Origin of the sequence: Sporosarcina cyprini (assembly GCF_022048975.1) — a bacterium.
Classification (GTDB): domain Bacteria; phylum Bacillota; class Bacilli; order Bacillales_A; family Planococcaceae; genus Sporosarcina; species Sporosarcina cyprini.
Genome location: NZ_JAKMHX010000012.1, coordinates 1 through 57,671 on the forward strand (window position 1 = coordinate 1; position 57,671 = coordinate 57,671).

Here is a 57,671-nt window from a genome sequence, read left to right on the forward strand (position 1 = left end):
TGAACCTTCAAAACTGAACGCAAAACGTCAACGTATGAACCGGAGGTTCATATTCCGTAATTATCCTTAGAAAGGAGGTGATCCAGCCGCACCTTCCGATACGGCTACCTTGTTACGACTTCACCCCAATCATCTGTCCCACCTTCGGCGGCTGGCTCCCGTAAGGGTTACCCCACCGACTTCGGGTGTTACAAACTCTCGTGGTGTGACGGGCGGTGTGTACAAGACCCGGGAACGTATTCACCGTGGCATGCTGATCCACGATTACTAGCGATTCCGGCTTCATGCAGGCGAGTTGCAGCCTGCAATCCGAACTGGGAACGGTTTTATGGGATTGGCTCCCCCTCGCGGGTTCGCAGCCCTTTGTACCGTCCATTGTAGCACGTGTGTAGCCCAGGTCATAAGGGGCATGATGATTTGACGTCATCCCCACCTTCCTCCGGTTTGTCACCGGCAGTCACCTTAGAGTGCCCAACTGAATGCTGGCAACTAAGATCAAGGGTTGCGCTCGTTGCGGGACTTAACCCAACATCTCACGACACGAGCTGACGACAACCATGCACCACCTGTCACCGCTGTCCCCGAAGGGAAAGACATGTCTCCATGCCGGTCAGCGGGATGTCAAGACCTGGTAAGGTTCTTCGCGTTGCTTCGAATTAAACCACATGCTCCACCGCTTGTGCGGGTCCCCGTCAATTCCTTTGAGTTTCAGCCTTGCGGCCGTACTCCCCAGGCGGAGTGCTTAATGCGTTAGCTGCAGCACTAAGGGGCGGAAACCCCCTAACACTTAGCACTCATCGTTTACGGCGTGGACTACCAGGGTATCTAATCCTGTTTGCTCCCCACGCTTTCGCGCCTCAGCGTCAGTTACAGACCAGAAAGCCGCCTTCGCCACTGGTGTTCCTCCACATCTCTACGCATTTCACCGCTACACGTGGAATTCCGCTTTCCTCTTCTGCACTCAAGTCCTCCAGTTTCCAATGACCCTCCACGGTTGAGCCGTGGGCTTTCACATCAGACTTAAAGGACCGCCTGCGCGCGCTTTACGCCCAATAATTCCGGACAACGCTTGCCACCTACGTATTACCGCGGCTGCTGGCACGTAGTTAGCCGTGGCTTTCTGACGAGGTACCGTCAAGGTACGAGCAGTTACTCTCGTACGTGTTCTTCCCTCGCAACAGAGCTTTACGATCCGAAAACCTTCTTCGCTCACGCGGCGTTGCTCCATCAGACTTTCGTCCATTGTGGAAGATTCCCTACTGCTGCCTCCCGTAGGAGTCTGGGCCGTGTCTCAGTCCCAGTGTGGCCGATCACCCTCTCAGGTCGGCTACGCATCGTCGCCTTGGTAGGCCGTTACCCCACCAACTAGCTAATGCGCCGCGGGCCCATCCTGCAGTGACAGCCGAAACCGTCTTTCAGAGTTCCTCCATGCGGAGGAACTGATTATTCGGTATTAGCCCCGGTTTCCCGGAGTTATCCCCATCTGCAGGGCAGGTTGCCCACGTGTTACTCACCCGTCCGCCGCTAACTTCAGGGAGCAAGCTCCCATCTGTCCGCTCGACTTGCATGTATTAGGCACGCCGCCAGCGTTCGTCCTGAGCCAGGATCAAACTCTCCATAAAAGAGAAATTCGAATAGCTCGAGTTTCTTGCTGGCATCATTTAAGATGTCAATTTCGAATCCGAAGATTCGTGTTTGTCCTCTTCCCGACGAGGTCGAGTTCAGACTTTATTGTTGACGTTTTGCTGTTCAGTTTTCAAGGTTCATTTCGTTGCTAGCTCGTAGCAGCAACTCTTATATCTTACCACTCTGTCGACTTCCTGTCAACAACTTTTTTCGATTTCTTTTTCAACCGTTTTTCGTTGTTTTTGTTTATCGGAAGTGCAACGTTATTTAATATAACAGCTCTCTAACTTGTTTGCAATACCTATTTCAAAAAAACATTTGTTTTTTCATAAGAAGTTATGAAAACCCGCATAACAACGCACTTCACGTGTTATGCGGGCAAGTAATTAATCCTTTGAACGCATTTGCGGGAATAGCAATACATCGCGGATCGACTGGGAGTTGGTCAATAACATGACCAGACGGTCGATACCGATGCCAAGTCCGCCTGTAGGAGGCAAACCATATTCAAGCGCTTCAATGAAGTCTTCGTCCATTTCATGCGCTTCATCGTTGCCTTGTTCCTTTTCCACAAGCTGCGCTTCAAAACGCGCACGCTGATCAATCGGATCGTTTAATTCCGTGAAGGCATTCGCATGCTCTCTCCGTACGATGAACAACTCAAAACGATCTGTGAAGCGCTCGTCTTTCGGATTCTTCTTCGCAAGTGGAGAGATTTCGACTGGATGTCCGTAAATGAAAGTAGGCTGAACCAACTGCTCTTCTACTTTTTGTTCAAAGAACTCATTTAAGACATGTCCCACTTCCATCATCGCTGTTACTTCGACGCCATGTTCTTTGGCAAGTGCATGTGCCTCTTCCTTCGACATCTCTTTCCAGAAATCCACACCTGTATATTCCTTAACCGCATCCGCCATATGGAGTCGCTTCCAACCCGGAGCCAGGTCGATCATGTCCTCGCCATATTGAACCTTTGTCGTGCCAAGCACATCTTGAGCCATATGAGCGATCATGTTCTCCGTCAATTCCATAATATCTTCATAGTCGGCATACGCTTCATACAGTTCCATCATTGTAAATTCAGGATTATGGCGCGTCGAGATTCCTTCATTACGGAATACACGTCCGATTTCATATACCTTCTCAAGGCCGCCGACAATTAGACGTTTTAAATGCAGTTCAATCGCAATACGCATATAAAGTTCCATATCAAGCGTGTTATGGTGCGTTATGAACGGACGCGCACTTGCGCCTCCCGCGATGGAATGCAGCATAGGTGTCTCCACTTCAAGGAAGCCTTGGTTATCCAAGTAACGGCGCATCGATTGAATGATACGGCTTCTTGTAATGAATGTCACTTTGCTTTCCTCGGAAGAAATCAAATCCAAATAGCGTTGGCGATACCGTTGTTCAATATCCTTTAAGCCGTGGAATTTATCAGGCAAAGGACGCAGCGCTTTCGTTAAGACCGTGAATTCATTCGCCTTAATAGAAAGTTCTCCAACCTTTGTTTTGAATACAAGGCCCTTAATACCGACGATGTCTCCAAGGTCTGCATCATCGAACAATTCATATGCCTCTTCGCCTACCGCATCTTGACGCACATAAATTTGAATTTGACCGCCAAGATCTTGAACGTGCGCAAAGCCGGCTTTCCCTTTTCCGCGCTTCGTCATGATCCGTCCAGCAATTTTCACTTCAATTACCTGCTCATCCAGCTCCTCTTTCGAAACGCCTTCATAAGCTTCTTGTATTTCATTGGAAAGATGCGTCCGTTCAAATCGCATGCCGAACGGATCAATGCCCTTCCCTCTCAACTCATCCATCTTTTGGCGTCTCACCAATAGTTGATCGTTCAATTCATCCAAATGGGACATTTCCTTCGTTCACTCCTTTTAACCATTGTTCGTACATTACACTTATGGCATAACCTTATTGTACACAAAGTGCCTATGTAAAAAAAGCCGCCACGTTAGATGACGGCTTTTCTTCATCCTTCATACAAATATACACCGTATATAGAAGAAACTCTTTATTCCGGCTTGCTCCAGAAATCAACAAGCCTCTTGGCTTCCATCCAACGTACCACTCCGCTGTCCAGTACAGCAGGCTCTGCCGCAAAAGGCAATTCGGTCACCGGATGTTCAATGAGCGGTTCCATTTCTAGCAGCGGAATGAGAACAAAGGCTCTTTCACGCATACGAGGATGCGGCACGAGCAGGTTCTCTGATTCAATATTGTCGTTATTATAGAGCAGAATGTCAAGGTCTACCGTCCGCGGACCCCATCTAACCGTTCGGACGCGACCTTGTTCATTCTCAATTTGTTGACATACTGAAAGTAAATCTTGCGCGCTTAGGCTCGTCTCCACCTTCACAACGAGATTCAAAAAGTCACTTTGGTCGGTATATCCAACCGGAATCGTTTCATACACCGATGAAAGGTTAGCCACAGTAATCCCTTTATGGCCATGCAACGAACGGACGGCATCCATCAGTTGATGCAGCCGGTCCCCGATATTGGAGCCAATTGAAATATAAGCGGTGTTCATTCGAAACTCCCCCTGGTGATATCGACAGAAACAGCCGCGTAGTGTCCAGGAATCGGCGGATCCGGTTTCACGAGAACAACCCGGACGCCTGTTACCTTATCCGGAAATGCACGTAATACTTGTGCTGCAATTTCCTCTGCTACTGCTTCTATCAGCTGATACGGACGCCCTTCCACGACTGACTTGGTTAGTTCATATACTTCTGCGTAATTCACCGTTTTATTCAGATCGTCCGTCCGGCCTGCTTCTTGCAAATCAACCGCCAGTGTCACGGTAGCCCGAAAGCGCTGTCCCAGCCGGTTTTCTTCAGGTAGCGCACCGTGGTATCCGTAAAACTCCATTTCGTGCAAATGAATATAATCCATGAGAAGTCCCCCTTACTTAACCTCCATTTTATTCGCCAGAACATCCATCATTTTCGCCATACGCGCCACTTCTTTCACGTCATGCACCCGCATGATATGACAACCATTGTCAATACCGAAGCAGACGGTGGCGCCTGTTCCTTCCATGCGCTCTTCGACAGGTAGGCCGAGTATTGCGCCAATCATTGATTTGCGCGACGTACCGAGCAGGACTGGGTAGCCTAGGTTGGAAATTCTGCGTAGCCCCTGCATCGTCCACACATTTTGCTGCGTGTTTTTCGCAAATCCGATTCCCGGGTCTAACCAGATGTTGCCCTGAGGTACGCCCGCCTTGATTGCAATCTCCACGCTCTCTTCCAAGTCGCGGATGACTTCATCCATGAAAGGGCCTTGATACACCGCCTCTTCTCGGTTGTGCATCAAGATGATCGGAGCGCCGAACTCCGCTGCTACACTTGCTATAGCCGGCTCACACTTGGCTCCCCAAATATCATTGATAATATGAGCTCCCGCTTTCAATGCCTCTTCAGCGACTTTTGCTTTGTAGGTGTCGATGGAGATGACACAATCCAGTTCCCTCGCCAATACCTCAATTACCGGAATCGTCCGATCCAATTCTTCCTCCAAGGAAACCGGCTTATGGCCCGGACGGGTTGATTCCCCGCCTATATCAATGATTTTCGCGCCATCCCGCAGCATCTCTTCCGCATGTCGCAGCGCCGCGTCAATCTGGCCATATTTACCGCCATCTGAAAATGAATCGGGCGTTACATTCAAGATGCCCATTACAACCGTCTCTTTTTTAAAATCAATTTCGGTACGGCCAAACCGGTACACATCATTCGCATATGTCAGTTCCACAGTTGTCACTCCTCAATCGCTTCAATTGCTTCCTGGTAGATCTGGTGCAATCGATTGTAATAAAGCCCCTCATTTCCCGCAAATATAACTGATCCTATATTCCGGATCGGGACAATCTCCTGGATGGCATTTGTAATAAACACTTCCTCGGCGGCTTCCAGCTCACTCTGCCTGAAATAGCCTTCCGTCACTTCCAGCCCCGCTTGGTGTGCATGCCGGATGATAAAAGCCCGGGTCGTCCCCGGCAAAATTCCCGTACCAACTGCCGGCGTAAAGAGCCTTTCATTTTTCACCCAGAAGACATTCGACGTCACACCCTCCGCCACAAAGCCGTCCGGCGTCAAAAAGAGGCCTTCCTGATCTCGCAAGCTTTGGATTTCTAAACGACCGTGGACATTGTTCAAGTAGGCGTGTGATTTATGCCGCACCCCTGATTCCGGTTTGTTTCGGGGCGTAGAAAGCCACTGCGCCTTCTTTTCAGTCCCTCTTTCCGTCTTCAACAGTTCCTTCCGAAATAACAGGACATTCGGCGTGTCGTATGCTGAGGGGGCCAATCCGATTTCATGCACGCCCGCAGAAACATTTAGACGGAAATAACCGTCCTCTCCATTCGCACTCTCCGTCAAAATTCGGATGGCATCCTTGATGTCAGCATCCGTATAGGGGAATGAGATGTTGTAATCATCCAAAGCTGATCGCAAACGCGCCATATGCTCTTTGAATAAAAACACCTTGCCGCCATATGTCCGAAACGTCTCGAAAAAACCGACGCCGTATAAGAAACCGTGATCGAGGGGAGAAATGCGAAGCTCCTCTGCTCGATAAACAGCCCCATTCATCCAGCAAATCATAGCGGCATGCCTTTTTTCACTCGGACAGCTTCCGCCATTTCTTTCGCCTGCCATAGCGCGTTCGCTTTATTCAATGACTCGATATACTCAGCTCTAGGCACGGAATCCGAAACGAGCCCTGCACCAGCTTGGATAAACGCTTCTCCATCTTTTATATACGCCGTACGGATGACAATGTTCAAGTCGAGGTCGCCATTGAATCCAATCCAACCGATGGAACCGGTATATAACCCTCTCCGCGTCGGTTCCAGTTCCTCGATCAGTTCCATCGTCCGGACTTTAGGCGCTCCGGTAATCGACCCGCCCGGAAAGACGCCACGGATGACGTCTGCATTCGTCTGATCCTCTCGCACCACTCCACGCAGATTGGACACTAAGTGCATGACATGCGAATACTTTTCGATGACCATGAACTCATCCGTCTCCACAGTCCCTTCAGCGCAGATCCGGCTGAAGTCATCAAGCTCGACGTCAACGAGCATTTTATGCTCTCTCGTCTCTTTCGTATTCGACAACAGTTCGGCTTCCAGCTCACGATCTTCTGTCTCATCTTTCCCTCTCGGCCGGGTTCCCCCGATCGGCCTCGTGCTTACCACATCTCCGCGCTTTTTCAAAAGCAGTTCAGGTGAACCGGACACAACAGCAAAATCAGGTGAACCGATTGAAGCCATATAAGGAGATGGGTTAATTGCACGCAGCGCCTCGTACATATCCAACGGATCCGCCTGCAGCATTGCAGATTGGCGGACCGAAAGATTCACCTGGTCAACGTCTCCCAATTCGATAAAACGCTGAACTTCTACCACCATCCGCTCAAATTGCGCGGCATCGACAGAAAAACGGATCTCTTCAGGCACCGCAGTCGGAACGGCTTTCACCTGCAAATCGAATTTTCTCGTCTCCAGCCCTTTTGCCGCAGCGTCCAGCCACTTCTCCTTCATCTGCTTCGGACACACATCGCGATCCGGCAATGTTATAAAATAAACCTGTTCGGTCTCCGTATCGAGTACCGCCCACTGATCAAACAAATAAAAATAGACATCCGGTGTCTCTAAATCGTTTATCGCAACAGACGGCAATGTCTCATACCTGCGAACATAATCATAGCTGACGAATCCAATCGCTCCACCTTGAAATTCAGGCAGTTCAGGTACAGAGCCAACTTCAAAAGAGCCGAGAAATGACTCGATCGCTTCCAGCGGGTCTTGTCCTGCCTTACTTTCCGTTGCACCATCCCGCCAAGTCACTTCCAATGAATCACCTTCGGATGCCTGCAAAGTAGCAAGCGGGTTTATCCCAGCAATACACAATTTGCCGGTCCGGCCGCTTTCCAGCAGAACATGCCGTTCCGTTTCACCCGCAAGTGTTTTGTATGCATAAAAAAATGCCTCTCTCGTCATTTTCGCAGTTTCATAATCCAGTTGCCGAATATCCATTCTTGCATTCTCCTTCTATTGCTTTGGTACCCTCATCTTAACGCGAAAAAGTGTAATCACGCCACTATAAAAAAGAGCCGGAAATAATATGTATAAAAAAAGGGAGGGCCACTTGCTCCCTCCGCTGTCCATCTTATTCGCTTTCCTCAAAGTTATATAGAGGAGTACTCAAGTAGCGTTCCCCGTTAGACGGCAGGATGGCTACTACTTTTTTACCTTTCCCAAGCTCTTTGGCTACTTGCAAAGCAGCGAAAATAGCTGCTCCAGAAGAAACGCCTCCCAGTACGCCTTCTTCACGTGCTGCACGGCGGGCCGTGTCATACGCATCATCATTGGAAACTTGGATAATTTGATCATAAATTTCCGTATCCAACACCTTCGGAACGAATCCAGCGCCAATTCCTTGGATTTTATGTGGACCCGGCTTGCCACCTGATAATACCGGGGAGTCTTCCGGTTCAACGGCTACGATTTTCACTTCCGGGAAGCGTTCTTTTAATACGCTGCCTACACCTGTGATTGTACCGCCTGTACCGATACCTGAAATGAATGCATCCACACGATCCATCGCATTCGCAATTTCCGGTCCTGTTGTCAGGCGGTGCACTTCGGGGTTCGCTTCGTTATTGAACTGCTGCGGCATGAACCAGCCGTTTTCCTCTGCGAGCTCTTCCGCTTTTGCGATGGCACCTTTCATTCCTTCGGCTCCCGGCGTCAACACCAAATCAGCGCCGTACGCCCGCAGTAGGTTTCTCCGCTCCAAGCTCATCGTGTCCGGCATGACAAGGACAGAACGATATCCTTTTGCCGCTGCAATCATCGCTAAACCGATCCCCGTATTGCCGCTGGTCGGTTCAATAATCGTGCTGTCTTCCTTCAATTCACCGGATTTTTCCGCTGCTTCAATCATCGCCAGGGCAATCCGATCCTTCACACTGGAGCCCGGATTGAAATATTCTAGTTTCAAATAAATCTCTGCATCTTCAGGACCCGTCATTTTGTTTACACGAACAAGCGGCGTTTGCCCGACCAAGTCCGCAACTGAATTCCCCACTCTTGTCATATTGTATCCTCTCCTAATCCCTACTACTTTCATATGTTTTATAGTATTAATAATACGCTCCATTCGTTCCAATTGTCAACTCGGAGGAAATGCCCCAAAATATGATTCCCTTCTGTCACTCCTTGTCCCTTTCCCCTGACCGTGATAAACCGAAACATAAAAAAGCGACGCACGAGCCCGCCGCTCCTCCGTCGCTTTCGTTCTTATTTCCACAAATTTTTATCACTTTCCGTAAAACCATTCCGCGTCAAATTCCTTCCAGAACGCTTCCGGTGTCACAGATTGAGATAATTGTTCAAGCGCAAGTTCCCTCCGGATATGATCTTCCACTTCACCATAAGAGAAAGAACGGCCTTCGATGACTTCCTTCACTTGAATGACTGCATATGTACCAGATTGCAAACGGATGACATCACTTGTGCCGCCTTCTTTTACTGTAGGAACGGCTTTGACAATTGCTCCATCCACTGTTTCTGAAGAGGCGTTCAAGTAGCCTAAATCCCCGCCCAGACTGGCAGACGCCAAATCTGTGGAACGTTCTTTGGCAAGGGCATTGAAATCAGAGCCCTTTCCCAATTCCTCGACCGTCTTCTTCGCTTCTTCCTCTGTCGGCAAGAAGATGGAGGCCGTCCGATAAGCCGTTTGGATATTATACAAGGATTCGTTTTCCTCATAGTAGGCCTTGACCGTTTTATCCGTGATCACGACATCGTTCGTCAATACTTTTTCCAGGATGAGATTGGAGCGGATTTTCTGCCTCGTCTCCTCAGCATCCAGGCCTGAATGGGTTTGCCCGTCCACTGCTGAAATAAGCGCCAACTCGAGATTGATTTCATCGTCGGTCACTTTAATTCCATATTTTTTTGCCGCTTCTTCCATGACCCGTTCATTCACCAGCTCCAGCAACACATCACGGCCCACTTTCTTCTCCATCGCCCGTAGCCAGTCCGCCCGCGTGATCGGCTTGCCAGCGACCGAAGCGACTTCTTCCGTCGCTTCGATCGGCTGTTTATCGGGAATCAGCCACCCGATGAACCAAAGCAAGTTCGTGAACAGCAAAACGCCGATCAAGATAAGCAAAGGCTTTGTCTTCAGCCGACGCTTAGCCGGATGGGCCGCATCCTGCGCTTCACGCCTGTGACCGTATTTCATCAATAAAACCTTCCAGATCTTCTTTCGTATACACATACTTTTCTAAACAAAAGTGGCATTCCGCCTCCGCTTGGCCATCTTCCTCGATCATGTCGCGGATCTCTTTTTCTCCGAGACCGATGATCGCATTGCCAAAACGCTCTCTGGAACAATTGCAGCTGAAGGTTACCGGCATCCGGTCAATCACTTGGACATTATCACGGCCGAGCACTTCCTCCAATATTTCTTCTGGCGTCAATCCACGATCGATCAATTTCGAGATCGGCTCTACAGTAGAAATACGCTTCTCGAGTTCTGTGATTGTTTCATCTGTTGCACCCGGCATGACTTGGATAACGAATCCACCTGCCGCTTTCACGGTATTATCCGGATTCACAAGGACACCTAACCCCACTGCGGATGGCACTTGTTCAGATACGACAAAATACTGTGTAAAATCTTCCGCAATTTCACCGGAAACGAGTGGCACCTGCCCTGTGAAATAATCGCGAAGCCCCAAATCCTTTACGACAGTGAGCATCCCTTCTGTTCCAACAGCCCGGCGGACATCGAGCTTGCCCTTTTCATTCAAATCGAAATGGGTCTGCGGATGTGTCGCATACCCGCGCACTTCGCCTTTTGCATTCGCATCAGCAACAATCGGGCCAAGAGGACCATTCCCCTCAATCTTCACCGTCAGCTTCTCTTCGCCTTTCAGCATAGCACCCATCATGACGGTAGCCGTCATCGAGCGGCCAAGTGCAGCTGTCGCAGTCGGCCAAGTATAATGGCGGCGCTGCGACTCGCTTACCGTCTCAGTCGAACGAACCGCATAGGCTCGGATTGTATTATCGAACGCCAGCGCTCTGATCAAATAATCACTCATTATTTCCACTCCTCTTACACATTTCGCTCATAAATTAAATGAAGTCCCTTTAACGTCAAAAAGCTGTCGACAACATCGATGACATCCGTCTCGCTTGCAATTAAATCTGCCAGCCCGCCTGTTGCAATGACTTTCGGTTCCACTTTACTTTGCGCCTTTATACGGCCGACGATACCTTCGACTTGTCCTACATAGCCGTAGACAATCCCCGCCTGCATCGCAGCAACTGTATTCTTTCCAATTACTTGTTCCGGACGTACCAGTTCGACGCGAGGCAGTTTGGATGCCCGGTCAAACAGAGCTTCCATCGAAATGCCCACACCAGGAGCAATAGCGCCTCCCATGTACTCGCCTTTCTCATTGACATAGCAATACGTCGTCGCCGTTCCAAAATCAACGATGATGAGCGGATCTCCATACTCATGGATCGCTGCAACCGCGTTGACAATCCGGTCCGCCCCAACTTCACGCGGATTTTCGTATTTAATATTCAATCCCGTTTTGACGCCAGGCCCGACGATCAATGGACGAATATCAAAGTATTTCCGGCACATTTGTTCAAGCGGGAACATGACCGGCGGAACGACAGAAGAGATGATAATACCTGTTATGTCGCTAAACTCCAATCCAACATGGGAGAATAATGCTTTTACAGACATCGCATATTCATCTTCCGTTTTATGGCGATAGGTCTCCATGCGCCAATGATATTTCAATTCACCTTGCTCATAAACGCCTAGCACGATATTTGTATTACCTGTATCCAACACTAAGATCATAATCGTTTCCTCACTAACATCGGGTTTTCCAGAACATCATACCATAATCGGTTGAATGAAAAACAGTCGACTGCTTTTTTAAAAGTCAGTCGACTGTTTCCTATCAGTCCCTGCGTTCTTCTTCGATTGGTGGAAGAGGACGTTCTGGGCCAGTTTCTTTCGGCAAATCCGCAACAGATGGATCGTTTGGTGCGCCTGTAACATCCGGATTCACTTCATCCTTTGATTCGGCATCATCTTTCGACGCATCGGCTTGTTCTTCTTTGCCATTTCGCTCATACGAACGCTCCGGCAATGTACCGTGATCTTTCAAATGATTGATCTGCTCGGCATCGAGTGTCTCCACATCGAGAAGAGTCGTAGCGATCAAATCGAGAAGTGAACGATTCTCTGTAAGGATCTGTTTTGTCCGATTGTATTGTTCTTTAATAATTCTTTGCATTTCCTGATCAATCTCATATGCGATCGAGTCGGAATAGTTCTGATCGGAATTGAAATCCCTGCCAAGGAACACGTTACCGCCTTGCGCCTGGCCGAATTGCATCGGGCCGAGCTTGTCACTCATACCGTATTCCGTCACCATGGAACGGGCAATTCCTGTGGCACGCTGGAAGTCATTGTGCGCACCTGTCGATACTTCGCCAAGCACGATTTCTTCCGCGACGCGGCCACCTAATAGACCCGCGATTTTGTCTAGAAGCTCTGGCTTCGTCATGAAATAACGATCTTCCTTCGGTAGCATAACTGCATATCCGCCTGCCTGGCCACGTGGTACGATGGTTACTTTATGGACGATTTCAGCGTCATCCAACATGAGGCCGACAACAACGTGTCCTGCTTCGTGGAAGGCGACGATATTCTTTTCCTTTTCGGAAATGACGCGGCTTGTTTTAGCTGGACCTGCAATAACGCGGTCTGTCGCTTCATCAATATCCGCCATATCGATTTTCAATTTTCCTCTGCGGGCAGCAACAAGTGCAGCCTCATTCAACAAGTTCTCAAGATCAGCACCGGAAAAACCTGGTGTCCGCTGCGCAAGAGCTTTCATGTTAACCGATTCATCAAGCGGTTTGTTGCGAGCATGTACTTTAAGCACTGCTTCACGGCCTTTTACATCAGGACGGCCAACCGTGATCTGACGGTCAAAGCGTCCCGGACGAAGAAGAGCCGGGTCCAAAATATCTGGACGGTTCGTCGCAGCGACAATGATAATTCCTTCGTTACCGTCGAAACCATCCATTTCAACGAGCAACTGGTTCAAAGTCTGCTCACGCTCATCATGGCCACCGCCAAGACCGGCGCCACGCTGACGGCCAACCGCGTCAATTTCATCGATAAAGATAATACAAGGCGCATTTTTCTTTGCATTCTCGAATAGGTCACGAACACGGGATGCACCGACACCGACAAACATCTCAACAAAGTCAGAACCGGAAATCGAGAAGAACGGCACGCCAGCTTCTCCTGCTACCGCACGGGCCAGCAATGTCTTACCTGTTCCCGGAGGTCCTACTAACAAGATCCCTTTCGGAATGCGAGCACCAAGCTCGGCAAACTTCCGGGAGTCTTTCAGGAAGTCAACAACCTCTTCCAATTCCTGCTTTTCCTCATCTGCACCCGCCACATCCGAAAAACGCACTTTCTTGCGTTCATCCGTATGAAGCTTTGCTTTGCTTTTACCAAAGTTCATGACACGGCCACCACCGCCGCCTTGCGCTTGGTTCAACAAGAAGAAGAACAGGATGATAATGATGATGAATGGAACAAGTCCTGTAAAGAAGGATACCCACGCGCTTGTTTCAGGAGCTTGCTTGATAATCAGCTCTGGATTTTTCGCCTTACCCTTATCCATATACTGGTTCATCACTGTTGTATCACTGGTCAGGATGTTGGTCGTAAATTTCTTGCCTTCTTCATACCCTTTCATCGTTCCGACGACGTTCACGACGAGATTGACCGGTTGAAGTGTGATAGACTCTACATTGCCTTTTTCCAACTCACTATAGAATTTGTCAGTGGTGATCTCTTCCATCTTTGGATTCGGATTATTTAGTGAACTGAAAATCCCCATGATGGCAAGGAAAATCAGTCCGTATAATAGAAAGTATCGAAGTATTCGATTCATCCCAAGCCTCCTCATTTCTTCAACAGAAAACTATTGTAAATCTTAACACAGATAGGAACCAATCTACAATGAAAACGACTTATGGAAAAAGCTTTCCGTCGCCCTTGAGGAGGACTTGTCGGAAAGCTTTCAAAAAGAGTAGATTTCCTTTTTCAGAACACCGATATAGGGCAAGTTGCGATATTTTTCCGCGTAGTCCAGTCCGTATCCAACAACGAACGCATCCGGAACGAGGAATCCAACATGGTCAGCACTCAAATCCACTTTCCGGCCGGTCGGCTTATCAAGCAGCGTGACAATTTTAATGGATTTCGCTTTGCGATATTTGAACAGATCGACAAGGTAATTTAATGTTTTCCCGCTGTCGATGATGTCTTCGATAATTAAGACGTCTCTTCCCTCGACACTCGTATTCAAGTCCTTGACGATTTTTACTTCTCCCGAAGAAACTGTCGCGTTTCCATAGCTGGACACATCCATGAAATCCAATTCTATGTATGCATCGATCCTTTTAATCAAATCGCTCATAAACGGAAGAGCGCCTTTGAGGACTCCGATGGCTAGCGGGAATTTATCCTTATACTCCTCAGACAGGACAGCTCCAAGCTCCGCTATCTTTTCTTGAAGTTGTTCTTCAGTAATCAATACTTCTTCGATATCTTTCTCTAACATCGAAAGTCCTCCTCTTTCCAAATGATGTGATGGACAAACAAATACGTCTCCACTTATTGAAGTGAAGGGACTTATGTACCCGCCAACTCCTGATCGGAACCATAACATTTGCCAACAGATTTCACCATGAATACATACTCTTCCCCAATTGCCTTCCTGGAAAACAACTTTCCATAACGAATGTTAGGCACTGCGCAAACTTCGTCATTTGCAGTTACAATGATCGGAAGCCTCTCCCTTTTCTGTGAAGCGACCTTTTCATCAATGAACAGGCGGGATAACCGCTTCGGCTCTGCCATTCCCTTCAGCCAAATCCGGTCACCGTCTTTCCTGGCTCTTGCAAAAAGCGGCAACTCCCCTGCAGGCAGCGTAAAATACATACGCTCCTCGCATTCATTGGAAGGTGGCAGGCTTTCTGCAGAAACAGCATTCCAGTAAAAGTACTGTTCCCCCCACTTTGTCCAGGTGCCTTTCAGCAGTTCCTTTGGTGGATCGGGCTCCGCCTGTTGAACGCTTTTTTCGAACCGCAAAACTCCATATTCCCTTATGCAAAGATACCCGCCAGGAAGATGGAGTGCCGCATTTCCAGCATCCGTCTGCATTTGGCGCAGGAGCTGCTCGATAAGTGCCGCACTGTACTCGACAGGTATTTTTTCCCCACGATAAAGATAATTTAATAGTAGAGGAATCATCCTTTTTTGTAAAGCAGGGTGCATACGGACAAACCGCTTTATTTCAATGGACGGAAGACACTCAGCTGCCAATGTAAGCATCCCGGAAAGCGCCTCGCTTGCCATGCCGTTCAGTAATGCATCATCCTCCTGGAGACTCTCCGCCATTCGGACGGAGTTGACCGCTGCCATATGATTTGTTTTAAGAATCGGCGGCACCGCATGATGCCTGAGATAGTTGCGTGTATACTTATCACTGGCGTTGCTCGGGTCTTCACGGTGCGCAACCCCCAGCTTTTCAATAAATGATCGGATCTCCAATTTATTCACCGCCATAAATGGTCGGATAAGCATGCCTCCTTCAACAGTTCTTGCATCACGCATCCCGACAGGAACACTTCCCTTGGATAGCTGCATGAGGACCGTTTCCAGCTGATCCTCCGCATGATGCGCTACTGCGAGCTTCGTATAGCCACCTTCCTCCATCACTTTCGCAAAGTAGCCATATCTCTCCTTTCTGCAAACATCCTGTACATTGCCGCCTTCCTTTCTTATCAGTTCGGGTATTGGCACCTGGCCACCGTAAAACGGAATATCAGTCTGCTCGCAAAGATTTTTTACATACACCCCATCCTCTTTTGATTCTTCGCCGCGCAGCATATGATCTACATGGACTGCCGCGAGTTCGATGCCTATGAGTTCACGCTGCCTGGCGAGAAAAAGAAGCAGGCCGACCGAATCAACGCCGCCTGAACAAGCGACGAGGATCCGGTCCCCCCGTCCAATCAAAGCTCTCCTTTCTATATAGTCCATCACTTTTCGTTCAAACTTGTCCATTTAGGACCCTCCATTACATCAAGATCTTGCTTCTATACTACCACCCTTTCCCGGGAAATAATTCGATCATGCGGACGGATTGTTTGCCACTTCGGCAAAATGTGATCGATTTTCATAACTAGCACCGTCCTGTCATCCGCCACCATCCCAAACTTCCTCTCCATTTCTGCCATTATTTTATCCGACACTACTTCCGCACTTAAATCCCCATGCGTATCCAGGATCCGGTAAAGTGTCTGCTCCTGCTTTTCGATAGACACATTCGGATGGAACATCCCATCCGTCAACATGACAATCAAATCACCCGACTTCAATTCTTCATTTTTCGCTTCGACCGAGAAGGATGGCAAGAAGCCGACGGGCACCGATTTGCTATCCAGGCGAATGAATTCCTGGCCTCTCTTAATGTATGTGCTCATGGAACCGGCCTTCCACGACCACAGCTTGCCATCCTGCAAGTCGAGCAATGCCAAATCGAGTGTCGCATACATATCATCAAGCCCATTCAACGACATCATATAATGCAACGTATGCATCGCTGTTTCGGGATCCATTTTCCGGTCAAGGCATTCCCGCATCAGGCGGATCACTTTTCGGCTCTCCCGGTAAGCGTTTACATCCTGGCCCATTCCGTCCGAGAGCAGGACTGCTGTCAAGCCGTCATGAATCGGGAAAATTTCATAAGCATCTCCCGCAAAGAAAGTCCCTGTGCCCGCCGTCGCCACAACGCCATATTCCATCGAAAAACGGACAGCTGAGCTGAACGTCAATTGGAGATGCGGAAAAGGAAGCTGTTCCGCAACAGATTTGGCCACTTTGAACGGTTCTCCGTACATCTCTTCTAATATTGGCACAATCAACCTTTCAGCAACTGTCGTATCCGTTTCAAATGCCGATCGTTTCTCCGGAACTGAACAGACAATTTGATAGGCCCCTCTCACCTCCGATAAAATATCGATTTGATAAAATTCGATTCCTTGCCGCTCCATCCGTTTGGCCAATTCCTCCTCTGCCACTTTATGAACAGATAAATCCTCCTTTATTTCACTCATGATTTTTTCCAGATGACTGCTCATGTCTCGAAGCTGCAGGGCGAGCATCTTCCTGCCGTGCTGCAATTGCCCCATCAGCAGCCGGTTCGTCGACTGCTCTTCCATTTCAGTAATTAACCCGTTGGACCGGATGCATTTCTGTTTAATCCGCTCCTCCACCCGGTGCCGGGCCGCTTTTTTTGTTGCAGAATACGTTGATTCCCATTCGTAAAGAAGCCTCGCCATCCCTTCATCCTTATTTTCCCAGCATTTAGAATACCGGAAGCACGACTGACAGATCGTCGGAATCGCACGATCCGGCTCCTCTTGATCATCTGAAAAGCGGTCATTCACCAAAGTGGACATGAAGTTAGCAAATTGCTGAAAGTCCTTTAATTGCTCGTTCATCCGATCGGTCAACCATTTTTGCCGTTTTACCGACATATCTGGATTCTCCGTAACAAAAATATTGCGGATCGGTTCCATTTTCTTTGCAGGCACGAGGAAAAATAGGAACGAAGCGGCCGCGATCGTATAAAAATGGGAAGCGTCCAATGGCAATGTTAAGTCATAGAGAAGAAAGAAGACGGAAACAGCCAATCCTCCCGTCGCAATTCCGAGCTTACCGAGCCTCCGAAAGGCACCCGCAAAAAAGCCCGTCATTCCATAAACCGCCATCATGCCGGTAAATGAAAGCTCTGCAATGCCGGCGATGGCCGCAATCATCATCGCGATTGTCGTAGAAAACGGCAATCCTCCCGCTAATGCCGCAAGAAGGATAGTTAAATGCAGGAGAACTCCTGGAATGGACACCGGTCCAATCATCAGCCCGCCCATCCCGGTTGTCGCCATCGTTCCAACTATACAAATGGCGCCCAGCCTTTCAGGAGTCCATTGGCCAAACAAAATTCGTTCCGTATGAGGAAACGCGACAAGGAGGAAAAATGTCATGAAAAGGGCGATCACCGCCTCAAACCCGATCGTCAGCTGGACGATAACCGGAGGATTCCCGCCAAACATAATAAATTGCCATACGACTTGGACGACAATGATACAACCGGCCACTGTGAGCGGGATGGACTTGCGCAGTAGCGGCTGCTTTACAACGACGCTGAAAAGCAACAGCTCCAGCAAATGAATGACGGCTTGTCCTACTCCTAATAATGCACTCCCTGCCATTCCTCCAATGAATGCCCAAAGGAGATGCTTACGGAAACGGAGCTGCGCCAATGCCCAAATCGGCAAAAAGAAAGGAACTGCGGAGTCGAATAAAATTGCTTGGGATAAGAAAAAGGATCCTACTAAAAACAAAGCCGCCAGCGCAATATACAGTTTTCGCTTCATTACCGACTCGACCGCGTGGCGGATTTGTTGACTGACCGGTCTCTCCAGATTACCTATCATCTTCATTTCCATATTCCCCCTATGTCTGCTTTTCTCAAAGTATACATAGGACTTGGAACAGATTTTGTCTGTTCATGACAAGGGTGCCAAAAAATCTTTCGACGTGTTACGGACAATTTCTCTACTTTTTCTTGAAGAGTAGTTGACATGTATCACAAACGCATGTAATATGTTGATTGTTGTTCAAAAAGGTAGCGCAAGCAAACTTCATGAACATTCATGGCGGTGTAGCTCAGCTGGCTAGAGCGTACGGTTCATACCCGTGAGGTCGTGGGTTCGACTCCCTCCGCCGCTATACTGAAAGAGACGAAAGCGGCTCCCCTTCCCGGGAGCCGCTTTTTTTCATCCTGTCACTTGTAATGAGTCAATCTGCTTCTTATGGTGCTGGTCATGTTCGATGAAATCGGTAAAATACTGACGGATTGTAATAGTAAACTCGCCAATATGAATAGGCTCGTCCCATTGCTCTTCCCTTACCTGCACAAGCTCGCTAAGCAAACGGCCTCTCATGTCCACCGCATATGCCCTGATCTCTTCAAATGTTTTGTCCCTCGCCTGTCGCGCAGCTTCCGCATTGAACTCGTCGAACGGAATTTCCGAAAGGACTTCCTGAACGGTGGTGCTGTCTTTCATATAAGGCAGTCTTTCCTCCAAAGTACAGCGGTCCCACTCCGCCATATGCATGAGAATCTCCTTAGGCGACCATTTCCCGTCCGCATACGGCATAGCCGCCTCCTGTTCAGGCAGGGTGTGAAGTGCTTCCACCCACTCAATATACTGCTGCAACCCCTTCATCACGTGTTCAGCCATTGTCATTCCCCCTTTTCCCCATTTCATTCGCTTCCCGGTAGACGGAATCCTTTTTTCCCACATAAAAAAAGCAATCTCAGTGGACGATGCCACCAAAATTGCTTAATTCATATTACATATATGGACCTAAATTGAAACAGCCAGCAAGTTACCCTCTTCTTGCGCCACGGCCACCGCGTTTAGACTCTGTTGCTCTTTTCAAAGTGGAAAGACGTTCTTCGCTATCTTTCATGAACTTTGCCATTTTTTGTTCGAAATTTTCAGGTCGTTCTGTTTGAGGACGGCCTCCACCATGACGAGGACGTTGAGGGCGTTGAGGACGTTCTGCTTCAGGCTTTGCTTTCCTGATGGAGAGCCCGATTTTACCGTCTGTTCCGACGTTCATCACTTTAACTTCAACCATGTCTCCCACTTTTAAATGGTCGTTAATGTCCTTTACATAATTATCCGCGACTTCACTAATATGGACCAGACCAGTTGAACCGTTCGGCAGCTCAACAAATGCTCCGAAGTTTGTGATCCCTGTAACTTTCCCCTGTAACTTGCTGCCTACTTCAATTGACATAAAAAAATTGCTCCTCCTTAAAAAATTAAGCGGCTCTCGCCGGAAGCCTATTTACCACATCGGCGACACTTGCTTGCGCAAGATCCTTACTCTCATTATAGCCAACAAAAAAAGAGTGTCAATAAGACTACTCTTTTCCGGACTCTTTTTTTCCCTTTTTCTTGGTATGTTCAGGGACCGAGAAAATGATCTCATTCTTTTCGGATAAGAAATAATGTTTCCTTGCGAGCTTGGCGATATATTCATCATCATCCAGCTTGACGAGCTGTTGTTTCAAGGATTCTTGTTCTTCCTTTACTTCCTTCAGATCCGCCAGCACTTCCGTCTTCTCTTGCTCTTTCTTTGCCAACGCCTTTTTTTGCTGCACAAACGTGTTCGTCAGTGCACCAAAAATAAGCAACGCCAAAATAGCATAGATGGTAAGCTTTCTCTTCAGCCGCTTCCTCTGCTTATTTCGCCAATCCTCTTTCTTACGCAACGAGCGGACATATTCAGTTTCAATCGATGCAACGGTTGCGGCTGCCTTGCTCTTCCTTTGCTCCATGTCCTGCACTTCCTCTCATTACTTTCCGTTCTCTTCTATAGTCTATCAATTATAGCTTATTCAGCACTATTTTTGAAGAGTCTTTTCTTGACGAAAAAGAAGAGAGTCTTGAACGGAAATGCGAGGACTGTCAAAATTCGAATAATCACCCGTACAAAGAATTGAATGATCCTTGCGATCAGCCGCAGGATGAACCAAATTGGCTTCAAGATCAGCAAGATGATCATCCGTCCGAAAAAACGAAACGGCTTGTGAAAAATAGCAGCATATAAGAGCAACCCGCTCACTTGCGCAACGGGGTCATACATTCGCCACGCACCGTCACGGACGAGGAAGAGAACATAAAAGGCGCCGCAGCCGATCAATATCCAGCAAATAATTTCCAGCCAGGCAGCATATCTTCGAATCCAGGATGTTTTTCCTGTCTGGGAAATGCCGGTGCCGACCATATCCATAATGGCTCCGGCCCCAATGCCTGTCCCAATCATGGCAAGCAAACTAAGAAACTGGACGGAGAGACTCATCCAAACAATTTATGGAGGAAATTTCGAGACCCTGATTCTTCTTCGTCGTATTGGAGAGTGCCAATGGTTCCTTCCAATGTGAGCAGCCCCTTATCTACGTCGAGATGAACGATGCGCAGCTCCTCCCCCCGTATTTGCAGCATGCCTTGTGAGGTTCTTACGATAAATTCTTCTTGGTCAAACCGGTCGATTGTTTTCACAGATGTGATATCCATCCGCTTCCGGTTTCGCATTGTTACCACATGATCGCCGGAAGGGATGGCGTACGTCGGACTGTCTGTTTGAATTTGCATTGTATTCCTCCTTTGCTTGTACGTTCACTGCCATCTTATGCAGCAGAATTAAAAACATGACTGGAAATTAACCTGTCATGGTGAACTGTAGAACGAAAGAAAAATAAAAACGGTTGTTAATAATGATATGTTGCTGGTCAAGTTGATTTCCGTTTCGGACGGACGCTTTCCGCGGGCACGGCTTCAGCCGCTTCCTTCGCTTTGCTCCGTGCAGGGTCTTCAGCTCGTGCTGTTCCCGCAGGAGTCGCCATCCTACACTTCAATCAACGGAGTTTCTACTAAAAGAAGTTATAACTAACTAAAATGATTAAACTTACGAAACTCTTATATAGTTTGTATTAGAGTGACTCTAACCGTAAATATTTTCTAACAAAAAAGGGAACGAGTTTTATTTCCTATAGGACAGCAAAGAAATGAGCCCGAGTCGCTAAAACCAGGGACATATCTATTTTTTTTTAAATAGCAGCCCGGTCGATCTAAATCAATTTACGCCGGTGTCGCCGAATCATATCTATTTAGAAGATCGAAACGGTGATTTTTTGAACGTAGTTAAAGGCACAAGTTTGAATAAAATTAGTCCATCTGATCTCTCGATTATGAAATAACCCGTCTTTGTAAAACAGGAAAGAGCGACGCAGCATCGAAACTGCGTCGCTCTTTACAATTAATCTGGACCTTACTCAATCCTCATCATCAATAAATTCCGGTTCAACTTTCGCAAGCTTCTCTTCCTTTAAAATCGTATACATGGAAGCTGCGTCTTCCTTCTTTGTTGATTCCTTCAATTGGTCGACTTTTGCTGTGACGATCTTCTGGCCGAAGCGGATGGCGAGCTCGTCCCCTTCTTTCACAACTGAAGATGCTTTTGCCACCTTGCTGTTAATTGTAATCCGTCCTTGGTCGGCCACCTGTTTTGCCAATGTCCGCCGTTTGATCAATCGTGATACTTTCAAAAATTTATCAAGTCTCATTTCCATCTCCCTTTCCCTTGGCCTGTTGCCAGAATGCTTCTAATTCATCGAGCGTGTAGTCGGCGAATGAACCCCGACCCTCTTTTACACTTTTCTCGACGAATGTAAATCGCTGTTTGAATTTATGGTTTGCATGCACCATCGCTTCTTCCGGCGATAATTTCAGGAACCGCGCCACATTCACAATGGTGAACAGCACATCACCGAGTTCATCGAGCTGCGCTTCCTTCGAGCCTCCGCGCACCTCGACTTGGAACTCCTCCCACTCTTCCGCAAACTTCTCGAACGCCCCGTCGATATCTGGCCAGTCAAATCCAACCTTCGCCGCGGCTTTTTGATAATTAAACGAGGTGAGTAGCGAAGAAGAGAAACGGTCCTGCCCATCCAATTGCGATGTCTTCTGCGGTTTCTCCGCCTGCTTGATGTCCTGCCAATTGGCAAGCACTTCGTCCGAGTTCTTCACATCGATTTCGCCGAAAACATGCGGATGACGGCGAATCATCTTATCGCCAACAGATTGCAGGACGTCTTCCAACGCAAAATATCCATCATCCTCGCCAATTTGGGCATGGAGGAACACTTGCAGCAATACATCTCCGAGCTCTTCGATAATGCCTTCGTCGTCTTCCTCGTCAATCGCTTGAATCAACTCATGTGCTTCTTCAATCAAATACCGCTTGAGCGACTCATGCGTCTGTTCCCGATCCCACGGACAGCCGTCAGGCGCGCGCAGCGCGGCGATAATCTCCCGGAATGCCGACCATTCCTTCAATCGTCCTTCGCGCTCCGTAACTGGCGGTACGTATACAGTAGTCAGATTATCGATTTCTGTTTCCCGATCCAATTCAAAAAGCGGCACGGTACGTACTCTCTCTTCTTTGGAGCCAGCAGCCGTCACGATTGTTACGGGGTGGTCATACGCATACTTCTCCATAAGGGACAGCTTTACTTCCGAGGCAATGAAAGCGTCATACACTTGTCCAATGAGCACATGCTGCTTCATATTCAAATCGTCCCGCGCCATATCGGTTCCGTCAAGCAGCTGAAAGCCGTCGATCGGGTCAATCCGCAAAGCGGAGAAAATCGGGTCAAGAAAGCTGTTGCCGCCAACGATTTGAAGGTTCGCAAGTCCTTCCCGTTCCTTTTCGATTAACAACTGCACAGTTCTCTCCGCGACAAGCGGGTGTCCCGGGACAGCGTACGCAACCGGTCCGTCAGCCGCCATGGCCAGCAGCCGCTCCGTAATTTCTTCATACACTTGTTCAAACGAATCATGTTTCTCATAAACGAAATCAAAGCTTTCAATCGAAACGCCTTCTTCTCTTAGTTCCTGTACGACCGGATGCATTTCGGTACGTGCAAAAATGGTCCCCAGTGATTTTATTTTCCGGTACACGCCGAGCGAAAGCTGTTCCAAATCGCCTGCGCCAAGCCCGATAATTGTAATCGTCTGCATGGTTTCACCTTCTATTTCGCGTAAGTTGTAATTGTAATCTCGCCAATCGTTTTCCAAACGGCAATAAATACCACTCTTTCTCTGCCATGATTCTCGACTTCATGACGATGAGGAGGAAAACGGCTGCTCCCATCATAACAGATGTCAATGCTGTCAGTGTTGCCCCAATGCGTGAAGGCAAATCGTCAAATAAGAAGACATCTGCAACGAGCGACCAGGCTACGACAAGAACGACCATCGATATCGTTGCTGCAAAAGTCCAGCCATAAAAGCGGGAAGGCGCAAGCCGCACTGGCCATACCCGCTTAAAGTAAAGAAGCAAAGCGATGGAGATTGCTCCAAATCCGATATTTCCTGCTATCGACGCTCCTGTTATGCCCCATAGGGGAATGAGCCATTGATTCGCGATGGCTTTAACAACAAGTCCGCCTAGCAGAAACAGTGTCGGGATTTTCACTTTCCCTGCCCCTTGTAAAATAGCCGTCAACGGCAGGATGAGAGAGAGCCAGAACACTTGCATAACGAAAACAATCAAGGCGACAGAGCCGTCGCGTGTTTCGAACAGCATTTCATTCATAAACGGCAGCACGAGGCCCAGTCCGACTGTTGCCGCGGTTCCGAACAGGAATGCCGTGCGGAACGTCAACTGAATGAAGGGAACCGCTCCTCGTCCGTCCTGTTTTGACGCATGATGTGCTATTAGCGGCACGATGGCAAGCGCAAGGGTAGAAGCAATCAGAATGCCCATTTGCACAAGCGGCTGGCCCCGGTCGTAGACGCCTTTCATTTCCATGGCACGTTCCACTAGTGTCCCTTTCGAAACAAGCAAATTAAAGATTGTAAACGAATCGACCAGCTGAAACAGCAAGAGAATGAGGGAACTGGCGCTGACGCTCAAACTGACAACCGTCAACTCCTTCACAACCCGAAAACGATCAATCTGAACACTCGGCCCTTTGAAGGCACTCCGGTAATAAAAAGCCAAAATGAGGACACCTGCCGCCTGTCCAATGACCGCTCCCCACATCGCAATTTCTCCTGCTTTATATAAAGAAGCCCCTGCACGGATCGCAAGCCATGTGCCAATTAAAATGACAGTCACACGGATGGCCTGTTCGCCGACATTCGACATAGCTACCGGTGTCATCCGGCCTGATGATTGAAAAGTGCCTTTCAAAGTGGCCAGCATCGGCATGAGCAGCACAATATACGCACCTGCCCGTAGTAAAGAAACCAGTTTCGGATCCCCCATGGCATTTGCAAAAAACGGCGCTCCCGCCATAAGAATGAAGAAAACGGCAACCGATAAACAAGCCAAATAGAGAAACGCAATCCGCATAATCGCCTTCGATTCTCCCGGCGTCCTTTCCTCCGCGAGCAATTTAGAGACCGCCACTGCGAAACCGTAGGAAGTCCATATAATGAAAATACCGATGAACGGGTAGACCTGCTGGTATATATAAAAGCCCTTATCCCCTACAAGATTCTGGAATGGAACCCGGTACACCGCCGAAAGCAATTTGACAACAATCGCCGAAATCGCAAGGATCGATGCCCCCTTCGTGAACGTCTTCATATTCCAATCCGTACTAGCCATAGTCGAGCCTCTTTCGTTGTGTAATATCATTAGTATAGCATTATTAATGCCGGTGTTTTAGAAAAACAAGCCATGCAGCGGGGCACTGGAACACAAAAAAACAGACTACACAGTGTGAAGTCAGCCAGACGCTAAAATATAATTGCTATTGTCATTTGATGAAAAAACCACCCCATAAAAAATGACACGAGAATGATCTGCTGTATCGTTTGTAATTCTTTGTTCAACTATTGCTCCTGATTTTATGATAAATAAATTCAACAGTTCCCCCAATAAAACTCTTATTAACCTGCACCTCCTGTCATTGCTGTAATTGCAATACTCCAAACTATTAAAACAAAGGATAACGTTAACCAAAAGGTGTTCACCGAAGTGGCCTCGTCTTTCTTCACCTTTTTAATTATGCCTACGAGATTCAAACAAAAAACGATTGCTAAAATAGGCATTAAATAAAAACTGATAACATAAAACACAAACATCAATAATCCTCCTAGCTACCTTCATTTTGAACATCCATGCTGTTTGATTTATCATGCATACCTTTACTAATTGATATCCCCTAAATAAATTGGAGACTTACCATTTTCAGAGTAAGAAATAATATGAGTACGCAGTGCCCGAGGGAATAAGTTATACTCCATCAACTCTTGGATTGGTAACCATGCAGTGCCGATCTGCCCCTTATCTAAGTGGGTCCCTTCCGTGAATGTCTCTTGAATCACTTTACATCGAAACATAAATTCAATTTGATGGGCATGCGAGTGGTAAGCGGCCAGTTCGTGGTTTTTGCCGATGTATTCCCTGACAAAAAGCAGTTCTCCAATTTCCACTTCTGCTCCGATCTCTTCTTGGCATTCCCTTTCCAACGCTTGGTGAAGTGTTTCCCCATGTTCTTGGCCCCCACCCGGCAGAATGTAGTACGTTTCGCCATTCTCTTGCATTTTTAAGGCTAGCAGATTTCCATCTTTCATGATTAAAGCTTTAGCTGAATTTCTAATTCTCATATGACTTCCCCCAGACTGTCTGTCAGTTGCACCTCGATGAGTCCATTACCCCTCAACCAATGCATAGTATTTTAGGATTTCCCCCTCAAATTCCACGAGTAAAATAGGAACTTCTTTTTCTTTTGTTGAATAAATCTTTGTACCGACGGGCAGTTTATTCGACATTCCGTCAGCAAAGTTAGTTCCTGTGTCGTTCCTTGATAATATTTCCCCCACCTGCGCATCTTTTGTTAAAGTTAGTTCCTCTACCCAGTCGATTCCGGTCTTATAAATAATACCTTCGAACTGAAAAATATCAGCTTCTTGGTCTAATGTTAAAATCTCTTTCGCATTAGGATTGCCCGTTTTATGAACCTCTGTCTTACTTAAACTCTCAGAATTAGAACAACCCACTGTAGTTAACAAAACAAAAATAATCACACTACAAATTAATTTTGGCCTTCCCACGTGATCCCTCCTACTGGGGAATATCTAATATTCACGATAGCTCTCTTTATACTTCTCATTAAATTCTTCTATCCATTCCATATCAATCGGTCCATTTACCACTTCATAATAGTTGCCAACAAGGACCTGGACATGGTTCGCACCAATCCAAACGATGCTTGGATTGGATTTAGCATGTGTGATTGTAAATTCAAATCTCTCGCCCTGGTATTGGTTTGCTGTGAATTCTTCTTCCTTTATCTTTTTCACACGATAGCTGCCTAGGTACTCTAGTAATTCATTCACAGGTTCCTTGTCCTTTGTATACCATTCATATCCTTTGTCTTTTGGAACCTCGTTCACATCTTTAATAACTCCTAACGCATAGAAATCAGATGATTTATAACGCATGACATCAACCAAATTTCTCTCTCTGTACTCATTGAATACTTTCAGTGAAAAGAAGATCGCCATAGCGACAATGAAGATTGTCACATACCGAAGTTTCCACATTTAACCCCCTCATTTCTTATCATCTTTAACCAGCTACTTTTCTAAGAGGCTTCTTACCTCAGGGATTGCTTTTTCATTCATACGATACATTACATCGTTTACTTCAAAGCGTCCTGCCGTATTGGAAAAGAACCATACATATATGGTTTCTGTCGAATCATCTTGATAAGTTACTTCAAGTTCATACTCCGCTCCGACATCTGACAAAGGATCCTCATATCTTTCTGCATCTTGCATAACGTCTACAAATAAATGAATCTCATCGGCGTTCTTAACTTCTACTGGATTCCCCGCTTCTGTCCCTTGGCCGATTGCAATGATTGCTTGGATTTCGTCTTTAAATGCAAATGGATTATTCTCCACCTCTACTTTGTTATTGCCACAACCAACTAGCAGCAGGAGTCCGAATAAAACAAACAGTTTCTTCAATATTATTGTTTCCTTCCTTTGCTTATTAAGCGTGTTTACTTCTCAGATTTCGAAATCCTTCTTATACATATGACGACTTATGGAAAGGAATCGTTACACTCGTTTTACTTAATCTTCTGTAAATACATTATCAGCTTCTTCTGTTCAGTAGTCTCGCAACCTTCACAATGCTATTATTAAATGAAAATACCGGAATAACTTACAGTCTTTAACTATGAATTCTATTTGTTGTTCGAGCGGAGTCGTAACTCTTTTTTCAAAGGAGGAGTACAGTAATGAAGCAAATTGAGCAACTTGGCAATTCGCTATTTGCCCATTTGAGCAGGAAAGAAGCAAAAGAGCTGAAACAAGAATTGCGTTCACATTTATTAGTGACTGTTCGAGAGTTAAAAGAAGAAGGAGAATCGGAGCAAGAAGCATTTGCGCTTGCTATAGACAGGTTTAAAGCAGAAAACAAAGGTCCATTAACGAAGTTTCAGTTACAAAAACAGTTTGCAAAATGGCTTTTATGCTCAGCCATCCTATTAGTTTTGGTAGGTTTATTTTTTGCAGCTAACTTATTTATGAGGGACAAATCGTACGGCGAAATAACAGCTTTAATGGAACATTTGGGACAAATTTACCTAACGAAGGATGACTTCACTTTTGAAGATGAACTTGCATTGCAAGAAGGAATTCAACGGAATTCAACGGAATTCAAAGTGGGTTGATAATATTAGTTACTTGGCATTGATTAAGAAATCTGAGCCAGGGGGCAAGAGTGGAAAATCATTTAGCCAGGGAACAGAAGGTATCGGGGAATCCCGTATGATGAAAATAAATTACAAGGATCATGGGTATGTGGAGTGGGAATATAAAACGTATGATTATATGCAAAATGAATATCTCTATTATATTTTCTTCATTATCTCCAGTGTTATTTTCTTTCTTTGGGGCGCAGTCCGAATCTATATTCGGAAGGGCTTGAGAGCTTTCGCATTCACATGGAGATAGCACAAAAGAGGTCAAGCAGATGTACTATGACTCTTCTTTGATACATTTCACTTCTATACGCTTATGCTTTATCGCGAATTAAAAAACCTCTCCTCCGAACATATAGAGAAGAGGTCATAAACGGCAAGCTGGCTACGACTCACTTCAGCTTCCTCAATAAATACAACAAATACGGGGTACCAATCAACGCAACAATCAGCCCGCTCGGAATATCCTTTGGAGCAATGACAATCCGCCCCACGAAATCGGCGGTAATGAGCAGCAGACCGCCAAGTAGACCGGAAACGATCAGTAACGGTAAGTGGCGGAACCCGACGAGACGGCGGGCGATGTGCGGAGCGACGAGGCCGATGAAGCCAATTGTCCCGACAATGGCGACTGCCCCAGTGCTGATGGCGACACCAATGATTAGTGCCCAAACACGCACAGACTTGACCGACGTTCCATGACCTGCTGCGATATCGTCGCCAAACGATAACGCATCCAAGCTTCTTGTTAAATAGACGGCGGGACCGATTAAGATGAGGAAGAAAATGACCGCCAGTTGGAAATCATCCCAACCTTTCGCGTATGTGCTGCCGGATAACCAGACGAGCGCAGCAGCTACCGCCAATTTTGCTTTCACGACGAACACCTGAGTTGCTGCGGAGCCGAATGCCGATATGGCAATCCCCATTAAGGCGACGAGCATGGGCTGAAAGTTATTTTTCCAAGACGTTCCGACAATGATCCCCAGCGCAATCGCCGAACCCACTACCGCTCCGAGCGGCATATAGGCAGCCGGGATGGATGGAATCATGACTAACAGCAGCATAGCGCCAGCGCCGCCCATCGAAGTAACGCCGAGTACACTGGCATCTGCAAGCGGATTCCGCAGGACGCCTTGCAATAAAACCCCTGCAATCGCTAGTAATACGCCGATGACAAAAGCGGTCAATACACGCGGCACGCGGAAATTCCAAATGACGGGCTTCGTCCATTCCATTGACCATGCGGATCCGTTAAACGATAAGGCGACTACTACGACAACCGCAATCAATGCGAGTACGACAGGCACGACAACAGGGAGTTTTTTTGGCTTTAAGGCGCCGCCCATTTGCCGATCGCCTTTTGAATGGGTTTTGGCTGTTTTCCATGCCAGATACAAGAGCCAAGGACCGCCTATCAATGCGGTCATCGCCCCGACTGGAACTTCCTGTCCTGGCTCAATCATTCGCCCAAGCACATCCGCTCCGATGAGAATGACACTCCCCCATAAAAATGATTGCAGGATGACTTGCAAATGCCCCCGGATTCCGAGCATGCGAACAATATGCGGGGCCATCAAGCCAACAAAACCAATCGGCCCTATGACGCTGACAGTCGTTGCCGCCAGCAAAATCGCCACAGCCCAAGCAGCTATTTTAACAACTCGGACATTTTGACCAAGCGAGGAAGCTGTATCTTCCCCTAACGATAGGACGTCCATCGGTTTGGCTAAAAAAATCGCACCAATAAATAGAACAACAATCATCGGTGCCGCAAACGCGACCCCATTCCAATTGAGTTGGACCAAGGTTCCCGCTCCCCAGAGAAACAGTCCGTTCGTCTGGTTTTCGAAAAGGAGCTGGAGGGACCCTGTTATGGAGGAGAACAGCAACGAAATGATCATCCCTGTCAGCGCAACCCGAACCGGCTCCATCTGCTTCCCTGCCAGTAACACGACGAGTGCCGAGGAGAGAATCGCCCCGGCGAGTGCAACGAAAAATGGGAATTGTCCGAGGACGGATGGAAAAAAGATCATGGACAGTACGACAAAAAAGTAGGCCCCGGCATTAATACCGAGTGTGCTTGCTGATGCAAGCGGGTTTTTTGTCAATGTCTGCAATAACGTCCCTGCAACCGCCAAGGCTCCTCCTGCTATAATTCCAATGGCGAGGCGCGGCAACCGAAGAGACATCACAATGTCCTGCACCCTGCCTTCAAACCACACTTCTTCAAGCAGTTGAGAAACTGTATAATCCGCCTGGCCCTGTGTTAAATGAATAAATGATAGGACAAGTAACAGGAAAAGGCCGACGATAGCGACTATCAGCGACCTTGTTCCTTTCGTATTGGCGTGCATTATTTGGCTACCATAGTGTCCACGATTTTATTGAGCAGCGTTTCAGCGGAAAGTGGACCGCCATAAGGCCATGTATCTCCGCCTAATTCATATAGGCGTCCTTCTTTGACAAAGTTCAAGTTTTGCCAAACCGGATTTCCATTCAATTGTTTTTCATAAACATTGTCATTGTCTTGTACAATATAGAGGTAATTCGCGTCCTCATATTTCGTCAAGCCTTCCACATTGAATGTGCTGGAGCCGAATACTTCGAATTGATCCGGCACATGGACATTCTTCAAACCGATTTTCTCAATGATTTGGGAGGCCATCGAGTTCGGTGTGAAGACCCGGATTTCTGGTGCCTGTGGTCCTGAATAAGCAAGAGTCAAGATGACGTCTTTCGTCTTCAGGTCAGCTCCGTCGATTTTCGCCTTTGCTTCTTCATATTTTTTATCCAAGTCGCTCATTACTTCGTCAGCTTTATCCGTTTTACCAACTGCTTTCGCGATTTCATGGAATGTTGTTGTCATTTCTTTGTATAAATCGATTGATTCATCTTCTGGATATGGGTTAAAAATGACGGTCGGTGCGATTTTTTCTAGGTCCGCGATCATATTATCGTGCCGGAAGCTCACGCCGATAATTAAATCTGGCTCCAGTGCTGCAATTGCCTCTAAGTTCGGTTCTTGGCGACCGCCTACATCTGCTACATCTTTACTAAGTTCCGCGTCGATGTTTACCCAGTTATGATACTCTTGGATATCCGCCATTCCGGCTGGTTGCATTCCGAGTGCCAGAAGGTCTTCTGCATACGTCCATTCCAGAACTACTACTTTCTTTGCCGGTTCTTTTAACGTAACGTCCCCATTAGAACCTGTAATTGTAATGCTCTCATTTGCCTTGTCCTTCTCGCCACCCGCGTTATCATCCACTTTCTTGGATGAGCAACCTGCGAGTACGATTGCAAATAACATCATAACTATAAGAAGCGGTTTTATTGTTTTCTTCATTTCGCATGCCTCCGTCTTAAATACTGATAATCATTATCAATTAGTAGTGTATATGTAAGTTATATAGTTTGTAAAGCGTTTTTGTCAAATTAGTGATTATCATTCTCAATTGATTGTATCTATGTTATGCTAGCGGTAACGAAAACTGAGAACGAGCAGAAAGGAAGTCATATGGATATGCAACCTGTAATTAGGACGGATGGTTTGAAGATCGGCTATGATGACCGAATTCTTTTCGAGGATTTACACCTATCTTTGCCTCGCGGAGAGATTACTGTATTTGTCGGAAGCAACGGCTGTGGTAAATCGACATTATTGCGATCGATCGCCCGTCTATTGAAACCTTCTGAAGGCGGCATACTCCTCGAAGGGAAAGACATTCATTCTATGTCAGCACGCAACGTGGCAAAAAAGATGGGCATCCTGCCGCAAGGGCCTGTATCCCCGGAAGGATTGACTGTTCATGACCTCGTAAAACAGGGACGCTATCCACACCATTCCTGGCTCACCCGCTGGACAAAGGAAGACACGGAAAAGACCGAAGCTGCGATGGAAGCGACGAAGATCAGCGACTTGCGCGACCGAGCCATCGATTCCTTGTCAGGCGGCCAACGACAACGTGCGTGGATTGCCATGACGCTTGCTCAGGATACGGACGTCATTTTGCTGGATGAGCCTACGACCTATTTGGATATGACCCATCAAATTGAAATATTGGATTTGCTATTTGAATTGAACGAGCAAAAAAATAGAACAATCGTGATGGTATTACATGATCTAAATCTCGCCTCCCGCTATGCCCATAATATCGTCGCCATCAAGGACGGGGCTGTTTACGCACAAGGGAAGCCTGAAGATATCATCACTTGTGATGTAGTGCGCAACGTTTTCGGGATGGAGTGCCAGGTCACAACGGATCCATTGTTCGGAACGCCGTTTTGTGTGCCGTACGGACGGGGCCGCTGCATTATCCAGCAATTAAAGGCGGAGACAGGCGCGTGATGGTAACCGACGAACAACGGCAAGACTTGGAACGCTTTGCTCTTCATGTAAACAACGATACGGCTCCCTTGCTCTTGTTGGACGATTTGCTGAAGGAATCAGGAATCGATCGGATTCTCGAACTGACGACGGAATTGTCGGGAGCACCGACCGAAGCAGTCGCCGCTTCCGTTTACATGAGGCGGCACGGCTTTTTCATGGCTGGCCTGTTTTTATCAATCAGCCAGCATCAAATCATGTGGCGCCGAGGCATTGATGAAGTAGGGATCTTCCTCAAAGATGGCCTCATTCACTACGCCATTCCCGAAACAGCCGGCCATCCTGTAACTAAGCGAGAGGAAGCCCTGCGGTCCGTACTCGACCAATGGGGCCATCCATTCGTAGAAGCATTGAGCAAACGGGCGAAGATTTCAAAATGGATCCTGTGGGAAAACGTTTGGGGCTATGTCATCTGGATGTATGCCAATCTGGACTCTCCCTACAAAGACGCCGATCTGAACCTACTGCTGCAAGATGATAGCTGGAAACCTGCGATGCGCCGCTCCCCTTTTCAACGCTACTTGCAAGGGGAGACGGTAGAGGAAGCTTCCCAGTATTATAAGCGAACCACTTGCTGTCTTTATAAGGAATTGCCCGACACGGATATGTGTCCGTATTGTCCTTTAAGGGTGAATTCTTGATTTTACATGTGATGAAAATAAAAACTCAGCTGATGTGCAACAAAGCAAGATGCGCATCAGCTGAGTTTATTCATTGAGAATGAACGTAAAACGAAAGGTTATGTAGAAAGAGGCCATATTGAGATGAAACCACGAAATACGATGCGAAAACCCACAGACATCTATTGGTGCTCTTTCTTACCATGAGTGGATTCCCGTCGAGAAAGAACTAGCCATTCACTCGTAGCGAGTCTTGGAGGGCTAAAGGGAAAACTAGCTTTTAAACACAGACAGTTAGGTGGTGGGCCGAATATTTTAGCCTTGCTAAAGAAAGGCAAAAAGGATTAAACCTCACTTGAGTCAGACATTGATTTAATCATTTTATTAAGCTAAGGTAACATAATTAATAGAATATTCTAGCATATGGAGAAGAGTAATTTTGAATTATTATTTCCAGAGAGCTACTGTAGGTGGGAAGGAGCAATCACGGACCTTAATATGTTGAAGGGCTATAGGTATGTTGATGATTGGCTTAATAGAGTGACTAGCGAGTTATCCCTACATTATAAAGGTGGCGGTGCAAATTTATACAGATCTAATTTAAGCTAAATTTGAATTTATCTTAAATTAAAACGGTACCAAAATCCCACTCTCTTTAACAAAGGACCCACTCTCTACATTATTACGCAGGAGCGGGTAAACTTTGAATGAAAATGGTTTACTCTATTTCTTGGAGTTCAGCTTCATTATTCTTGTCATGCGGCCTACCGACATCTCCTTCATCAGCACTCACTACTGAAGTAAATAATAAGCAAGCAAAAACAAATAAAATGATAGATACTCTATTTTTTTTCATAAAAAATCTTCCCCCTCAAACATATTTTCCATTGCAAAATGAGATATTTTTAGTATTTCCAATGATTTTTTGTATTTCTTTTTTTTCTCTAAGAACAGTGAATAATGTTCAGCTGCAGTTCTTAATTCTTTCCAACTTTTCTCTCTTAGCAGGATTTTAATTACTTTTTGTATATTGGATTCGTATATATCTAGTTCACCATCGAAATAGTGTTTCTTTGCTTTGATATATAAGTATTGCCCCTCTTGGATTTCGGTGTCAATGAAGTCGTAAGCTATTTTAAAGGTTTTGTTGATTAAGGATAAATCATCAATATTTAATAATATATTTAGTTTCAATTTCAATGAAACAAAAGTTCCAGGGAGAAAATTTTCTTTCTTAATATTTAGAGATTTATCAACTTTCTCTAAAGCTTTCATATAGCGTTGCTCGTCAAAATAAAGAAGAGAAGCATTATGAAATAGCTTTGCTTTTAGTTCAAAGGAATCTGGTTTAGCAATATTAAATCCTTTTTCTAAATAAGTTTTTGCTAAAGAGTAATTTTTGATCTCCCTATTTAAGACCACTAAAAGATTGTAACAATCACCCACCTTTTCCCACTCGTGTAGTTTTAGATATTGGAGTTTAGACTCTTTAGCATAATCAATTGATTCAGAGAATTTGTAAGTGAAATATAGTGACATAGCAATGTTGTACAATACTTTAGGTTTATAAATGGATGTATCATCGCTAATTATTAATAGTTCTTTAAAAAAGGCTATGCTACGCTTATGTGAAGAGTTCAGGTAGTAATACAAGCCATTGGCATAAAGATATATTCTTTTTTGTTTTACATCAAACATAGATTGAATATCTTCCATTGGATATTTCACGAATAAGTCCAATGCCTCATTGTATTTATTTGTATTAAGGAGATGTAAAAAATATAGGAGTTTATAATAGGCTTCCTGTTTCAAAGACTGAATATATTCCAACTTTTCCTTATTCAATTTAAGAAATAATTTGGTATCTTTAATATTACCAATTCCAACAAGTACCTCAAATTCATCCAAAAGACTTTGAATTTCACAACAATCAAGGTTAGTGGATGTTAAATAATCTTTAGGTACCCCAAGTCTAGCTGCGATTAATTTAAGTGTTTCTGTAGCAGCTTTATACCGTCCGGTTTCTATATTACTGTAATGAGAATTGGAAACTATACCCTTGAATACAGCTTCTTGGGATAAACCTTTACTTTCTCTTATATTTTTTATTCTTTTGCCTAGATTTATAAATATCACCTCCTAAACTAAAACACAACTATCAGGATATATTCTGTTAAATATATATAAAATTGAATATATAAAATAAATTATTAATTCTTATTTAGTATAACCAAATAAATACAATTTGCAAACAGTTTGTTGAGTTCAAAATTTAAAAATCCATTATTACTTGAGCTCATTTTCTCATCTTTCCGATACGTCAGAGACTAGAGAGTGGAACCGCCAAGCGTACAAAGGAGCAATCACAATTTCCATGATTGCTCCTTCCAATTCTATGCTATAGATGAATTATCTCATCTAAATCAATCATTCACTAATTACTCTTGCGGTATCGTTACCGACCAAAAGCTTTATCCAACTAGTGGAGCTACTACCTGTATAAATTGAAAAACTTAACTTTGCTTGTGCTGGTCCATCAAGCGTTTCGCGAGGTTGGACTATTTCCAACTTATTGATTTTCGGGACAGTACCTAAAGCAATAGCTGCTCCATCCCGTACCCTGTCGATGAAATCATTTCCATTTTGAGTGATTGTAAAATTTGCTTTAAAAAATACAGCGTATACCCCAGCATTATAAAAAACATCTGCATCTCTATAACTAATATAGCCGCTGCCGCGAAGTATAGTATCAGGATAAATATTACCACCTATCGGTAGGTTAGGCCACCCTTCCCACCCTTGAACACTAATATTTGGTGCTATGAACGTACTACTCACAGAACCATCTGGATAAACGGATACCATCTCTATCCCTTTGTCAGTTTTCAGCTCATAACTTTTTACTGGCTCAACCCCTCCGGCGAAAGAATCCCATGGTTGCTCGTTATAGTGTTTCTCTAATAAGATGTCTTGGACTTCTTCAGTAACTCCATATTTATTTAAAAAATCTCTAACATCCTGCTCTGTTATTTCATTTGGCAAAGTAAAGGATGAATTTGTTGCGCTATTAGCGTAAGCGAAAGTATTTATACTACCGAATGATATTGCTAGAGCCAATCCGAAGGTGGTTATATAGAAAATTATTTTCTTCATTTGAATTCTCCTTTTTTAATTAATATCGGCATAGACATCAAATCGATCATTGCCAACAGTAATCCATAGATAACAAGTTTGTCCACTTCCAATGATATTCAATTTTGAAATCCAATATAATTGAGCTTTTGCAGGATAATCTAGAGTTTCAGTCGCTTGTTCTATCGATAACTTTATGTCACTAATCTTAGCTCCGAATCTGAATATATCCTCATCCCCAACAGCACTAATGAAATCATTTCCATTTTGTACAAGGGTGAAAGTAACGTAAAATTCAGCTTTAGCTGCAACAGTATCATAAAAAACCCTTGCATTTTTATAGGTAACATATCCGCTTCCTCTGATAATAGTTCCATTATCGAAGCCTTTTTTATTTATACCGAAAGGATGATCTTCATCTGTAATTTCAGGTAGCTTAGATGAAGCAATAACAGATCCATCTGGAAAAGTTTTAATTTCTAAGAGACCTTCATCTGTCTGTAATTCATGGATAGATATCGGTTCTACCCCTTTTTTAAAAGAATCCCACATCTCACCATTGAAATACTTTTTTAGCAATGCATCCTGATTTTCTTTAGATACCCCATAGCGAGTAAAGGTCTCCCTTACATCTTCTTCAGTAAGATAGGTAACATTTGGTTGCAACTCAGTAGCATACGCTGTTTTATAATCAATACCTACCACCAGCAATAATAAAGTCAGTGTTGATATAAGCATGTTTATTAACTTTTTCCTCAAGATATTTCACTCCTTTTGTACAATAATTTTATTCGAGTTAATAAGGTCTTTTTATTAGTCGCATCAAAGCAGTTATCCGCTTTTAACCTGGATAGGGTCTAAATGTATCCTTACCAACTAACAGCTTCAAATAAGTAACTGCTCCTACTCCTCCATTATACCAATTTATAGTTAAATCCATTTTAGCTTCTGCCGGATCATCTAGTGTTTCTTTTGCTTGAATTATACCTACAGATATATTCGTAGCGCTTCCTACCTTACTTTTAAATTTAGGCTCCCATACTCTGTCTATAAAGTCCATTGCGCCTTGAAGTATTGTAAAATTAGCATTAAATGCAATATACGTTACAAGGTCGTCATAATAGACTACGGCATCTTTATAACTAACATAGCCTGACCCCTTAATTATAGTACCTGGCGTGACACCATCATACTTTCCAAGTGGTTTGTACGACGAAGGGTCAGATTCAACAGCGAGAATACCTGTGATTAAAATAGAACCATCTTCGAACTTTCTAATTGTTTTAGTTCCTGTAGTAGTTTCAACGGTCTCTTCTTCCACGGGTATTGAATCTTCTTTCATCGAATCCCATAGTTCACCTTTTTCAAGTTTGCTTAGTAATTCAACCTGCACCTTCTGTTGTACTCCATACTGACTTAATGAGTTTTGGATTTCTAAATAAGAGATACTATTCTCTTTTTGTTTTTGTTCTAATTCTGCTTTTTTTTCATTTTCAGCAGCATAAATACTAGTATGTTGCCCAAAGAACAGAGAGATAGCTAACGTAGGTAATGCGACATATTTCGTTAATTTGTTCAAAGAAATCTTCCCCTTCCTTTTTTAGTAACCTAATACTACCACACCTAAAAATAGTGTCAATTCAGTATCTTTTGTAATTATTATTTTTTTATTTACTTTTCTATGTCGAAAATTGTCTATTATTGAGGGATAAACAAAAGGATATTGTTTCGTGCTGAAATAACACTACTAAGTAATCGTTGTATTAATTAATCATTTTTATTCCGCAATATTTACAGAAGGGAGGGATGGGCTATCTTTCCACTCAAAGGTATAGTAGGGAGGCATTTGCCTTAAGTAACCTAGAAGAGATAATAGTAAAGAAGAGGCTAATAACGGAGAGCTACATTGAGCGTAGTGGGAAAGATTAAAGGATATGTAGAAAAAGAACTCTATACAGTAATTTTTTTGAATGCATAATTAATAGCTTGATTAGGGCAGATCATTAGCATCCCCGTCTTGTAGGATTTGGTTTTGATTCGAACAAGACGAGGCAAATATATACCTAGATAATCGAAAAAATTGGTGTGATGCTTTGAAAGTATGCTTCAATAAGTACTCAAAACTGTTGAAACAGAAATGCTCCAAGCGATTAATGTAAATGAAATAGTCAACCACAAAGTATTCCTAGTTGTGGATTGGTCATTTCTAATATTCTTTAATAGTGCTACAAGATTAAGACAAAAAACAATAGCTAAAACAGGTATAAGAAACAAGCTTATGAATGAAAATATAAACCATTGCAAAATATTCACCTCCGCTTTTTGTTTTTCAAATACTTTGATATTCTAAATGATACCGAAATTACTGAACCATTACAACCTTACTCGCAAGATCTTGTGTTTAATAACAAACTCTCTGGATTTCACTTATTCTCCAATAAATTCTGACACCAAGAAAACGACAAGTGAACATATAAAACACGATTTGAATTAGTGAAAAGGAATAAAAGGAAGTTTTCTTTTGTAGCTTGTTCAATGTGATTCCATTATCTCAAAAGTTTGCCCTATAGAAGTTACTCCGGACTCAATTGTAAATATCCAATTGTGCACATCAATAAATTGCATAGATTAAGCAATATAGATACACGCTATGGACAACTTTATTTAGATTTAACGATGACAAAAGAAACGCAAAACCGCATGTTAATGCGAACAAAGTTAATTCGTGCTGTTCGCAGATTTTTAAAGAACCATAATGTGAAAGTATCAAGTCCCTCTCATTGAAAACAGCCCACACGCACCGTCACTTCCGGTACTTGTAGGCTGTTTTTTATTGCTCCATTTGCTTCGCAAGGAAATGGGCGGCCGTTTCGGCAGCTTTTTGTTCTGCATCGCCGAGGAAATGGACTTTGGAGAGCAAATAGACGGCGCCGATTGTATCGCCGCCTGCCACGATTGGCATGATGCAATACGATTTCACCTGCTCGACTTGTCCAGGAACCCATTCGACGGATTTCTCCATCTTTTCCATCACCATCGTGCGGCCTGCCAAAACATCCTCAACGTCTGGTGATAGCTGGCGGTTCAAATAGTCTTTTTTCGATACTCCGGATACGGCGATCATTTCGTCCCGATCGCTGATAAGGGCCGGGGTGCCAAGTGTCTCGTATAACGTTTCCGCATACTCTTTTGCAAACTGCCCTAATTCGGATATCGGGGAATACTTCTTTAAGATGACTTCCCCATCCCGATCTGTGAAAATTTCTAGCGGATCTCCTTCGCGGATGCGTAGCGTTCTTCTGATTTCCTTCGGGATTACGACCCTGCCTAAATCGTCAATTCTACGCACGATACCTGTTGCTTTCATCCATGATGCCTCACTTTCCAAAATTGATAACCGTCTTCCGTTCGGACTTAGTATGCATCATGGATGGACATTTTATGCAATAGACCCTTTAGCCGGCATCGACTTCTGCTTTTTCTTTTATCGATTGGCTCAGCAGTTCCATCACTTGTTCCAGTACATCAAATTCCGTCATTTTACCGGTATGGCGGTCATCCACAGTTAGAATGAGCTGGCCGTCCTCCATAGTAAAACCGACAGCCCGGCCAAATTTCATCGTGTCTGCCACAATTTTTGCGCCGTCCATATTTTCGGTTCCTTCTTTGGATAGGCGGATTTCGATGACATTTCGTTGTTTCTTAATGGATTCGACTCCCGCGTGGCGGCCCCACGCTTTAATGCGGCCCACTCGCAGCAACAAATCGGCCTCTAGCGGCAGATCGCCAAAGCGGTCCGTCATTTCATCGAACAACTCCGCATAATCCTCTTCGGATTCGATCGCTTTCACTCGTTTGTACATTTGAATCTTTTGGAAGCCGTCTTTAATATATGTGTCAGGTAAGTAGGCATTGATCGGTAATGAAATTTCAACGTCGATGATATCCGCCTTCGATATGCCTGTTTGTTTCTCCTCAATGGCATCTTGGAGCATTTGAGAGTACAAATCAAAACCGACCGAGTCGATAAATCCATGTTGTTGTGCACCGAGCAAGTTCCCCGCACCGCGAATGGATAAGTCACGCATCGCGATCTTAAAACCAGATCCTAATTCTGTGAACTCCTTGATTGCCTGCAAACGGTTTTCCGCCACTTCTGTGAGCACCTTATCCCGTTGATACAAGAAATAACCATACGCCACCCGGTTGGAACGGCCGACACGCCCGCGCAGCTGATACAGCTGGGACAAGCCCATACGATCGGCATCATGAACGATTAATGTGTTCACATTTGGGATATCAATGCCCGTTTCGATTATTGTGGTCGTTACGAGGACATCGTATTCGCCTTCCAAGAAGCTTAGGATGACAGCCTCCAGCGTCGATTCTGACATTTGCCCATGGGCAAACGCCACTCTCGCCTCTGGCACGAGCTGTTTAATCTCTTCCACTTTTTTCGTCATGTCTTCCACGCGATTGTATAGGTAAAATACTTGGCCACCACGTCCTAGCTCGCGTTCAATCGCTTCTTTGACCAGTCCAAAATTATGTTCCATCACATACGTTTGTACAGGAAAACGGTTTGCCGGCGGTGTTTCAATGACGGACAAGTCCCGGACTCCGAGCATGGACATATGCAATGTCCGCGGAATTGGCGTCGCTGTTAACGTCAACACGTCCACATTCGTTTTCAACTGCTTGATCTTCTCTTTATGCGTCACGCCGAACCGCTGCTCTTCATCGACAATTAAAAGCCCTAGATCTTTATAAATAACATCCTTCGAGAGAAGACGATGTGTACCGACGACAACGTCAACCGTACCCGCTTTCAAGCCCTTCAATGTTTCTGTCTGCTCTTTCTTAGAACGGAACCGATTTAATAAGGAGACCTCGACAGGGAAGCCGGAGAACCGTTCCTTCATTGTTTCATAATGCTGCTGGGCCAAGATGGTCGTCGGTACGAGGAAGGCCACCTGTTTACCGTCCGCGACTGCTTTGAATGCCGCACGTATCGCAACTTCGGTTTTTCCATATCCGACATCCCCGCAAAGCAGCCGGTCCATCGGCCGCTCCCGCTCCATGTCCTGCTTCACTTCGGTGATCGAACGGAGCTGATCTTCTGTCTCATCATATGGGAATGCATTTTCAAAAGAACGTTGCAGATCATCATCAGGAGAAAAAGCATATCCTTTTTCCGATTCACGCTTGGCATACAGTTTGATCAGATCATCTGCAATATCTTTAACGGCCGCGGAAACCTTTGATTTGGTCTTCTTCCATTCTGCTCCGCCTAGTTTATGCAGTTTCGGCTCTTTTTCACCCGATGCCACATATTTTTGGATCAAATCAATTTGATCTGCCGGGACAAACAGCTTATCCTCGGCTCGATATCGAATATCCAAATAATCTTTATGGACACCGTTCACTTCAAGCGTCACTACACCATAATACTTTCCGATTCCGTGGTGGACATGGACGATATAGTCACCGGGTTTGATTTCCGAGTAGCTCTTGATCCGCTCGGCATTCGTCATCTTCTTCGCACGTGTTTTCCGCTTGGCCTTTCCTTTGAACAACTCGGCATCTGTAATGACGGCTAGACGCTGGAACGGCAGCTCAAATCCGGCAGACAGATCGCCATCGACAATGATGACATTCCCCTTGCCCGTCGGCGTGCCGTTTACGGTTCCGCTTATCTCGTAGTCTTGCAATATACCTTGCACTTTCTTCATTCTTTCATCGCCGTCCGCAACGACAAAGACGTCGAAATTCCCTTGCTTCCAGCGTTCCATCTCATGCTTCAGCACGTTCATTTGCCCGTGGAATTCCTGCATGGGCTTACAGGAAAACGAAACGGTTTTCTTTAACGTAATGCCCGGAACTGCTCTTGTGAACAGGGAGAAATACGCCCTTTTTTGTTCCAGCATGCCTTGCACCTCTTCGAAGGAGAAGGTGATTTTGGCGTCATGGACAATCTTGCCTTCCTCCAGCAAGGAAAGGAACCATTCTTTCTCTTCTGCTTCCAGAGATGTGGCGACTTCATGGATTCTGCCGATTTCATCAAGCAGCACGAGGCCATTCGATGGAAAATAATCACCGAGAAACGATGGCGGCTCTTCGGAGAATGAAATGTATTTCATCATACCTTCCGGCACCATGCCGTCCCGTAATAACCCGATGTCTTGGGTTATATAAGCTGTCAGGGCCTCTTTCGCCTCATCATTCTTCATCCGCTTCAAGCTGGTACTGAGTGCGACTTCCAAATGCTCAGCGACTTGCATGAGATCGAGGCGGCTCCAGACAAACTCTGTCGCTGGCAAAATCGTTACCGTGTCCAATTTGCCGGTCGACCTTTGATCTTCTGCCGAGAACGTACGGATGGAATCAATATCCGTATCAAATAACTCAATTCGGATCGGATCATCCTCCGTCAGGGGATAAATATCAAAAATACCGCCACGCAATGCAAAATCGCCCGGCGTTGTTACCATATCCTGTCTCGAGTATCCCATAAGAACGAGCTGATTCAGCCAGTCCTCGATTTGAATGCTGTCACCTACTTGGGCCGTGAGGGTGGCGGATTTCCACTTCTCCTTTGCAGGCAGGAGCTTTTTCATGCCGGCCAGCGGAGTAATGTAAATGCCCTTCCCGACCCTTGCCATATGATCGAGTGTATCAATCCGCAATGCTCTCAATTCATAGCTTGATACTGAAAAATCGGCTGCGATCAGCTCCTCCGCAGGATATAGATGGACAAGGGATGGATCTTCGGCCATTTTCACAAGATCATCATATGCACGCTGCGCTTGAAGCATATTGGGGGTTACAATCATGATCGGTTGATCGATGGAGCGTTGGAGCGCATGGAAGAACAGCGGTTTTGCTCCACCCGAAAGACCCGTGATCAATTGACGGTCCTGTCCACCCTTCAGCTCCTCCATCACATTAGCAATCTCTTTTTCTTGTAAAAGCAATTTTATTAGTGTTTCCACTCATCCATTTCCTTTCTACGCGGTTTCAGGCATCAGGTTCGCTTTTTTATATAATAACCTCATCATCGAGTCTTTGGTTTCATTTTCATAAATCTAATTAAACATTTGGAAGAGGGCTTGCACAGACGGCAAGCTCCTCCTTCGTAGTAAAGTGCAAAAAGCTTTGTGCGTAATGCTACGCCAAAGCAGATCGTCACTGTTTCCAATTTTCAAGATGATATAAGTCCGGGAACATCCGCAGTGATTGCTCGCATTGCTCACAAATGCAACGGACCGTCATCGAGCCTTTATCATCGGTATCGAGAAATCGTTCCTTCTCTTTCTCATCGTTTTCTTGAAGCTGCCGAATAACATCTCTTGCTGAATCGAACGGAATACTTCCAATTTCCGTATTGCAATGCTTACATGTATATCGTACGACCATCATGATGATCCGCCCCTTTTTATGAAAGTATAGGCGGAAACACATGGGTTTATTCCTTAGGATCCGTTGTAATCATTCATGACTTCCAAGAAAGGCGCTTTGAGCCAGGCCTCGCAAGCGTCTGCACTTTTCTTGATCATTTCTTCCATGACCGGTATTTCCTCTTTGCCAAAATTGGATAGTACATAGTCTGGCACCTTCATGCCGCCTGTAGGACGTCCGATGCCGATGCGGATCCGATTGAACTGATCTGTCCCCATATGGGCAATCAACGATTTCATGCCGTTATGGCCGCCTGCACTTCCCTTTTGGCGGAGCCGGAGTTTTCCTGGCACCAGATCGAGATCATCGTATAATACGACAATTTCATCGTCATCCACGCCATAGTAATCCATTAACGGGCCTACACATTCACCCGAAAGATTCATATAGGTCAACGGTTTTACCAGAATGACCTTGCCTTCAGGACGGTGGATCACCGAAAAGGCCCCGTTAAATTTCGATTGGGCCGGAGGAGCATCCCACCGGCGGGCCAATTCATCAATTACGAGAAATCCGATATTGTGCCGGGTATGTTCATATTGTTTACCCGGATTCCCGAGCCCCACAATCATTTTCATAAACGTTCTCTCCTATAGCTCGTTTCAAACTCATAATGCAGAAAAGAGGCGCACGGCAACAACCGTACGCCTTATAGCTTTTCTGTTTATTCCTTGGAACTGGGAAGCATGAAAGGATTCAATGCCTGTTCAGTTCTTTATTCCGCGTCGTTCACTTCTTCTACAGGTGCAGCTGCTTCTTCCGAATCATCTGCATCCTCATCCGTCTCAGCGCGTGGAGCCGAGATGACGACAAGCGCTTCTTCATCGTCGTTGAGAAGTTCAAAATTGGACGACTCCCGGATCTCTTTAACTGTAATCGACTCACCGATTTGCAGGTTCGAGATATCAACATCAAATGATTCCGGAATGTCGGACGGTTTTACTTTGATGGTTACTTCCCGGATCGGCTGTTGCAGGACGCCGCCCTCTTTTTCGCCAGGCGACTCTCCCACAAGGTGTACCGTCACGTTGACTTCCAATTCCTCTGTCATATTGATGGCGAGGAAGTCGGCATGATAGATCTCGCCTTTCAGCGCATCTTCCTGATAATCCCCCAATACGACATTCAGGTCTTTTCCATCAACGTTTATTTTCAGTACGCCATTTCGGCCGACCTCACGCAATGTGCTCATCAAATCTCTTTCTTTCACTGCGATTGGCATGGATTCGATTTGGTATCCATATACCACGGAAGGGATGAACCCATCTTTTCGAAGCTTGGTTAATGTAGACTTTGGTTTAACTTCTCTTAATTTCGACTGTATTGCTGTACTCATATGCGTAGTCACCTTTCCTGAAAAAAAGTTTTCTAACTATTGAAATACCCAACATCAGACGACATTAAACAGAAACATAACATTTCCCTTAACTTTGCGGATAAGGACTTTTATTCAAACAATGTGCTGACCGATTTCTCTTCGAACACCCGGATAATTGCATCTCCAAGCAGCTTCGCAATCGATAATTGTTTGATCTTAGGTGATTTTTTAGATTCAGGCAAGTCGATCGAATTGGTAACAACCAATTCTTTGATTTGTGAATTGTCGATCCGTTCAATTGCAGGACCGGATAGGACAGGGTGTGTACAGCAAGCATACACTTCCTTCGCTCCACTCTCGATAATCGCGTTGGCAGCAATCGTAATTGTACCAGCTGTATCGATAATATCATCGATCAGGATAGCCGTTTTCCCTCTTACTTTACCGACGATGTTCATGACTTCCGCCACGTTTGGACGCGGACGGCGTTTGTCAATAATCGCAATTGGTGCTTTCATGCGGTCCGCCATTTTGCGGGCACGTGTCACTCCACCATGGTCAGGAGATACGATGACAAGATCATCTCCTTCCAACCCTTTGCTCTTGAAGTACTCTGTTAAAATCGGTTCTGCGACAAGGTGATCGATTGGAATATCGAAGAAACCTTGGATTTGTGGTGCGTGTAGATCGAGACCGATCACACGGTTCGCACCTGCCGTTTCCAAAATGTTCGCAACTAGCTTAGCCGTGATCGGTTCGCGGGAACGAGCTTTTCGATCTTGGCGTGCGTAGCCGTAGTAAGGCATAACGACATTAATTGTCCGAGCAGATGCACGTCGAAGCGCATCGATCATGATGAGAAGTTCCATGAGATTATCGTTTACAGGATTGGATGTAGATTGGATTACGAATACATCACATCCCCGGATGCTCTCTTCAATATTGATTTGAATTTCACCGTCGCTGAATCGTTTTACAGAACATTTACCGAGCGGACGCCCGATTTCATCCGCTACCTGTTGCGCAAGCGCTTGGTTGGAATTTAACGAAAAGATTTTGAGTTTATCATTAGGATAATGATTAGCCATCATGGTCCCCCTATGGTTTTTTAAGATTTAATTTAGAGATGTAGCCTTCTTTATTCTCCTGTCGAGTGCGTGCAATTGCAAGTGAAGATTCTGGTACATTTTTTGTAATCGTCGATCCAGCCGCGATAAATGAGCCTTTTCCAATGGTAACGGGTGCAACCAAATTGGAATTGCAGCCGATGAAAGCATCGTCTTCAATTATCGTTTGGAATTTGTTTTTTCCATCGTAATTGACTGTGATCGACCCGCAGCCAACATTTACATGGGAACCAACTTGCGCATCGCCGATATAACTTAAGTGGGATACTTTACTGCCTTCACCGAGTATCGATTTTTTCACTTCGACGAAATTGCCAATTTTAACATTGTCGCTGAGATTGGAATCCGGACGGATATGAGCAAACGGCCCGACTGTTGTATGGGAACCGATTTTGCTATCTCGCACGACTGACGAATGAATCGTTGTTTCATTGCCGATTATGCTATTGTCTATATGGCTGTTTGGACCGATTGTACATCTCTCACCGATAATCGTACGTCCTTCAATCATGACGCCTGGCTGCAAGATTGTATCGCGGCCAATTTCAGCATCCACACTGATGTAGGTTTGCTCCGGATTAATGATCGTCACTCCATTGCGCATATGTTTCTCCGCAATGCGCTTCCGCATGGCCGCTTCCGCCTGCGCGAGCACCACCCGATCATTGACACCGATTGTTTCGCTGAAATCATCTGTTACATAAGCAGCGATCGTCTCCTGCTCTGATTGCAAGATGCCGATAACATCTGGAAGATAATATTCGCCTTGGGCATTGTCGTTTTTCACTTTTTTCAAAGAGGCAAAAAGGGCTTTATTGTCGAAGCAATACGTACCCGTGTTGATTTCCTTGACTTGTTGCTCCTCTTGGCTGGCGTCCTTGTGCTCGACATTACGGATGACATTTCCGTTTGCATCCCGGATAATCCGTCCGTACCCAGTCGGATCTTCTGCGATGGCTGTTAAGATGGTCGCCTTCGCACCCGTTTCGCGATGATGGGCGACGAGCGCTTCCATTGTTTCCGATTTGATCAGCGGGGTATCGCCGCAAACCACAATCGTCGTACCTTCCAAACCACCGAGTAACTCTTCTGCCTGTTTCACCGCATGGGCTGTCCCGAGCTGTTCCTCCTGAAATGCATAAGAACAGGATTCCCCGAGCAAGTCCTGCACTTTTTCAGCCCCGTGTCCGACAATCGTAACGATCTTATCGGCGCCAAGACCTTTAATATGGTCGACTACGTGCTCGACCATCGGTTTCCCACAGACAGGATGCATTACTTTATATAGATCGGACTTCATCCGCGTACCTTGTCCTGCAGCAAGGACGATGGCATATGTATTCGTCATGTGCTGTCCTCCATCCATAATTTCATTATTGACTATATATGAGTTTCAGCATTTTATCAACTATCCCCTCTTGACAACAGCTTCTTTTTCTTTTAGTATTATTTACTTGTTTTTTTCTATGTATAATCTACCTTTCCATCCATGTATTCCTCACTCTCATACACAAAATAAAAGACCAACTCTATCTGTCGCGTTGGTCTTTTGGAGTCTTATGAAATTGTGATTCAGGGTTACGCGCCCGCTTCTTCCAGTACGCCGCGCTCTGCTACCTGATGGTACGCTTCCAGCACTGCGTCTTGTATTTTTGTACGCGCCCCCGAATTAATTGGATGAGCCACATCGCGGAATTCCCCTTCCGGCGTCCGTTTGCTTGGCATGGCCACAAACAATCCGTCATTCCCCTCAATGACCCGGATATCGTGGATGACAAACTCGCTATCCAATGTGATGGAAGCGATCGCTCTCATTCTGCCATCCGTATCTACCTTGCGTAATCTCACATCTGTAACTTCCATTTTTTACCCCACTCCCTTTTCAAATGCGTTTCACTTTCTATATTCTACAAAAGCAATGAGAACCCTTCTTTTGTTCTAAAATATTTACACGATTTTGAAAAGTGGTTATCTGTTGGGATTGAGTTGTATAAAGTTTGTAAAAAGCAGCAAAGACAAATGGAGAAAAACCTCTATGATTCAGGCTTTACGTTTAAATCAAATCCGAATTCCCTTACAGTGCTGCTTCGCCTTCCCAGGGGGCACTAAGCTGCTATCCATTCAAGGGTTGCGACAGGATATCACAGTTCTAGGGAGGAATTAATATTTGAATGTGTTATAGAAGCAAGCGATTCACCGAGAGATTCAAACGGTCTTTCAGCATGATACGAGCGGTTCTGGACTTCTGTCAAGTTCGTGGACACGTTTTCGTGAGCGGTTCTTTTTCAAATGCCTACCGCGCTTCGCTTGGTGTACTTTCATGGAAGAGCAGTTAAAGTGACAACTGCTCTTCCATGAAAGTTGCGAGTGGTTCTTGCCCTTTTTTCTTCCGTGACTCCTCGTACAACCTCTCAAATTCATTGGGCGTTTGGTATGCCAATGTCGAATGGCTTCGCTGCTCATTGTAAAAGGAGATAATATACTCTAGCACCACTTTTCCCGCTTCTTTCTTCGTTTTGAAACCCCTACGATAGATTAGCTCTTTCTTAATGGTCGCGTGAAAAGATTCGATACATGCGTTGTCATAACAGTCGCCCTTGCGGCTCATGCTAATTTTACACTGCTTCTCCATGAGGAGGGCAATATAGTCATGGGATGCATATTGTGACCCTTGGTCTGAGTGATGGATCAATCCCTTTTCTGGCGAGCGAAACTGAAAGGCCCGTTTTAATGCCAAGAGCGGCAGCTCCTTGCTTAAGGTGGTAGCCAGATTAAAGCCAATGATTTTACGGGAGAATAGGTCCATGACGGTCGCTAAGTACAGCCAACCTTCGCTTGTCCAAATGTAGGTAATATCCACGACCCACACTCGGTTGGGCGCCTCCGCGTGAAACTCCCGATCTAACAGATTGGGATAGATAGGATGTTCGTGATTGGATTGGGTCGTCACGGTGTATTTGAACGGGACTGTCGCAGATAGTCCAAGCTCGTGCATGTAGTTCGCGACAGTCTTCTCCGATAAAACCATGCCTACTTTCTCCAGTTCTTTCTTGATTCGTGGACTTCCATAGACTTTTCTTTTCGCATAGAAGATCCGTTTGATCTGGGCTTGTGCCTTCTCCTTTTTGAGTTGCGTGTCGCTTTTCTTTCTGCCAAGCCATTTGTAGTAACCGCTTTTAGACACACCAAGCACTTTGCACATCTTATTCACGCGGTATTTCTCCGAATGTATCTCGATAAACGCATAGATTACTTCGGGTTTTTGGAGAAGATGTGCATGGCCTTTTTTAAAATCTCATTCTCCTCCTGCAGTTCCCGGATTTCCTTCTCTAACGCCCGCTGCCGTTTCATCTGCTCAGTCGGCGTGAGGTATTCCTTGCCGTTCTGTTCTGCCAGTCGCTTTTTCCGGTAGTCGCTTACCCATCTTCCCAAGGTGCTAACACCGACTCCCATTTCCCGAGAAACCTCTGTCTGTTTCTTTCCTTCTTCCACTACAAGTTTAACTAAATGCTCCTTCAACGCATCGTCAATTCGTTTACTCATTTAGGCACAACTCCGTCCGTTTTATTCGTGTCTCAATCGAAACACACTCACAGAACCGTGTCCACTTTTTATACTACCTTCAGTTCGACCGGATATACGAGCGGTCTCCGCCTTTATTCGAGCACTTCAACAGATATACGAGCGGTCACAGCGATATACGAGCGGTAAACTAAATATACGAGAGGTACCCCGATTATACGAGTGGTTAGCAAGAAGAATCGAGCGGTCGTATTAATTTTTCGAGCAGTATATCAACCGGGCTACCAGCTCCTACTTACGAGCGGTTCGACCGGATATACGAGCGGTCTCCGCCTTTATTCGAGCACTTCAACGGGTAAACGAGCGGTTACAGCGATATACGAGAGGTAAATTTAATATACGAGAGGTACCGCGATTATACGAGCGGTTAGCGGGAAGAATCGAGCGGTCGTTTTAATTTTCAAACGGTTCATCAAACGAAGCCACCACCAGCTACTATATGCAGAGGTGTTCATCAAGTGCTTCATCAAATTTCCACCAGGAAAAATTCACACAAAAAAATCAGGAAGAGATACACAACTGTGTTCTCTTCCTGATCGATCATTAGATTACCGCGATGACTTCAATCTCAACCGCTGCATCTTTTGGCAGTCTTGCCACTTCCACTGTGGAGCGAGCAGGTGTGTGGGAGCCAAAGTGTTCAGCGTATACTTCGTTCAATGCCGCAAACTGGTTCATGTCTTTAATGAAGACAGTTGCTTTGATGACTTTATCAAGGCTTGTGCCAGCCTCTTCTAGAACAGCTTTCAAGTTGGCGAAAACTTGGTGTGTCTGTTCTTGAATGGTTCCTTCTAGCAGTTGACCGTCTGGCGTCATTGGAAGCTGGCCGGATGTGTACACAAATCCGTTTGCTTTGACCGCTTGTGCATAAGGTCCAATCGCTTGTGGTGCATCTTTTGTCGCTACATAATTCATGACATCGTTCCACCCTTCTTAAAATAGTTGCCTTCCTGCAGTTCGATGGTGCGGTCTTTCTCATTCACCGCTTTCAGTTTGACCAACGACAAGAAGTCTTGGACGAGCACTTCCTCGGTATGTTCCGCTTCCACTAATACTGCGATTCCGGCAAGCTCGCAACCGAACTCCTCGAGCAGATTCTTCATGCCGGCCATCGTTCCGCCCGCTTTCATGAAGTCATCTGTGAGAAGGACACGCTGTCCGCTTTGCATACTTCTTTTCGATAATACCATTGTTTGAATTCTCCGTGTAGAGCCTGACACGTAATTAATGCTGACGGTAGATCCCTCGGTCACTTTGCTATCCCGGCGGACGACAACGACAGGCACATTCAAATGGCGCGCAATGGCATGCGCGATGGAAATGCCTTTCGTCGCCACGGTCATGATCACATCAATTTCCGTTTCGGCGAAAGCGGAGGCGAATACCTTGCCAATGCGGTCCATCATTCTCGGATTGCCGAGAAAATCGGTCATGTACAAATAGCCGCCTGGAAGAAGACGATCAGATCGGCCCAAGTTTTCCTTTAACATGGCCATCACTTCCCTGACTTCTGATTCCGTCACTTTCGGGATATATTTAACACCGCCGGCAGCACCTGAAACCGTAACCAATTTGCCTGTTCCGTTTTCTTCAAAGGTTTGCTTCACGATCGTCAAGTCTTCACTGATCGAGGATTTCGCCGCCTGATACCGGTCTGAAAAGTACGTAAGAGGAATTAATAAATGGGGATTTTCCAAAAGGTGGCGTGTCATATCAACCAACCTCTCACTTCTTTTCCATTTCATAAGAACACCCCCTAAAACCGAATATTTACTTGCAATTTAACACAAATGTACGTCTTTATACAAGAGGGAACCGTTCCCCTGTCATTCGGACCGCATGCACTTCGGTGCAAAAGCCCTTTAATCCATTATAAATACGCGAGACCCGGGATTCGTGCTTGACCAGGCCAAACACCGTAGGGCCGCTTCCGCTCATTAACACCGCATCTGCGCCGAACTGCTCCATTTTTTCTTTCAAGACAACCACCTGAGGATACAGTTTCATTGTAACCGGCTCCAGTACATTGCCAAGTGAACGGCACATCTGCTGATAATCGTTCGAAGCCAAAGCATCCATCATCTGTTTTGTATCTGGATGTTGAATAGATGAGAGATCCAAATTGCGATAAATGTCCGCAGTTGAGACTGAAATGGATGGCTTCGCTAAAATGACCCAACAATTCGGCGGTGCCGCCAGATGCTGAATCTTTTCTCCGCGTCCTGTAGCCAATGCAGTCCCGCCGTAGACACAAAACGACACATCCGAACCGATGCGGGCGCCCAGTTCAGCAAGCTTGTCCGCGCTGAGCTGTAAATCCCAAAGACGGTTCAGCCCTCGAAGCGCAGCCGCTGCATCGGAACTTCCGCCTGCCAGGCCAGCCGCAACGGGGATATTTTTGTCGAGCGTGATTTCGACACCTTTATGTATGCCATACTCTTTCCGAAGCAGATCTGCGGCTTGGTAGGCCAAGTTTTTCCGATCGCTCGGCACGAATCGTTCTGATGCTTTAATTGTAATTTTCCCATCGTCTGTTGGCTTGAGCCAGACGCGATCCGCCAGATCCACAGTGGTCATGATCATTTCGACCTCGTGGTACCCGTCTGGACGTTTATACAGCACATCAAGCGTCAGGTTAATTTTGGCCGGTGCTTTTTCATATAACATCCAGCTCCCTCCATTCATTCCGCTACTCATTGTTCCCTATTTTACCATAGGCCAAGCCGTTTGCGGTACTTTCATTTGCAAAACGGCATATGGGATGGAAAAGGGCTGCTTGGAACAGATTTCTCTTCCTCGCAGCCCTTCCCGTGTCAGTCGTTTATGAGTTGAAAGGTGTTTAGCGGTTATTTCTTTTGGGCCATGCCTTGTTCCGCCATTTCAATCGCTCGCTTCACCATATTTCCTGCGTCGCGTGATTTGATTCCTCCCCAACCTTCTCGCTGGACAACATCGTAAAATCCAAGTTCTTTCGCAATTTCTTCCTTCAAGCGCTCAGACATTACTCGTTTTCTCGCCATTCGGGTTTTCCTCCTTTGCGACTGACAACCGTAGTATGAGTCCAAACCATAAAAAAACACCTATTCCTTCTATAGATAAAAGGAAATAGATGTCCAAACGTAATCTTTAAAAACATTCCGCGCTCATCCTCCCAAATAGGAGGACGAGGCAAAATGAGATGAAAAAAAATAAATCAAACCATGATGGCAAAACGAATTATTTGACGACAAACGCAGTTGCGTCACCGTCTGCTAGAACTGTTATTTCGACCGCTTCGGTCAAAATATCCGCGTAGCTGTAAGACACCCTTTCAAAAGAATTTTCGTCCTGGTCCAGTTCCACTACAAAAACTGCCCGATACGTCTCTCGAAGGACTCCGGCCCGTTCAATCGTCTTCTTCCGGCCGCCGTTTGCTCTTACATACAAACGTTTTCCTAAGTGAGCATCCAATGACTTCTTAATGTCCGCTAATGTTTTTGGCACGTCGCTTACACCTCACTGTGTATAAGCATAACACTTTTAAAAAGTTCTGTCAATTAAAATTAGAATTTTATCAGTAGATGCTTACTTTTGTCAATCGTTTTTTCGCTTTTTTCGACACTTTTGACATTTCGACGTACCAAATTTGTCACTTCTGAGGTCTATGGAAATCAGGATAAAGGGCGTTCGCCAATCGGCCAAACTCTTCGATCGTCAGCGTCTCTCCCCTTCGGCCCGGATCGATTCCCACTTTCTCGAATGCATCCAATATCGCATCCTTCTTCTCCTTGCCGCTTGGAAGTGACGATTGCAAGTTATTTAAAATCGTCTTTCTCCTTTGCACAAAGGAACCTCTGGACACCTCGAATAGGAAGTCCTCATCAATTACCTCGACAGGCGCTTCCGTCTTTCTCGATAAACGAATCACAGCAGACTCTACGTTCGGCTGTGGCATGAACACGGTTTTTGGCACAATCATAGCGACTTCAGCATCCATGTAATATTGAATGGCAATGGACAATGAACCATATGCTTTCGTTCCAGGAGAAGCCGTGATCCGATCGGCTACTTCTTTTTGCATCATGATAACAAGCCGCTCAATTGGCACCTTGCTCATGAGGAACTTTAAAATAATTGGCGTTGTTACATAATAGGGAAGGTTAGCGACGACCACTACTTCGTCCACGTCTGTAAAATATTGTTCCATTACAGCGTTCAAGTCGGCCTCCAGAATGTCCTGGTGGATGATCTTTACATTCGGATAAGGCGATAGCGTATCCTCCAGCACAGGAAGCAGACGCCCATCAATTTCAAATGACACGACTTGTCCTGCTTCTCTTGCAATTTGTTCGGTGAGGGCGCCGATACCCGGTCCGACTTCGATCACACCCGTCCGTTTTGTCAGTCCGGCATGATACACGATATTCTTCAAAATATTAACGTCGATCAGGAAGTTCTGACCCAAACTTTTTTTAAATGAAAACCCATACGTCTCCAAAATTTCTTTCGTTCGATTGGGTGTAGCGATATCTTTCATCCTTGTCCCTCCTCTATAGCCTCTAAAGCCCGCTTCACTTGTTCCACTTCAATCCGGAACATTTCAAGCCTCTTCTTTAAACCTTTGCCATTCACCTGGCCTATATTCAACAATGTAGCTAATCGCTCTCGACGCTGTTTGGCATCTGGATGGCCAATCAACCGCTCCTCATATAAAAATGACAACGGAATCTCTGTGTTGCACTCCGTGTCGGTTGTATACACTTGCTGCAGCGCTTCCCGGATATCGTCATCGGCAGCATGCTCTATGCCTACTTTTTTTCCGTTTTTTGCAATCGATTTCTTTTTATGCAGAAACGCGTGCTTCACACCTGGCACTCGCTCTTCGATAATCGCACGAATCCGTCTGCCTGGATAATCCGGATCGGTAAAGACGATGACTCCCCTTGTTTCTTGCGCATGTTGGATTTGCAAGAGAGTCGTTTCACTGACAGCGGATCCATTGGTCTCAATCGTCTCCGCACCAGTTGCTCGGTTAACCGCAATCGTGTCGGATTTTCCTTCCACCACGATAATTTCTCTGATGTTCACACAACATCCTCTTTCCTACTTGATTTCATTTCATCTTACTTCTCAAAATTCATTCTGTACAGCATTATAGACAAGCATCCGGTACCTAGAAATAGGCCGGGTTCTGCTTCATTCTATCCCCTGCTGCTTATAACAATCTAATCCACTTTACTGAACGGAAAAACCGCAGGGCCTGTAAGAAGCCCTGCGGAAACATCTATTCATAAGACTCAGGTTGGTTGACCTTTGTGTACTGAATACGTTGAACTTACTTAATCAATTACCTTGATTTTCACTTTACGTCTTCCAAAATTATAGGCATCCGATTTAGTCGGCACATGCAAGTCGATGCGATTGCCTTTAATGGCACCGCCAGTATCACCTGCTACGGCATATCCATAGCCTTCCACCCATACTTTTGAACCGAGTGGAATGACGCTTGGATCAACTGCAATGACCTTTAGATTCGGATTGGCCCGTAAATCGAGACCTGTCGCCGTTTTTCCTGTGCACCCATTACAATACGCCGTATAGGCAGTCGCAGTGACGTAAAATTCCTTGCCGCCTGAAGAGCCGTTATTACGGGAAACCCCGACTCCCTTCGATGGGCCGGCACTCGCCACAAGCACTCGTGTACCAACCGAGACCACTTTATCCTGTGGTTTGGAAAGTACCGTTTCAGCAACTAGCTTTCTTGACACTTCTTTCCCATTTTCCTTGACGATTTCGAACTTCCGCTCCACTTTTCCTTTCTTGCCTGGGTGGACTACTTTTTCGCGTCCTTTTAGCAATTTGGAATCCTTTTGTGTAACGACTGTGAAGTTCGTTGGTTCTTCCACTACATCGGTGACCTTTTCCACTCGAACGATTTCCACAATGGAACCCGGTTTAACCAAACCATCCGCTTTCCGATTGAGCTTATCATGTTCATTCATTTGAATGTTTTCTCTCTTTAAAAAGTCAGCGACCGTAGTCGAAGTTGACCATACTTCCTTCTCTTTTCCCCCGTCATTCAACGTAACTGTAAATGCCCGTTCGATTGAGATTTTGTTATCGTCTCCCACTCGTTGTGAGAGTGCTGGAGAAATCTTGTCGTGTTCTGAAACGTCGACTTTCGCTTCCGCTAAAATGTCGTCAACTTGTCGATCGGTTGTCCAGACGGCTGTTTTGTTTTTACCGTCATCTATTGTAATTTTCTTTGCCTGTTCCCACCTGATTGACAAACCTTCTTCAATCGGTGTATTCACTGAGGGTACTACTAAATCTTTCTCTGACACATCAATTTCCTGTTCGGAAAGTAGATGGCCAACTGTATGTGCATGTGTTTTAACTTCGATTTGCTCTCCGTTCGCTTGCAGCGTGACGGATTTCTTTGCCCCTTCGTTCAGGACTAGTGAAATAACTGTCACAAATAATGCGATTGCTAGAATGGTCGCAGCTATTTGTTGACTCCTCAATGACCTAAAGAACAGATTTTTCATGTTTCCTTTTGGCATGAAAAAACCCCTCCTTCATCACTCGGCAAATTATAAAGGCTATAATCTGGGCTGTCAACCTCTTAGAACTTTCTATCACTCAAAAACAAGAACAAATGATCGCGTTCGCTCGCTGCAATCCTAGAAATTTAGCACTTAAACACATGCACATTAAACTTTCAATCAGAAATATTAAATAACTTCAAAGCATTCCGGGTAGTCGCCTCTGCCACTTCTTCCACTGGCATATTTTTCAGGTGTGCAATTTCCTCCGCCACCAACGTCACATATGCAGGTTCATTGCGTTTCCCCCGATTTGGATGGGGTGCCAGATAAGGTGCATCCGTCTCAATCAACAAATGTTCAAGAGGAATTTCCGTCGCCACCTGCTTAGGTGTTTTCGCATTTTTAAATGTGACCGGGCCTCCGAGTGAGATCATGAAATTCATGTCAATGCATTCTCTGGCCGTTTCCACGCTTCCGCTGAAACAATGCATGATGCCACCCACTTCATGGGCTCCCTCTTCTTTCAAAATCTGTACAACATCCGCCGTGGCATCCCGATTATGTATAATGATCGGCAATTCCACTTTTTTCGCCAGATGAATCTGCTTGCGGAATAATTCCTGCTGCACATCCTTCGGCGACTTGTCCCAATGATAATCGAGCCCGATTTCTCCGATGCCCACTACCTTTGGGTGCTTGGCAAGGGATTCAATCCACTGCAAATCTTCTTCCGTGCAATCAATCGCATCGACCGGGTGCCAGCCGACCACTGCGTAAATAAATGGATAAGCCTCTGTCAGCTCCATCGCTTTTTCAATCGTTTTTCGATCAAAGCCGATGACTACCATTTTTGTCACGTTGGCATCCAATGCCCGTTGAATCACTGCTTCCAAATCTTCCTCGTACTGATCCGCATTTAAGTGTACATGGGTATCAATAAACATATTTTTCGCCTCACAATAGCTTTATTCTATTAAAAAGTTATATTTCTATCGTAACAAATAAATTACAGAACAATTAAAAAATGAAGACGGCGTTTAACAAAACGCCGTCATTGTTACATTTTCATTGTCTTACTTCACTTTAGCGCCATTTTCCAATTGTGGATCGACTGTTGCCAGCTTCAATGTGCCGCCCGATTGACCCGCCAAGATCATTCCTTGTGATAACTCGCCGCGCAATTTGACTGGTTTCAGATTGGCAACGACAATGACCTTTTGTCCGACCAATTGCTCTGGTTCATAATGCTCCGCGATGCCGGAAACTACTTGACGCTGCTCGTACCCCAGATCCACTTGCAATTTCAATAATTTATCCGCCTTCGGAATCCGCTCACATGCAGTGACAGTTGCAACA

At 45.6% G+C, this 57,671-nt stretch carries 55 protein-coding genes, 1 tRNA gene, 1 rRNA gene and 1 pseudogene (1 of these 58 running past the window's edge); 4 read left to right on the plus strand and 54 right to left on the minus strand.

What is annotated here, in order from left to right; all coding sequences use genetic code 11:
- Positions 1-70: 70 nt before the first annotated feature.
- The 15 genes from L7D49_RS01755 to L7D49_RS01825 form a co-directional block, all read right to left on the minus strand.
- A 16S ribosomal RNA gene (locus tag L7D49_RS01755) occupies positions 71-1,622 on the minus strand.
- 390 nt (positions 1,623-2,012) lie between these two features.
- Positions 2,013-3,503, minus strand: a complete 1,491-nt coding sequence (gene lysS / locus L7D49_RS01760; RefSeq protein WP_238079113.1) for a lysine--tRNA ligase — start codon at positions 3,501-3,503, stop codon at positions 2,013-2,015.
- Positions 3,504-3,658: 155 nt separating this feature from the next.
- Complete coding sequence (gene folK / locus L7D49_RS01765) at positions 3,659-4,177, minus strand: 2-amino-4-hydroxy-6-hydroxymethyldihydropteridine diphosphokinase (protein WP_336246358.1); 519 nt, start codon at positions 4,175-4,177, stop codon at positions 3,659-3,661.
- On the minus strand, positions 4,174-4,542 hold the full coding sequence (folB, locus tag L7D49_RS01770; protein ID WP_238079114.1) for a dihydroneopterin aldolase: 369 nt from the start codon (positions 4,540-4,542) through the stop codon (positions 4,174-4,176). The genes folK and folB overlap by 4 nt, the downstream gene beginning before the upstream one ends.
- Before the next feature lie 12 nt (positions 4,543-4,554).
- Positions 4,555-5,403, minus strand: coding sequence for a dihydropteroate synthase (gene folP, locus L7D49_RS01775; RefSeq protein WP_418895842.1), 849 nt, complete (start codon positions 5,401-5,403; stop codon positions 4,555-4,557).
- A 5-nt stretch (positions 5,404-5,408) separates the two neighbouring features.
- Entirely contained in the window at positions 5,409-6,254 is an 846-nt protein-coding gene (gene pabC, locus L7D49_RS01780; RefSeq protein ID WP_238079115.1) for an aminodeoxychorismate lyase, read from the minus strand.
- Positions 6,251-7,690 carry an anthranilate synthase component I family protein gene (locus L7D49_RS01785; protein WP_238079116.1) on the minus strand — a complete coding sequence of 480 codons (1,440 nt, stop codon included), beginning with the start codon at positions 7,688-7,690 and terminating at the stop codon, positions 6,251-6,253. Before L7D49_RS01785 ends, pabC begins: the two co-directional genes overlap by 4 nt.
- A 133-nt stretch (positions 7,691-7,823) precedes the next feature.
- Entirely contained in the window at positions 7,824-8,753 is a 930-nt protein-coding gene (gene cysK / locus L7D49_RS01790; protein ID WP_238079117.1) for a cysteine synthase A, read from the minus strand.
- A gap of 222 nt (positions 8,754-8,975) precedes the next feature.
- Complete coding sequence (locus L7D49_RS01795) at positions 8,976-9,905, minus strand: peptidyl-prolyl cis-trans isomerase (RefSeq protein WP_238079118.1); 930 nt, start codon at positions 9,903-9,905, stop codon at positions 8,976-8,978.
- On the minus strand, positions 9,883-10,770 hold the full coding sequence (hslO, locus tag L7D49_RS01800) for an Hsp33 family molecular chaperone HslO (protein ID WP_238079119.1): 888 nt from the start codon (positions 10,768-10,770) through the stop codon (positions 9,883-9,885). The genes L7D49_RS01795 and hslO overlap by 23 nt, the downstream gene beginning before the upstream one ends.
- Before the next feature lie 14 nt (positions 10,771-10,784).
- A complete protein-coding gene (locus L7D49_RS01805; RefSeq protein ID WP_238079120.1) occupies positions 10,785-11,549 on the minus strand; it encodes a type III pantothenate kinase in 765 nt (254 codons plus the stop codon).
- Between the two features lie 103 nt (positions 11,550-11,652).
- Positions 11,653-13,674 (minus strand): ATP-dependent zinc metalloprotease FtsH, encoded by a 2,022-nt coding sequence (gene ftsH, locus L7D49_RS01810; RefSeq protein WP_238079121.1) that lies wholly within the window; start codon positions 13,672-13,674, stop codon positions 11,653-11,655.
- A gap of 129 nt (positions 13,675-13,803) precedes the next feature.
- On the minus strand, positions 13,804-14,346 hold the full coding sequence (hpt, locus tag L7D49_RS01815) for a hypoxanthine phosphoribosyltransferase (protein WP_184212206.1): 543 nt from the start codon (positions 14,344-14,346) through the stop codon (positions 13,804-13,806).
- Between the two features lie 71 nt (positions 14,347-14,417).
- Complete coding sequence (tilS, locus tag L7D49_RS01820; protein ID WP_238079122.1) at positions 14,418-15,854, minus strand: tRNA lysidine(34) synthetase TilS; 1,437 nt, start codon at positions 15,852-15,854, stop codon at positions 14,418-14,420.
- Between the two features lie 32 nt (positions 15,855-15,886).
- Positions 15,887-18,295 carry a SpoIIE family protein phosphatase gene (locus L7D49_RS01825; RefSeq protein ID WP_238079123.1) on the minus strand — a complete coding sequence of 803 codons (2,409 nt, stop codon included), beginning with the start codon at positions 18,293-18,295 and terminating at the stop codon, positions 15,887-15,889.
- Positions 18,296-18,510: 215 nt separating this feature from the next.
- Between L7D49_RS01825 and L7D49_RS01830 the strand changes: the two genes are divergently transcribed.
- Positions 18,511-18,584: transfer RNA gene (locus L7D49_RS01830), tRNA-Met, on the plus strand.
- 47 nt (positions 18,585-18,631) lie between these two features.
- Here L7D49_RS01830 and L7D49_RS01835 read toward each other — a convergent pair.
- The 13 genes from L7D49_RS01835 to L7D49_RS01895 form a co-directional block, all read right to left on the minus strand.
- Positions 18,632-19,099, minus strand: coding sequence for a DinB family protein (locus L7D49_RS01835; protein ID WP_238079124.1), 468 nt, complete (start codon positions 19,097-19,099; stop codon positions 18,632-18,634).
- A gap of 148 nt (positions 19,100-19,247) precedes the next feature.
- A complete protein-coding gene (locus tag L7D49_RS01840) occupies positions 19,248-19,664 on the minus strand; it encodes a S1 domain-containing RNA-binding protein (protein ID WP_238079125.1) in 417 nt (138 codons plus the stop codon).
- A gap of 127 nt (positions 19,665-19,791) precedes the next feature.
- Positions 19,792-20,208, minus strand: coding sequence for an FtsB family cell division protein (locus L7D49_RS01845; protein WP_238079126.1), 417 nt, complete (start codon positions 20,206-20,208; stop codon positions 19,792-19,794).
- A gap of 56 nt (positions 20,209-20,264) precedes the next feature.
- Positions 20,265-20,732 carry a spore cortex biosynthesis protein YabQ gene (gene yabQ, locus L7D49_RS01850; RefSeq protein WP_238079127.1) on the minus strand — a complete coding sequence of 156 codons (468 nt, stop codon included), beginning with the start codon at positions 20,730-20,732 and terminating at the stop codon, positions 20,265-20,267.
- Positions 20,729-21,025: a sporulation protein YabP gene (gene yabP, locus L7D49_RS01855; protein ID WP_184212190.1), complete on the minus strand. Its 297-nt coding sequence runs from the start codon at positions 21,023-21,025 to the stop codon at positions 20,729-20,731. Before yabP ends, yabQ begins: the two co-directional genes overlap by 4 nt.
- Before the next feature lie 680 nt (positions 21,026-21,705).
- Positions 21,706-21,996, minus strand: a complete 291-nt coding sequence (locus L7D49_RS01860; RefSeq protein WP_238079128.1) for an RNA-binding S4 domain-containing protein — start codon at positions 21,994-21,996, stop codon at positions 21,706-21,708.
- A complete protein-coding gene (gene yabN / locus L7D49_RS01865) occupies positions 21,986-23,452 on the minus strand; it encodes a bifunctional methyltransferase/pyrophosphohydrolase YabN (protein WP_238079129.1) in 1,467 nt (488 codons plus the stop codon). Before yabN ends, L7D49_RS01860 begins: the two co-directional genes overlap by 11 nt.
- Positions 23,453-23,456: 4 nt before the next feature.
- Positions 23,457-25,049 carry a putative polysaccharide biosynthesis protein gene (locus L7D49_RS01870; protein ID WP_238079130.1) on the minus strand — a complete coding sequence of 531 codons (1,593 nt, stop codon included), beginning with the start codon at positions 25,047-25,049 and terminating at the stop codon, positions 23,457-23,459.
- A 284-nt stretch (positions 25,050-25,333) separates the two neighbouring features.
- Positions 25,334-25,528, minus strand: a complete 195-nt coding sequence (locus L7D49_RS01875; protein WP_238079131.1) for a hypothetical protein — start codon at positions 25,526-25,528, stop codon at positions 25,334-25,336.
- A 66-nt stretch (positions 25,529-25,594) separates the two neighbouring features.
- Complete coding sequence (locus tag L7D49_RS01880; RefSeq protein WP_238079132.1) at positions 25,595-26,053, minus strand: NUDIX domain-containing protein; 459 nt, start codon at positions 26,051-26,053, stop codon at positions 25,595-25,597.
- A 45-nt stretch (positions 26,054-26,098) separates the two neighbouring features.
- The gene (locus L7D49_RS01885) at positions 26,099-26,500 is read right to left on the minus strand and encodes a hypothetical protein (RefSeq protein ID WP_238079133.1); all 402 of its coding nucleotides are present in this window, start codon (positions 26,498-26,500) and stop codon (positions 26,099-26,101) included.
- A 24-nt stretch (positions 26,501-26,524) separates the two neighbouring features.
- Positions 26,525-26,992 carry a hypothetical protein gene (locus L7D49_RS01890; RefSeq protein WP_238079134.1) on the minus strand — a complete coding sequence of 156 codons (468 nt, stop codon included), beginning with the start codon at positions 26,990-26,992 and terminating at the stop codon, positions 26,525-26,527.
- Between the two features lie 33 nt (positions 26,993-27,025).
- Positions 27,026-27,421 carry a YhfM domain-containing protein gene (locus tag L7D49_RS01895; protein ID WP_238079135.1) on the minus strand — a complete coding sequence of 132 codons (396 nt, stop codon included), beginning with the start codon at positions 27,419-27,421 and terminating at the stop codon, positions 27,026-27,028.
- Between the two features lie 275 nt (positions 27,422-27,696).
- Between L7D49_RS01895 and L7D49_RS01900 the strand changes: the two genes are divergently transcribed.
- Entirely contained in the window at positions 27,697-28,131 is a 435-nt protein-coding gene (locus tag L7D49_RS01900) for a permease prefix domain 1-containing protein (protein ID WP_238079136.1), read from the plus strand.
- Positions 28,132-28,553: 422 nt separating this feature from the next.
- On the opposite strand, the gene L7D49_RS01905 is transcribed toward L7D49_RS01900, so the two are convergent.
- Positions 28,554-30,518, minus strand: coding sequence for an iron ABC transporter permease (locus L7D49_RS01905; protein ID WP_238079137.1), 1,965 nt, complete (start codon positions 30,516-30,518; stop codon positions 28,554-28,556).
- Complete coding sequence (locus L7D49_RS01910) at positions 30,518-31,510, minus strand: ABC transporter substrate-binding protein (RefSeq protein WP_238079138.1); 993 nt, start codon at positions 31,508-31,510, stop codon at positions 30,518-30,520. The genes L7D49_RS01905 and L7D49_RS01910 overlap by 1 nt, the downstream gene beginning before the upstream one ends.
- 177 nt (positions 31,511-31,687) lie before the next feature.
- Between L7D49_RS01910 and L7D49_RS01915 the strand changes: the two genes are divergently transcribed.
- On the plus strand, positions 31,688-32,512 hold the full coding sequence (locus tag L7D49_RS01915; RefSeq protein WP_238079139.1) for an ABC transporter ATP-binding protein: 825 nt from the start codon (positions 31,688-31,690) through the stop codon (positions 32,510-32,512).
- Complete coding sequence (locus L7D49_RS01920) at positions 32,512-33,192, plus strand: IucA/IucC family C-terminal-domain containing protein (RefSeq protein ID WP_238079140.1); 681 nt, start codon at positions 32,512-32,514, stop codon at positions 33,190-33,192. Before L7D49_RS01915 ends, L7D49_RS01920 begins: the two co-directional genes overlap by 1 nt.
- Positions 33,193-33,889: 697 nt before the next feature.
- On the opposite strand, the gene L7D49_RS01925 is transcribed toward L7D49_RS01920, so the two are convergent.
- The 24 genes and pseudogenes from L7D49_RS01925 to metG form a co-directional block, all read right to left on the minus strand.
- Positions 33,890-34,027 (minus strand): hypothetical protein, encoded by a 138-nt coding sequence (locus L7D49_RS01925; protein WP_238079141.1) that lies wholly within the window; start codon positions 34,025-34,027, stop codon positions 33,890-33,892.
- Entirely contained in the window at positions 34,024-35,307 is a 1,284-nt protein-coding gene (locus tag L7D49_RS01930; protein WP_238079142.1) for a helix-turn-helix domain-containing protein, read from the minus strand. Before L7D49_RS01930 ends, L7D49_RS01925 begins: the two co-directional genes overlap by 4 nt.
- A 291-nt stretch (positions 35,308-35,598) precedes the next feature.
- The gene (locus L7D49_RS01935; protein ID WP_238079143.1) at positions 35,599-36,324 is read right to left on the minus strand and encodes a hypothetical protein; all 726 of its coding nucleotides are present in this window, start codon (positions 36,322-36,324) and stop codon (positions 35,599-35,601) included.
- A 15-nt stretch (positions 36,325-36,339) separates the two neighbouring features.
- Positions 36,340-37,062, minus strand: a complete 723-nt coding sequence (locus L7D49_RS01940) for a hypothetical protein (RefSeq protein WP_238079144.1) — start codon at positions 37,060-37,062, stop codon at positions 36,340-36,342.
- A gap of 82 nt (positions 37,063-37,144) precedes the next feature.
- The gene (locus L7D49_RS01945; protein WP_238079145.1) at positions 37,145-37,882 is read right to left on the minus strand and encodes a hypothetical protein; all 738 of its coding nucleotides are present in this window, start codon (positions 37,880-37,882) and stop codon (positions 37,145-37,147) included.
- Positions 37,883-39,133: 1,251 nt separating this feature from the next.
- Entirely contained in the window at positions 39,134-39,670 is a 537-nt protein-coding gene (spoVT, locus tag L7D49_RS01950) for a stage V sporulation protein T (RefSeq protein WP_238079146.1), read from the minus strand.
- A gap of 88 nt (positions 39,671-39,758) precedes the next feature.
- Positions 39,759-43,295, minus strand: coding sequence for a transcription-repair coupling factor (mfd, locus tag L7D49_RS01955; RefSeq protein WP_238079147.1), 3,537 nt, complete (start codon positions 43,293-43,295; stop codon positions 39,759-39,761).
- Between the two features lie 193 nt (positions 43,296-43,488).
- A complete protein-coding gene (locus L7D49_RS01960) occupies positions 43,489-43,722 on the minus strand; it encodes an anti-sigma-F factor Fin (protein WP_238079148.1) in 234 nt (77 codons plus the stop codon).
- 53 nt (positions 43,723-43,775) lie between these two features.
- A complete protein-coding gene (gene pth / locus L7D49_RS01965) occupies positions 43,776-44,339 on the minus strand; it encodes an aminoacyl-tRNA hydrolase (RefSeq protein ID WP_238079149.1) in 564 nt (187 codons plus the stop codon).
- A 137-nt stretch (positions 44,340-44,476) separates the two neighbouring features.
- Entirely contained in the window at positions 44,477-45,097 is a 621-nt protein-coding gene (locus tag L7D49_RS01970) for a 50S ribosomal protein L25/general stress protein Ctc (protein WP_238079150.1), read from the minus strand.
- A gap of 110 nt (positions 45,098-45,207) precedes the next feature.
- On the minus strand, positions 45,208-46,167 hold the full coding sequence (locus L7D49_RS01975) for a ribose-phosphate diphosphokinase (RefSeq protein WP_238079151.1): 960 nt from the start codon (positions 46,165-46,167) through the stop codon (positions 45,208-45,210).
- A 10-nt stretch (positions 46,168-46,177) separates the two neighbouring features.
- Complete coding sequence (gene glmU / locus L7D49_RS01980) at positions 46,178-47,554, minus strand: bifunctional UDP-N-acetylglucosamine diphosphorylase/glucosamine-1-phosphate N-acetyltransferase GlmU (RefSeq protein WP_238079152.1); 1,377 nt, start codon at positions 47,552-47,554, stop codon at positions 46,178-46,180.
- Positions 47,555-47,784: 230 nt separating this feature from the next.
- Entirely contained in the window at positions 47,785-48,069 is a 285-nt protein-coding gene (spoVG, locus tag L7D49_RS01985) for a septation regulator SpoVG (protein WP_207959675.1), read from the minus strand.
- A gap of 469 nt (positions 48,070-48,538) precedes the next feature.
- Positions 48,539-49,749, minus strand: a pseudogene (locus tag L7D49_RS01990) (IS3 family transposase).
- 582 nt (positions 49,750-50,331) lie between these two features.
- Positions 50,332-50,703: a RidA family protein gene (locus L7D49_RS02000; RefSeq protein ID WP_238079154.1), complete on the minus strand. Its 372-nt coding sequence runs from the start codon at positions 50,701-50,703 to the stop codon at positions 50,332-50,334.
- Positions 50,700-51,533 carry a pur operon repressor gene (gene purR, locus L7D49_RS02005; RefSeq protein WP_238079155.1) on the minus strand — a complete coding sequence of 278 codons (834 nt, stop codon included), beginning with the start codon at positions 51,531-51,533 and terminating at the stop codon, positions 50,700-50,702. The genes L7D49_RS02000 and purR overlap by 4 nt, the downstream gene beginning before the upstream one ends.
- A gap of 55 nt (positions 51,534-51,588) precedes the next feature.
- On the minus strand, positions 51,589-52,455 hold the full coding sequence (gene ispE / locus L7D49_RS02010; RefSeq protein ID WP_238079156.1) for a 4-(cytidine 5'-diphospho)-2-C-methyl-D-erythritol kinase: 867 nt from the start codon (positions 52,453-52,455) through the stop codon (positions 51,589-51,591).
- 179 nt (positions 52,456-52,634) lie between these two features.
- Positions 52,635-52,808, minus strand: coding sequence for a small, acid-soluble spore protein, alpha/beta type (locus L7D49_RS02015; RefSeq protein WP_184212132.1), 174 nt, complete (start codon positions 52,806-52,808; stop codon positions 52,635-52,637).
- A gap of 196 nt (positions 52,809-53,004) precedes the next feature.
- On the minus strand, positions 53,005-53,271 hold the full coding sequence (veg, locus tag L7D49_RS02020) for a biofilm formation stimulator Veg (protein WP_238079157.1): 267 nt from the start codon (positions 53,269-53,271) through the stop codon (positions 53,005-53,007).
- 145 nt (positions 53,272-53,416) lie between these two features.
- Positions 53,417-54,304 carry a 16S rRNA (adenine(1518)-N(6)/adenine(1519)-N(6))-dimethyltransferase RsmA gene (gene rsmA / locus L7D49_RS02025; protein ID WP_238079158.1) on the minus strand — a complete coding sequence of 296 codons (888 nt, stop codon included), beginning with the start codon at positions 54,302-54,304 and terminating at the stop codon, positions 53,417-53,419.
- A complete protein-coding gene (gene rnmV / locus L7D49_RS02030) occupies positions 54,301-54,855 on the minus strand; it encodes a ribonuclease M5 (RefSeq protein WP_238079159.1) in 555 nt (184 codons plus the stop codon). The genes rsmA and rnmV overlap by 4 nt, the downstream gene beginning before the upstream one ends.
- Positions 54,856-55,106: 251 nt before the next feature.
- Positions 55,107-56,330: a ubiquitin-like domain-containing protein gene (locus tag L7D49_RS02035; RefSeq protein ID WP_238079160.1), complete on the minus strand. Its 1,224-nt coding sequence runs from the start codon at positions 56,328-56,330 to the stop codon at positions 55,107-55,109.
- A gap of 158 nt (positions 56,331-56,488) precedes the next feature.
- A complete protein-coding gene (locus L7D49_RS02040) occupies positions 56,489-57,259 on the minus strand; it encodes a TatD family hydrolase (RefSeq protein WP_238079161.1) in 771 nt (256 codons plus the stop codon).
- A gap of 129 nt (positions 57,260-57,388) precedes the next feature.
- Positions 57,389-57,671, minus strand: partial view of a methionine--tRNA ligase gene (gene metG / locus L7D49_RS02045; protein ID WP_238079162.1) — the end only. Its footprint extends 1,676 nt past the window's final position; only the last 283 of its 1,959 coding nucleotides appear in the window; its start codon lies off the right edge, out of view; its stop codon occupies positions 57,389-57,391.

Bases quoted from the DNA above. Each gene is read 5' to 3' on its own strand.
- L7D49_RS01880 (WP_238079132.1), bottom strand. From the start codon at position 26,053: ATGAGAATTAGAAATTCAGCTAAAGCTTTAATCATGAAAGATGGAAAT.
- L7D49_RS01910 (WP_238079138.1), bottom strand. From the start codon at position 31,510: ATGAAGAAAACAATAAAACCGCTTCTTATAGTTATGATGTTATTTGCA.
- L7D49_RS01970 (WP_238079150.1), bottom strand. From the start codon at position 45,097: ATGAGTACAGCAATACAGTCGAAATTAAGAGAAGTTAAACCAAAGTCT.
- L7D49_RS01835 (WP_238079124.1), bottom strand. From the start codon at position 19,099: ATGGCTGAACACGTGATGAAGGGGTTGCAGCAGTATATTGAGTGGGTG.
- yabN (WP_238079129.1), bottom strand. From the start codon at position 23,452: ATGCAGACGATTACAATTATCGGGCTTGGCGCAGGCGATTTGGAACAG.
- spoVT (WP_238079146.1), bottom strand. From the start codon at position 39,670: ATGAAAGCAACAGGTATCGTGCGTAGAATTGACGATTTAGGCAGGGTC.
- L7D49_RS01795 (WP_238079118.1), bottom strand. From the start codon at position 9,905: ATGAAATACGGTCACAGGCGTGAAGCGCAGGATGCGGCCCATCCGGCT.
- L7D49_RS01975 (WP_238079151.1), bottom strand. From the start codon at position 46,167: ATGGCTAATCATTATCCTAATGATAAACTCAAAATCTTTTCGTTAAAT.
- hslO (WP_238079119.1), bottom strand. From the start codon at position 10,770: ATGAGTGATTATTTGATCAGAGCGCTGGCGTTCGATAATACAATCCGA.
- yabQ (WP_238079127.1), bottom strand. From the start codon at position 20,732: ATGAGTCTCTCCGTCCAGTTTCTTAGTTTGCTTGCCATGATTGGGACA.
- ftsH (WP_238079121.1), bottom strand. From the start codon at position 13,674: ATGAATCGAATACTTCGATACTTTCTATTATACGGACTGATTTTCCTT.
- L7D49_RS02040 (WP_238079161.1), bottom strand. From the start codon at position 57,259: ATGTTTATTGATACCCATGTACACTTAAATGCGGATCAGTACGAGGAA.
- L7D49_RS01845 (WP_238079126.1), bottom strand. From the start codon at position 20,208: ATGGAGCAAAGGAAGAGCAAGGCAGCCGCAACCGTTGCATCGATTGAA.
- cysK (WP_238079117.1), bottom strand. From the start codon at position 8,753: ATGACAAGAGTGGGGAATTCAGTTGCGGACTTGGTCGGGCAAACGCCG.
- L7D49_RS01875 (WP_238079131.1), bottom strand. From the start codon at position 25,528: ATGTTTGTGTTTTATGTTATCAGTTTTTATTTAATGCCTATTTTAGCA.
- L7D49_RS01920 (WP_238079140.1), top strand. From the start codon at position 32,512: ATGGTAACCGACGAACAACGGCAAGACTTGGAACGCTTTGCTCTTCAT.
- L7D49_RS01785 (WP_238079116.1), bottom strand. From the start codon at position 7,690: ATGGATATTCGGCAACTGGATTATGAAACTGCGAAAATGACGAGAGAG.
- L7D49_RS02035 (WP_238079160.1), bottom strand. From the start codon at position 56,330: ATGCCAAAAGGAAACATGAAAAATCTGTTCTTTAGGTCATTGAGGAGT.
- spoVG (WP_207959675.1), bottom strand. From the start codon at position 48,069: ATGGAAGTTACAGATGTGAGATTACGCAAGGTAGATACGGATGGCAGA.
- yabP (WP_184212190.1), bottom strand. From the start codon at position 21,025: ATGCAAATTCAAACAGACAGTCCGACGTACGCCATCCCTTCCGGCGAT.
- pth (WP_238079149.1), bottom strand. From the start codon at position 44,339: ATGAAAATGATTGTGGGGCTCGGGAATCCGGGTAAACAATATGAACAT.
- L7D49_RS01900 (WP_238079136.1), top strand. From the start codon at position 27,697: ATGAAGCAAATTGAGCAACTTGGCAATTCGCTATTTGCCCATTTGAGC.
- L7D49_RS01925 (WP_238079141.1), bottom strand. From the start codon at position 34,027: ATGAAAAAAAATAGAGTATCTATCATTTTATTTGTTTTTGCTTGCTTA.
- L7D49_RS01825 (WP_238079123.1), bottom strand. From the start codon at position 18,295: ATGAAGATGATAGGTAATCTGGAGAGACCGGTCAGTCAACAAATCCGC.
- L7D49_RS01860 (WP_238079128.1), bottom strand. From the start codon at position 21,996: ATGAGACTTGATAAATTTTTGAAAGTATCACGATTGATCAAACGGCGG.
- L7D49_RS01870 (WP_238079130.1), bottom strand. From the start codon at position 25,049: ATGGCTAGTACGGATTGGAATATGAAGACGTTCACGAAGGGGGCATCG.
- tilS (WP_238079122.1), bottom strand. From the start codon at position 15,854: ATGGACAAGTTTGAACGAAAAGTGATGGACTATATAGAAAGGAGAGCT.
- purR (WP_238079155.1), bottom strand. From the start codon at position 51,533: ATGAAATGGAAAAGAAGTGAGAGGTTGGTTGATATGACACGCCACCTT.
- L7D49_RS01840 (WP_238079125.1), bottom strand. From the start codon at position 19,664: ATGTCAATTGAAGTAGGCAGCAAGTTACAGGGGAAAGTTACAGGGATC.
- folK (WP_336246358.1), bottom strand. From the start codon at position 4,177: ATGAACACCGCTTATATTTCAATTGGCTCCAATATCGGGGACCGGCTG.
- folB (WP_238079114.1), bottom strand. From the start codon at position 4,542: ATGGATTATATTCATTTGCACGAAATGGAGTTTTACGGATACCACGGT.
- L7D49_RS02000 (WP_238079154.1), bottom strand. From the start codon at position 50,703: ATGAATTATGTAGCGACAAAAGATGCACCACAAGCGATTGGACCTTAT.
- L7D49_RS02015 (WP_184212132.1), bottom strand. From the start codon at position 52,808: ATGGCGAGAAAACGAGTAATGTCTGAGCGCTTGAAGGAAGAAATTGCG.
- ispE (WP_238079156.1), bottom strand. From the start codon at position 52,455: ATGTTATATGAAAAAGCACCGGCCAAAATTAACCTGACGCTTGATGTG.
- lysS (WP_238079113.1), bottom strand. From the start codon at position 3,503: ATGTCCCATTTGGATGAATTGAACGATCAACTATTGGTGAGACGCCAA.
- L7D49_RS01915 (WP_238079139.1), top strand. From the start codon at position 31,688: ATGCAACCTGTAATTAGGACGGATGGTTTGAAGATCGGCTATGATGAC.
- L7D49_RS01905 (WP_238079137.1), bottom strand. From the start codon at position 30,518: ATGCACGCCAATACGAAAGGAACAAGGTCGCTGATAGTCGCTATCGTC.
- L7D49_RS01960 (WP_238079148.1), bottom strand. From the start codon at position 43,722: ATGATGGTCGTACGATATACATGTAAGCATTGCAATACGGAAATTGGA.
- L7D49_RS01805 (WP_238079120.1), bottom strand. From the start codon at position 11,549: ATGATCTTAGTGTTGGATACAGGTAATACAAATATCGTGCTAGGCGTT.
- glmU (WP_238079152.1), bottom strand. From the start codon at position 47,554: ATGACGAATACATATGCCATCGTCCTTGCTGCAGGACAAGGTACGCGG.
- L7D49_RS01890 (WP_238079134.1), bottom strand. From the start codon at position 26,992: ATGTGGAAACTTCGGTATGTGACAATCTTCATTGTCGCTATGGCGATC.
- hpt (WP_184212206.1), bottom strand. From the start codon at position 14,346: ATGTTAGAGAAAGATATCGAAGAAGTATTGATTACTGAAGAACAACTT.
- L7D49_RS01935 (WP_238079143.1), bottom strand. From the start codon at position 36,324: ATGAAGAAAATAATTTTCTATATAACCACCTTCGGATTGGCTCTAGCA.
- pabC (WP_238079115.1), bottom strand. From the start codon at position 6,254: ATGATTTGCTGGATGAATGGGGCTGTTTATCGAGCAGAGGAGCTTCGC.
- rsmA (WP_238079158.1), bottom strand. From the start codon at position 54,304: ATGAAAGATATCGCTACACCCAATCGAACGAAAGAAATTTTGGAGACG.